This is a genomic window from Thalassotalea euphylliae, assembly GCF_003390335.1.
Classification (GTDB): Bacteria; Pseudomonadota; Gammaproteobacteria; order Enterobacterales; family Alteromonadaceae; genus Thalassotalea_F; species Thalassotalea_F euphylliae_B.
In genome coordinates this window covers 807400-864217 of sequence record NZ_QUOU01000001.1, presented here as the reverse complement: position 1 = coordinate 864217, position 56818 = coordinate 807400, and the positions used below count along the sequence as shown (strand labels likewise).

Below are 56818 nucleotides of genomic sequence, written 5' to 3'. Positions count from 1 at the left end.
AGCATTTCACCGCTTTCGGAAACGTCTTCTTGCCATTGAAGGATTTTGCGCAGCCATTCAATTTTTTCATCAAAACCTGACGTTTTGCCGCTGGCACTGCCTTCTTTGTAGCGCCAGTGGGCAGCGACACCTAGTTCTGCGTCTTGGTGCATTTGCTCGGTGCGTATTTGAATTTCCACCGATTTGCCCTCCGGCCCTAAAACCACCGTATGGATTGACTGATAGCCATTGGGTTTTGGGGTCGCGACATAATCGTCAAACTCGCTGGGTAAGTGCTTCCAGTTGGTATGTACTACCCCCAAGGCCGCGTAACAGTCTTGCAGTTGTTCGGCAATAATGCGCACCGCCCGCACATCGAATAACTGTTCAAAATCCAGTGATTTATTCTGCATTTTCTTCCAGATACTAAAGATGTGTTTAGGTCGGCCGTACACTTGTCCTTTGACTTGCATCGCCTCCAACTGCTGCTGCAATGTATCAACAAAGTCGACCATGTACTGCTCACGGGCAAGGCGCTTTTCATCGAGCCATTTGGCAATTTTTTTATACGTTTCCGGGTGCAAGTAGCGAAACGCAATATCTTCCAGCTCCCATTTTAGCTGACCTATACCCAAGCGATTCGCCAATGGCGCATAAATATTGGAGGTTTCTTTGGCCGCCAGCACGCGAATATCTTCATCGCTGTTTTTCACTAAACGCAAATAGCACAGTCGCTCGGCAAGCTTGATCACCACAGCGCGAACGTCTTCCACCATCGCGAGCAGCATTTTGCGAATATTATCCACTTGATTCGCCGCCACCTTGTTGGTTTGTGTTGGCTGTAACGTCTTGATCGCCTCCATCTGCTGCACACCTTTACACAATAGATAAACTTGGCGACCAAAAAGCTCTTTGACATCCTCTAGCGTGTAAACGTGCTCATCAATTAACGGCGTCAGAATTGCGGCAATAAGCGAGTCTTTATCAAGATTTAACTCAGCTAAAATTTCAACCATTTCCTTGGCTTTGGTCAAGGCAATATCGTGATCGGCAAACTTGCTTTGTACTTGTAACCACAAAGCCTGTATGGCTTGTGATTTACTTGCTGTGAGGGCTAGCTCAGCTAGCCAGTGTTCAAAACTTAGCGCTGAAATTTGATGAGACTTGCGTACCGATACCATAAATACTCCCTTGGCGAACAATTAGAAAAGAATAGCTGTACAGAAAACGAATGCCGCGCCAGTTGCGTTTAGATGAATATTTCATCAAGCCGATAAAGCGCGTTCTAATTTGTTGCAATACGCTCAAACAATACCATAGTTTCTACGTGCTTTGTGTGATTGAACATGTCGATTAAACCAATTTTTTTGAGTTGATAACCGTGCTCAACAATCACTTTTGCATCACGCGCCAAGGTTTGTGGATCGCAACTCACGTACAACAGCAGTTCGGCATGCATCGCCGCCAATTGCTGGCAGGCTTCTAATGCCCCCGCCCTTGCCGGATCAAGTAGTACTTTATTAAAGCCTGTGCTTTGCCATGTTTGATTGTGCCAATCGCTATTCAGATCTAACTGATGAAACGCAGCATTATTGATTTGGTTGCGAGCAGCGTTAGCACTGGCGCTGTCGACCATCGCCTGCACACCTTCGACACCAACCACCTGTTTAACGTGTTTTGCAATCGGCAAGGAAAAGTTACCGAGTCCGCAGAATAAGTCCAGCACGACATCATCAGGGGTTAGTGCCAGCCATGTCATTGCCTGTTGCACCATACGCTGATTAACCGCCTCGTTAACTTGAATAAAATCATCGGCAGAAAACGCAATTTCCAGCGTGTCTTGTTGGTGGTTAAGGTTTGTGGTCAGAAAATAGCTGAGCGGGTTATGCGCCACAGCCATTTGGGGCTGTTCAGCTAAGGTCGCCAATTCATCGCCACTATCGAAAATCACCTGCCAACCATGCAGTTCAGCAGCCTTACGCCAAATTTGTTGGCCGCGCTCGGTTTGTTTACGCAGCTGCCTCACCACTAAGGTGATGCGCTCGGTTTGAATCACTTCGATATGGCCGATACTTTTTGGCTCTGCCAGCTCATTCAACAAATCGCTGAGTGTTATGACAATATTGGCAAGCGGTGCGGCCAGTACATGACAATGCTTGATGGCGACTAAGGTATTACTTTCTTTTTGTCGAAAGCCAAGTATCGCTTCGCCCAATTTATTGTATTGCACACCAATACGCGCCTTTCGCCGATAATGCCAATTTTGCCCAGTGATTGCGCTTTGCCACGCTAACTCAGTCAGCCCTTGGCGCGCAAAAAGTTCAGTGACTTTCTGCTGCTTGAACGCAACCTGACCTTGGTGAGAAAGGTGTTGTAAATCACAACCGCCACACACGTAATAATGCTCACAAACCGGCTGTTCACGTTGCTCGTTTAACTTAGCGATTTTAGTCGCTTTCGCCTTGATAAACTTGCTACTGCTTTCAACCACCTTTGCTTGCACGTGCTCACCGACTAGGGTATTGGCGATAAACACTGGCTTTTTTTGGTAGCGGCCAACGCCAACGCCGTTTACGTCTAACCGATCAATCACTAGATTAATCGTTTGCCCTGCTAACTTTTGATTGCGTGCTGAAGATTTGGGTGCTTGAAAGATCTTTGCCATGGAGAATAACTTTGCCGAATATTAAATGCTAAGTGTCAAAATAGTTTGTGTAAAATCAGTCTTCTGTATACCTAAGGTACAAATTTACCTATTGATATGACATGATACTGATATCAGATAGCTAATTTTACCTTAACTTCCACCGCAAGATGCACAAAATAAGTCTAAAAGACTGGGTAGTTTTACTCACCATAGTGCCAACCACACTGATTGGCCTTGGTATTGCTGGCTATTTCTCTTATAACCGCTACGTTGAATTGGACGAATACCTGAGCCTGCGGGCAAAAAGTATCGCCGAGCCTATCGCCATTGTCGGCGTTGAACCCATTATCGAAAAAAACCGTGATATCTTGCGCCGCCTGATTGGCATCGCTCATCGAAACCATTCCGATATTGTTAAAAACATCACTATTTTCACCGCTGATAACCAAATTTTTGTCACGAGTGCCTATCACGGCGATACTGGCTTACTGCGCTTAAAGCCAGATCAGTTGATCCCCCAGCAAACCATGGTGGAAGTGGTGCCTAACTACTTAATTTTTCGCACCCCTATTTACGACGATATTCGCCAGCAATCGCCGAATTTGGTGTATGAGAATGCGCTCGGCTACATTGCCATTCAAATCGACCGCAACAAGGTACAGTTTCGTCAGCAAAGCCAAATCGTTATCGCCTTGGGCATTGTCGTATTTGGCTCACTGATCAGTGCTATTTTTGCATTTCGCTTGATCAAAAACGTAACCCGACCGGTCACCTCAATGGTGCAAGCGGTGGATCGCATCCGTGAAGGTAAGTTAGAAAGCCGCGTCAGCGGCCAACTCGTCGGTGAACTTAACTTTCTCAAAAACGGCATTAATGCCATGGCGCAGAGCCTTGGTGATTATCATGACGAGATGCAACGCAGTATCGACCAAGCAACGGTCGATCTTAGGGAAAGCTTAGAGCAGTTTGAAATACAAAACGTAGAGCTAGATATCGCCAAGCGTAAGGCGCAAGACGCCAACAAGGTGAAGTCTGAATTCCTTGCTAATATGAGTCACGAACTTAGAACCCCGCTTAACGGTGTTATTGGCTTTACCCGACAAGTATTAAAAACGCCATTGGGTGAGACGCAGCGAGATTACCTACAAACGATTGAGCGCTCAGCGAATAATTTATTGGCGATTATCAACGATATTTTGGATTTCTCTAAACTTGACGCCGGTAAAATGGTGATTGAAAGCATTCCCTTTGCCCTGCGTGAATCGCTCGAAGAATCGCTAACCTTGCTTGCGCCAAGCGCTCATAAAAAGAATATTGAGCTATCGCTTCGCATTGCCCCACAAGTACCGGACTCACTAATTGGCGATGCGATGCGGATCAAACAAATTCTGATCAACCTTGCCAACAACGCCATCAAATTCACCGACAAAGGTGCTGTCTGTATCGATGTTGATATCGAACACCAGCAAGAGAATAAAGCTAAGTTCAAAGTGACAGTGACCGATACCGGTATCGGGATGAACAGTGAGCAGCAGAAAACAATTTTCGAAGCCTTTGGGCAAGCAGATAAAAGTGTTACCCGCTTGTACGGTGGCACAGGGCTCGGCTTAGTCATATCACAACGCCTTGCGCAAGAAATGCAGGGTGATATTGGCTTTATTAGTGAAGAGCGACGAGGTTCAACCTTCTGGTTTACGTTTAGCTGTGAAATTAACCCTGTCATTCTCGATCATGCGTTGCCTGTTGAGGCCTTGGCCAACAAAAGCATTTTGTACTTTGAGCCGCATACGCATGGCAGAATTGCCACCTGTGACATTTTAAGCAGCTGGCACATGCAAGTGATGCCAGTTGGCAGCTTAGATGAATTTACGACGGAATTAGCACAAGGCCAGCATTATGATTTCGCGTTGATCAGCCATGATGTGACTCCGGCAGCATTGCCAGAATTGAAAGCGCTCATTACCTTATTGCAAAAGAATACCCATGCTATTCACTTGGCTGTAAATAGCAACTCACCGAGCTTACACGAAGTACTTATTGGCAATGGCGTAACAAGCTGTTTAAGCAAGCCAATTACGCCATCAAGGCTGGCTAAATCCCTGTTACCACAGCACCACGCTAGCACGACGCAACTGCCAGTGGCAGGCGAGCAAAAGCTGCCAATTAAAGTGCTTGCGGTTGATGACAACGACGCGAACCTCAAACTCATTCACGCGCTATTAAAAGAGCAAGTACAAGAAGTTCATACTGCCTGTAACGGCCAAGAAGCTGTCGCGTTTTGCCAAACAGAAAAGTTCGCGTTGATCTTTATGGACATTCAGATGCCAGTGATGGATGGCATTACCGCGTTAAAGGCAATTCAATCACAAACCTTTAACGATCAAACGCCAATCGTTGCCGTAACAGCTCATGCCCTCAGTGGCGAGAAAGAAAAACTCATGGTTGAGGGCTTCAGTTCCTATATGACCAAGCCAATTGATGAGTCCATGCTCAAGCACACCATTTACGAGTATTGCGATTTGACCTTGTTAAGCCCACAAAAACCGCCAGCGCCAACTTTTGATGCCAATCATTTGGCCTTGTCCATTCAAACGCAGGCCATTGATTGGCAGCTTGCACTCAGCCGTACAGGCAATAAAGTTGAGTTGGCTAAAGATATGTTAGCGGGTTTAGTGAGCAGCTTGCCAGAGACTAAGTCGCTAATTCATGAGGCCATTGTTTGCCAAGATATCGAGCAGGTTAGCACTTTAATCCACAAGCTCAATGGCGCCTGTTGCTACACAGGTGTCCCCGCTCTGGGTAAAATTACACATGAAATTGAAACCCTATTAAAACAAGGGCAACTGCTAGAGCAGCTAGAGCCTGAGTTCTTTGAGTTCTTTGAGCACATCGACAATGTGCTTGACGAAGCCCCGAGCGTGCTAGAGGAAGTGGCAGAGTTAAGCACTAGAGTTTAATTGTCTGGCGCGTTTATCCATTAACACTTACGTGGTTCTTTTTCAGGGAGTTATAGGTTTGGCTGTTATGGGTTGCCGCTCGTACATTTGCCTATGTATTTACGGCTATTGTATTGACGGCGATGGCATCTGCGCTTTTTGTATTGGTGGCTATCTGATTTGAATATTTGGCGAGGTATCAATTTCACCATCATCACTGATGGTTGCCACGCCATTGTTACAGGTTAACACGGCTAAGCTCTTTCCTTCACTCTTGCGAACAAACTGAAGTTCATAGCCGAACTTCCCCAAGCTACTGGCAGAGAACTTCTGTGCGAGTGTTAATTTTTCCCACCACACGGAATGTTCGGGCTGGACACCACGGCGTTCAACCAAGGGCTTTTTTTCAGATTGCATGGTTACTTTCAAAGGCCTTTATTACTGCTTAACCATTCTGAGTATAGCTAAACAAATGCACTTTTCTATAAGAATTAACAGCTTGTTGATAAATAAATTGTAACCGAGATAGATAATTACTTTCATTTCCCGTTATTGCTAGCTCGACAGGACGACAAAAGCGAGTGCGTAATGCTTCTCATCAGAGATAGAAATGTGCCAATGACTAGCACCAAGTTCAGTGGCCAGCACTAGAGCGCGATCAGATAAGGTTAATACTGGCGCGCCTGAGGGTAAGTTTTCAATCACAAAGTGCTGAAACGAAACACCATCGGCGATCCCTGTCCCCAATGATTTTGCCGCCGCTTCTTTAGCCGCCCAACGTTTAGCAAGAAAGCTGTCTGCTTGTGGCTGGTGATGTGCTGCATAAATCGCAAGTTCGCTTTCGGTCAGCACACGCTCGGCCAGTCGCTGTTTAGCCGCGTCTTTCATCTGCGCAATACGGCTTACTTCGACAATATCAGTGCCGACACCAACCACAGACATTACTGGCGTGCCTCAAGCATTAAACGCTTCATATCACGTGTCGCCTTATCTAGACCGTCAATCACTGCTCTGGCAATAATCGCATGACCGATATTCAGCTCAATAATCTGTTCAATCGCGGCGATAGGTTTAACATTGTGATAGTTGAGACCATGACCAGCATTAACCTTCAAACCAATGCTATCAGCGTACTCAATACCTTGGCGAAGTCTTGCTAGCTCAGCAAGCTGCGCCTCTTCATTGGTCGCATCTGCGTAGTGGCCAGTGTGAATTTCGATAAATGGCGCTTTGGTCGCTTTCGCGGCATCAATTTGCGCACTATCGGCATCAATAAACAAGCTCACTAAAATGCCAGCGTCAGCTAAGCGCTCAACGGCGTCAGTCACTTTGGCTAACTGACCCGCAACGTCTAAGCCGCCCTCAGTGGTCAGTTCTTCACGCTTTTCCGGCACTAAACAAACGAAGCTTGGTTTAACCTCACAAGCAATCGCAATCATCTCTTCGGTTACGGCCATTTCCAGGTTCATCCGCGTTTGCAAGGTTTCTTTCATCACATGCACATCGCGATCTTGAATATGGCGGCGATCTTCTCGTAAGTGAATGGTTATACCGTCAGCACCAGCGTGCTCGGCTACGCTAGCGGCGTGCACTGGATCTGGGTAGGTTGTGCCACGAGCTTGGCGCAAGGTGGCGATATGGTCAACATTGACCCCTAATAAAATGTCCTTCATAAATGAGTCTCTTTTCTTAACGAGTTGTCTTTAACAACTTCTAAGCTCTTTTGCTTATTTCTTAATTTATTTCTTATCAAACAGGCTTCGGCTGTTAAGCGGTTTATTACCCAGTAATTGATTAATGATATTACGCATTAGGCTTTTCGCTGTATACAGATTTACGTTGTCGCTCAATTGCCCTGTCGCCATACCACTCAACGCCGTTTTAGAATACGTGGGTAAGCCAGAAAGTGGCTCAGTAAAGCCAGACTCTAAATTAAAACTGACGCTGTCAGTGTGAATGTTTTGCAGTGCAGAAAAATCTAACCCTATTCCCAATTCTTCCAGTAGTGTCAATTCGAATTGCCGCAACGCTTGTTGGTCAACACCACGCTCGGCTAAACAACCTAGCGTTTGCTGATAACAGTCAAACAACCAAGGGCATGGCACGAGCTCTGGCAATAAGCGAACTAATAATTCGTTGACGTAAAAGCCGCAATATAGCGGCTCGCCACTGAGCAGTAGAGATTTGCCATTCGCTTCAATAGCTGACAGTGATTTTAGTTGGCTTTTGCCTTTTAGCGTGACCGTGATGGGAAGAAAAGGTTGAAGGAGTGCCTTCTTGTTTGACTTGGCTGTTTTCCCCGCATAAACAACAGCAGCGACTTTACCTTCTTCAGCGGTTAACAGCTCTACCAAGAGCTTATGCTCTTGGTAAGGGCGACTGTGCAGTATATAGGCCGTTTGTGGCTGAGGTAATAACAAGGGTTAGTGCGCCTCGCGGGGATTCATTTTGTGCACTGACTGAACGCTAAAACGATTAAGCTAACACTATTTTGCGCCTTAACCTGAGTAATCATCACCATAGCCTAAACTACGCAAGGCTCGTTCGTCATCCGCCCAGCCGGTTTTCACTTTTACCCAAGTTTCTAAAAACACTTGCTGACCAAATAGCGCCTGCATATCACGGCGTGCTTCTTGTCCCATGGTTTTCAGCTTTTCACCTTTATTACCGATGATCATGCGTTTTTGACTGTTACGCTCGACTAACACTAAGGCATTAATATGTAAAATACCCTTTTCGTCTTGCTTAAATTGCTCAATTTCTACTGTCGTTGAATACGGCAGCTCATCACCGGTAAAACGCATTAACTTTTCACGTAAAATCTCTGACGCCATAAAGCGACTAGAGCGATCGGTAATATAATCTTCTGGGAACCAGAAGCCACTTTCAGGCAAGGCATCAAAGCAAAGCTGTTTGATCTTCTCGACGTTATCCCCTTTGGTTGCAGAAATCGGCATAATGTCTTTGAAGTCATGCATCTCACCTAATTTCTGGAGATGCGGCAACAATTCTTCTTTGTCTTGTACGTTGTCAATTTTGTTGATCGCCAAAATACAAGGGACACCGCTTTGCTTGACCTTGTTAAGCACGAGCTCATCGTCGCCTGTCCAATGGGTGCCTTCAACCAAGAAGACAATCAGTTCAACTTCTGAAATCGAGCTACTGGCGGCGCGGTTCATTAAGCGGTTAATGGCGCGCTTTTCTTCCGAGTGCAAACCTGGGGTGTCCACCAGCACCGCTTGGTGATCTTCTTCGGTTAAAATACCTAAAATACGGTGACGCGTGGTTTGTGGCTTACGCGAGGTAATACTCACTTTTTGGCCTAGTAAGGCATTGAGTAACGTCGATTTACCGACATTGGGGCGACCAACAATGGCAACCAAACCACAGTATTGAGTATCAGCTGTCATTTTCTATCATCTCCAACACTTGCTGAGCGGCAGCTTGCTCTGCCTTACGGCGGCTGCTGCCTTTGGTAATAATCGCCTGTTGATTAATATCGGTAGTGCATTTAACCGTAAATTCTTGGTTATGGGATTGCCCTTTGATATCGATCACTTCGTATTGCGGCAAGGCAATTTTGCGCGCCTGCAAGTATTCCTGTAAGCGTGTTTTCGGGTCTTTCTGGGTAATGCCAGGTTGAATTTCACCAAGACGAGGCGCAAACCATTTCAAGACTAAGGCTTTACAGGTTTCAATATCCGCATCTAAGTAAATAGCGCCGATAATGGCCTCGACGGCATCTTCTAAAATCGAGTCGCGACGATGGCCACCACTTTTCTTTTCACCCGGCCCTAAAATTAGGTGTTCACCCAACTTAAAGTCTCGCGCCATTTGCGCTAACGTTACACCACGCACTAAGCTTGAGCGCATGCGAGTCAGCTCGCCTTCACTTTCTTTCGGGAATTGCTGGTACAACTGCTCAGCAATAATAAAACCAAGAATAGAGTCGCCCAAAAATTCTAAGCGCTCATTGTGTAAGCCTTTGGCACTGCGGTGTGTTAAGGCTTGTAGTAAAAGTTTTTGCTCTGTGAAGCGATAGCCTAAGCGTTTACTTAATCGGGCTAGTGCTTCTGGGGTATTCCTGATCACTACTCAATACCACCTATACGAGAGAAGCGCACAGATGACGGGAACCAGCTTGGCATCCACTCAGGCACCCAGCTGTCTTCGCCACGTTCAAAGCCAAAGCTCATCCAAATCGCAACCGCTTCACCGACCATATTAGCTTCCGGCACAAATCCCCAGAAACGGCCGTCTAAGCTGTTATCGCGATTGTCGCCCATGACAAAATATTGGCCAGCTGGCACAACGAATTCATCGCGTTGTGTACCTGCTTGGTTAAAGTAGTGAGCAGTTCGCGGTAAGGTGTTGTCGTTCACTAAAATCTCATGGGTTTTATTTGGCATATTTGAGGTATAACGTGTTAACTCAAAGCCGCTATCAATATATTCACCTTTGGCTTCAAAATCTTGCACAACTTGTTCAAACTCAGGGCAAACATCATCCGTTGGCTGACAAGCGGGCTTGATATACAGCGATTTGTTGCGATAAATCACACGATCACCTGGCAAGCCAATGACTCGTTTAATGTAATCGATGCGCGGATCAATTGGATACTTAAAAACAACGATATCGCCGCGCTCAGGTAAACCATTTTCCCAAAACTTATTGCGAGCAACCGGGTCTTTTAAACCATAGTTAAACTTGTTGACTAAAATAAAGTCGCCATCAAGCAAGGTTGGCATCATAGAGCCAGATGGAATTTGAAACGGCTCATATAAAAACGAACGTAAAATTAAGACAAAAGCAATAACAGGGAAAACCTGTACTGCGGTATCGGTCAGCGCATTAGGCTCGCTGATTTTTGCCTTCGCTTCTTCGCTAAGCGCTTCACCGCGCTCAGCAATAGCATCTGCCAGCTTTAAACGTCGCTGTGGCGCTAAATAAAATTTATCAGCAACCCAAACCACACCTGTGACCACAGTTGCCAATACTAAAAACAGAGAGAAATATACGGCCATAATTGTCCTATCTTGTCCTCTTAGGGATTTATTCTCTTTGGCTCCCGCTTTCGGCTTAGTCAATAAATAGTTAAACCAAACTAAGCCTGAGCGGCAGTCGAGATTACTTATCGAGTTTCAATACGGCTAAAAACGCTTCTTGAGGTACTTCAACATTACCTAACTGCTTCATGCGCTTTTTACCTTCCTTTTGCTTCTGCAATAATTTCTTCTTACGACTAACGTCACCACCGTAACATTTTGCCGTCACGTTTTTACGCATTTGTTTGATGGTACTACGAGCAATAATGTTGTTACCAATCGCTGCCTGAATCGCAATATCAAACATTTGGCGGTGAATAAGCTCACGTAATTTTTCCACCAAGTCACGACCACGAGGCACTGAGTTTGAACGGTGGGTGATCATTGCCAACGCGTCAACACGGTCGCCATTGATCATTACGTCTACACGCACCATGTCAGCCGGTTGGAAGCGAATAAAATGGTAATCCAATGACGCATAACCACGACTGGTCGATTTCAATTTATCGAAGAAGTCCATCACCACTTCGGCCATTGGCAACTCGTAAGTTACCGCCACTTGATTGCCATGGTATACCAAGTCTTTTTGCACGCCGCGCTTTTCAATACACAAGGTAATCACGTTACCCAAGTGCTCTTGCGGCACAAGAATATTGGCTTGTACGATGGGCTCGCGAATCTCGGCAATTTCATTAATTGGCGGTAAGTCTGTTGGATTGTCAATTTGCAACACTTCACCACGGGTAGTTTCTACTTCGTAGTTTACCGTTGGTGCCGTGGTGATCAGATCTAGGTCATATTCACGCGCTAAACGCTCTTGAATAATTTCCATGTGCAACATGCCGAGGAAACCAACGCGGAAGCCGAAGCCCAATGCTGATGAGTTCTCTGGCTCGAAGAATAACGAAGCGTCATTCAAGCTCAGCTTGTTTAACGCATCGCGGAAGTTTTCATAATCGTCAGAGCTGATCGGGAAAATACCCGCGTATACTTGCGGTTGTACTTTTTTAAAGCCCGGCAGCGGTGCGTCTGCTTCTTTTTTCGCAATGGTGATGGTGTCACCTACTGGCGCACCGTGAATTTCTTTAATACCCGCGATAATAAAGCCTACTTCACCGGTTTTTAATACACCTGTTTCTGTTTGTTTAGGGGTAAAAATACCCACTTTATCAATAATATGGGTTTGCCCCGTCGACATGACTACCATCTTGTCGCCAGCGCGCACTTCACCGTTCATCACACGGACAAGTGACACAACACCTTGGTAGTTATCAAACCAAGAGTCGATGATTAGCGCTTGCAGGTTATCGTCTGGGTTACCTTCTGGCGCCGGAATATTTTCAACAATGCACTCTAAAACATCTTCAATACCGATACCGGTTTTTGCCGAACAAGAGACTGCGCCTGTCGCATCAATACCGATAATATCTTCAATTTCTTCACACACGCGCTCAGGGTCAGCTTGTGGTAAATCGATTTTGTTTAAGATAGGCAGTACTTCCATATCAAAATCAATTGCGGTGTAACAGTTGGCGACCGTTTGTGCTTCAACACCTTGGCCGGCGTCAACAACTAACAGTGCACCTTCACATGACGCTAACGAGCGTGATACTTCGTATGAGAAGTCAACATGGCCTGGCGTGTCGATAAAGTTCAGCTGGTAAGTTTCACCGTCGCGTGCTTTGTAGTCTAACGTCACACTTTGTGCTTTGATGGTGATACCGCGCTCGCGTTCAAGATCCATTGAATCCAAAACTTGTGCTTCCATTTCACGATCAGACAAACCGCCACAATGTTGAATTAGACGATCTGATAAGGTCGATTTACCGTGATCAATATGGGCAATAATGGAGAAATTTCGGATATGTTTCATAAACTGGAATGTATAAAAAAAGCTGCAAAATCTAGAATGGCGAGATTTTAGCTAATTTACCGCGCTGGGGCTAGAGCTGGGCTGAGATAGTTGCCCAATAGCACTGAAAAAGATGTTAAAAAACGTAGCAAGTGAACCGACAAACTAGCCAGTTCACTTTTTATTTGCATCAGCAGGCAAGGACAAACTATGAAATTGGTGTCGCTAAAGTAGAAATCAAACGTTGTTTAATCGTTGGCACTAGCGCTTGTTGTTTCGGGTTGTTATCCAATCTTGCTTTTGCCCATTTAAAGCCCGCATAACCACCAGCAAACCCCATCATAATGGTTGGCAATTCATGGCTTATTGTGCCGTTAAGTAACAATAGTTGACCTAGGCCAGCGCCAAGCATTAAACCGATAACAGGCGATAAATAAACCTGCCAAGCAACCGCTAGCATAGCTTGCTCAGGGATGCTGATAATCACTTGTTCACCAACGGTGAACTGTTCTTGCGTAACAATTTCCACGCGCAGTTTTTGTTGTGGTAAAGCTTTAGCAACAAGTCCGCTGCCACAGTTGTCCACCTGTTGGCACTGGCTGCAGGTGGACTTAACTTGGCTTTCAACCACCACACTGTGGTTGTTAACTTCAACAATGGTCGCTTTTTCATCCATTATTCGTTGTCCACTCTATGTTGTCTCTTAACCCTTTACTGAACGTTTTTGGAGCTCTTGTTTGGTGAGCTTTTTACTGACTTTTTAGCTACTGAGCACCTGCATCTGTTTGATTTGAGCCATTCAGTGCCACTGAATCTGCAATTGCTTTAGCCGTTGCTGATGGTATTTTACCAACAACACTGACCTCAATACCATTCGTTATCTGGTTTAAGATGACAGTTGCACCGTTCATGACAAACTCAACAGCTCGTTGCTTTTCCTGACTTGGGTTCACGTAAACAGAAATATCCACTAATCCGTCATTAAATAGCATAAATTCAACTGGCTGTTTTGTGTTAGCGATGCGATGGCGATTAGCACTGACTCGTTCAAAACCTGCGGGTAACCAGTTCACTTGCCAAGCAAACGTTTGTTGCTTGCTATCCGGTAAGGCTAGCACTTGTGGCAACTCAGCACTGGCTAGCTGTTTTAAACTTTCCGACGGTTGCTCAGTAATTTCCAAGTGCGTAAATTGAATTTGCTCTAACAATTGGCCTTTACGGGTAATCAACGCCATTTTCAGCGGCAGGCCAGTATCCATGTCTAACCACAGCCAGTGACCTAATCGGTGACCATCTCGGGCAACAATGCGAATAAGCTGAGCTGATTTCCCCAAAACACGGCTACGTCCCACCGAAATAAACTCGTAATTTTCTTCCAAGCGTGACACGTCTTGACTGAAAATCGCAGGAATAGGGCCACTGATATGGCTCGCTGACACCGAATACGGCGGTAATTCTGGTTCTATATAGCTAACAATTTCACCACGGCGCAGTACATCTCGTCTTGGGCCATTGAGTAAGGATAATATTTCTAATTGCTGTTTGTCGCTACCAATACCGTGAAACCAGTGATAAGGCTCTGCTTGGTTATTTTTAACAACAACAAAAGAAGTGGTGAAATTGAGGTTATTGAGTGAATCGGAAAGGCGCTTTAGCCAAGACTGAGCTTGTTCACTTTCCATTGCCACCGCTGAAAAGCTTGTGCTTAACAGCAGTAACATACAACTGATTAGTTTCATTGAGGAGTATCTTGAGCCTTGTTCTCTGATGATGCTGGCGCTGGCACAGCGTCTTGTTTTTGCTCATTTTTCGTTACAGCACTTAACTTAACTTGCTGTTGATGATCTGTCAGCAATGCTTGAAAGCGACGTTGTTGCTCTAAATATGCCTGCTTTTGCGCAGCGCGATCTGTGGTTTGGTAGTTTAAGCTCACCGGATCTGCGACACCAGCAAAAGGGGTTGTTTGAATGACTTGTTGCGCTGGCGTGATCACTTCATTGTCAGCCACATTCGTTTGTTGCACACCTAAGATCATCAAGCCGGCAGCAGAAGCAGCAATGGCGACTTGTCCAAATGGCTTGCCAAACTGTACTACTTTGGCTTTGGCAGCAGCAACGAAAGTACGGCGTTTAGGGGCTAATACAGTTGGCTCATCGGCTATGGCTGTCGCAATTTGTGTTGATAAATCAAGCGACATGGCTTTTGGTGTTTCTTCTCTTAACACATCACCAATTAGATGATAGTTCTGCCAGCGCTCAGCTGCATCACTATCAGCCAACACACTATCAAGTTTTTCAACGTCTTGCTGGTAGCTGTCAATGATACCTGAGACGGTTTCAAACTTATTATCACTCATAAAAACACCTTTTGTTTAGCGCACCTTATCGCGCTGAATGGTTCTTGCTGAATATCTTTTACTGATTAGCGGTTAACGTCTTTGCTAACCTTGCTGCTCGCTAACTTTACTTTTCCTATTTTAGCGCTTGAGCAAAGGGCTAATCTTTTTATCTATTGCGTCTCGCGCCCGGAAGATGCGCGACCTTACCGTCCCCACGGGGCACTCCATAATGGTGGCAATTTCTTCGTAGCTCAGCCCTTCAATTTCTCTAAAATTAATGGCTAAGCGCAAGTCTTCCGGCAATTGCTCCATGGTTTCAAACACGACGCGTCTGATTTCATCGGTTAACAACATGCGCTCTGGTGAAGCGTTTTCTCTTAGCGCATCGCCGCCTTCGTAAAATTCGGCTTCTTCCACCTCAACATCAGAGCTAGGTGGTTTGCGACTACCCGCCACCATATGGTTTTTCGAGCAGTTCACGGCGATTCGGTATAACCAGGTATAAAACGCACTTTCCCCACGAAAGTTAGGTAGTGCCCGATACGCTTTGATAAATGCTTCTTGGACAATATCTGGCACATCTGCTTGATTTTTGACATAACGTCCAACCAAGCTAGCGACTTTTGATTGATACTTGGTAACCAGTAAATTAAAAGCCCCTTTGTCTCCACGTTGTACTCTCTCGACCAATTCCTGATCGATTAACTGTTCGCTCATATGAGCCATATCTCCTACAAAACTACTTAACTCAACATCTGGCTCATGACAAACGCAACTGTTATGACTGTACTCTTGCGATAAAGTTCGAAAAAATCGAAAAAAATTGTTAATTGAGCGAATAACCAACAGCTTTGACTATTCGACCAGCCAGTTACACGCTAAAATCCGTTGCACTTAGAGTAACGTAATATTGTGATTTTTACACCTTCAACCACCCGTTTGGGCGGTAAAAAGCAATTAAATAGAGAGCATTATGAGCAAACAGCACAATTGTGACGTGTTAATTATCGGCAGTGGTGCGGCAGGGTTAACACTCGCGCTGCATCTCGCAAAGAACGCCGATGTAATCGTGTTGAGTAAAGGGCCAATTAACGAAGGCTCAACGTTTTATGCTCAAGGCGGTATTGCTGCGGTTTTCGATGAAAACGACAGTATTGACTCTCATGTACAAGATACATTAATTGCGGGCGCAGGCATTTGTGAAGAAGATGTCGTGCGCTTTACCGCAGAAAACGCCAAGGCTTGTTTAGAATGGCTCATTGAGCAAGGTGTTGAGTTTGACCAAGAACAAGATAGCAGTGGTGATGCTAAATATCACTTAACGCGCGAAGGTGGCCATAGTCATCGCCGCATTTTGCATTCAGCCGATGCCACTGGCCAAGCAGTTCAAGAAACATTATCGTCACGGATCAAACAACATAACCGCATTCGCGTGTTTGAGCGCTACAATGCTATTGACCTAATTAGCCATGAACAAACTGTTAACCATGACCAAAACGGCGAAAAAGCCTGTGTCGGTGCGTATATCTGGAACCGCAACAGTGAAAAAGTAGAAACGATTCACGCGCGTAAAACGATATTAGCCACTGGTGGCGCCAGCAAGGTTTATCAATATACCTCAAACCCTGATGTGGCGAGTGGTGACGGGGTTGCGATGGCTTGGCGGGCGGGCTGTCGCGTGGCCAACATGGAGTTTAATCAGTTCCATCCAACCTGTTTGTACCACCCTGATGCTGGCACATTTTTGCTGACAGAGGCACTACGTGGCGAAGGCGCTATTTTACGCCGCCCTAATGGCAGTCGCTTTATGCCTGAATTTGACGAACGTGCTGAATTAGCCCCCCGCGACATCGTCGCGCGTGCTATCGATTATGAAATGAAGCGCCTAGGTGCCGATTGCATGTATCTTGATATTAGCCACAAGCCAGCGGACTTTATTAAGCAGCATTTCCCGACGATTTATCAAAAAACGATGTCGCTGGGCATTGATATGACCAAGCAACCTATTCCTGTTGTTCCTGCCGCGCATTATACTTGTGGTGGCGTAATGATTGATAAGCATGGGCGCACTGATGTCGATAACCTCTACGCTATTGGTGAAGTGGCTTACACTGGCTTACACGGTGCCAACCGCATGGCGAGTAACTCTTTATTAGAATGTTTAGTTTTTGCTCGTGCCGCAGCAAGCGACATCGCTAACCACCTAAAAACACCGCAGAAATACTTAAAGCTCCCCAAATGGGATGAAAGTCGTGTAACGGATTCAGACGAAGAAGTGGTGATTCAGCACAACTGGCATGAGTTGCGCTTATTTATGTGGGATTACGTTGGTATTGTGCGCACCACTAAACGCTTGGAGCGCGCCTTACATCGCGTTGAGTTACTCCAACGGGAAATTGATGAGTATTATCAAAACTTCCGTGTCAGTAATAACTTACTTGAGCTGAGAAACTTAGTGCAAGTCGCGGAATTGATTATCAAAAGCGCGCTACTGCGCAAAGAAAGCCGTGGCTTGCATTACACACTAGACTACCCTGAGTTATCCCCCTCGTCAGGTAATACCGTATTATCACCAGATGAGTCTGATCAAGCTCATATCAGTGATAAAAAGTAAGACTATTTAGCGGTGCTTTTGCGCCGCTTTAATTAAATAACTCAAATAGCATGTCTGTTGATAATTTAGCTGACGGCGCTGGATAAACAATTCGCTATACCGTTTAGGCTTGCGCAAATTCTTGATACTTAGCGGCATTTTTACGCCACTATTCACGCTACCAAGCGCTCGCTCTGTCTGATCATTTAAGACTAGCCAGAAGCCCAAGAAGCTCAGCCGGCTTGCACTATCAAGCACATAGATTTTATTACGCCAACAGATTTCATGATCAGGCAGTATCACGGTTAAGTGCTCAGCGCCTGATGCGTAAAACCATTGCCGCGTAAGATAAAACAGTATGGCACTTAATAGCGCCAAAACGAATAGCGCCTGCCAGAGCCACAGCGCGGTTTGCGCATAACGAAAAATAAGGTAGCAAGCTGCCAGCAACACACAGCCAACAGCGAGTAACCAATTAACTTTTATTGGTGTGTAGCAAATATCACACTTTGATGCGGTTAAGAATAATTTGCACGATTTCCTTGAGTGCCGGGTCTTCACATTCCTCGTGTCCCATAAACCAAGCAAAAAGCTCCGGGTCGTCACATTCTAATAAACGTTCAAATTCGCGCTTGTGCTCGTCAGTTAAGTCGTCGTAAGCGTTTTCCACAAATGGCATAAACAATACGTCAAGTTCCAACATACCACGGCGACATGCCCACTTTAGGCGCGCTTTATTTTTAGCTAACGACATTTTTTTTCCTTCACATTCAAACTAGCTGCATTCTACCAATTTGACAAATAAAGTCTCGGCTTTCGCTTGTTTTTTTTGAATCTGCCTATACTTGTATTTCAAACCTAATTTTGTGCATTAATCACCACATGAGCTCAGCATTACCCAATCTTTCAAACTTGCCGCAGAACTTTGTTATACCACTACCGCAGCTTTCAGCGATAAAACTTGAAGGCGAAGAGCAACAAAAGTACTTACAAGGGCAAGTTACTTGTGATGTCAACGAGCAGCAAGCGCACCACTTGCAGCACGGCGCCCATTGCGATGCCAAAGGTAAAGTTCTGTCAGTATTTAGGCTGATAACGCATCAAGGGGCGTTATTACTGGTACAACCAGAAAACTCAATAAAAAGTTCGCTGGCAGAATTACAAAAATTTGGTGTCTTCGCCAAAGTGAACATTAGCGAGGTAACAAGCCTTAAATTTACTTGCTTGGTTGGTGAACAAACGAGCCAACAACTGGCAGCACAAGTGGGCCAATTACCCGATGCACAAACCCCCGTTGTTACCTATCAACACACGAGTATCGTTTACTTAGCTGGAAACATTGCCCGCTATTTAGTGGTAGCAACAGCAGAGGACACCGCTCAGCTATTAAACGGTATTGATGCCGAGCCGCTTAACAGCCAAGCTTGGCAATTATTAGAAATTAGCGAAGGTTTCCCGCAACTCAGTGAAACCACAGTCGCCAAATACGTGCCACAAATGCTGAACCTCGATAAACTAGCTGGCATTAGCTTTACCAAAGGCTGCTACTTAGGCCAAGAAACCGTCGCCCGTATGCAGTACTTAGGTAAAAACAAGAAAATGATGGCATTGTTAACGGGTCATAGCCAATCACAATTCACCTCAGCGCTAGCCATTGAAAAGCAAATGGCTGAGAACTGGCGAACAGGTGGTGATGTACTTGCTAGCTATCAGGCTGATACTGGTGAACTTTATATTCAGGCCGTGGTTGCCAATGAACTGTCTGACAGCGACGTGCTTAGGGTCAAAGATAATGACGATGTTAAACTTGTTTTAACCGCACTACCATACGAAAACACACAGAATGCAGATGAATAACACCCAGTGACAAACACTTAGTTTTATTCACACTATTTACTTACTTAACGAGCGCTTTAATTTTATGAAAATCTCAAACAATGCAGTTGTTAAACTTCACTACGCAGTATCAGACAGTGAAGGGACATTGATCGACAGCTCTTACGATCACGAACCACTCAATATTATTCAAGGTACGGGCTATTTAATTCCTGGTCTTGAGCAAGCACTGGATGGCCGAGCAGCAGGTGATACGTTCGAAGTTGATGTCGCCGCCGACCTCGCCTACGGTGAGCGCTTTGATGAATACGTGCAAACCGTGCCAAAAGCCGTGATGGAAGGTGTTGATGATTTACAAGTGGGTATGCAGCTGCGCGCGACCACTGACGAAGGTGAACAAACGGTGATTGTTGTTGAAGTGACTGACGAAGAGATCACCGTTGATGGTAACCACCCACTAGCAGGTATTGATCTGCACTTCGATGTAGAAATTCTAGAAGTACGTGAAGCCACTGCCGAAGAGCTTGAGCACGGCCATGTGCATGGCGAAAACAGCGAAGCAGGCGGCTGTGGTGATAGCTGCGGCTGTGAATAGCGCTCCAAGCGCTGCGCTATAGCGGCAGTACAAAAAACAAAGGCCTCGATTTCTTATGAAATCGAGGCCTTTTATTTTATCTTTGGTTCAAATAAGCAGTAGCTTAAAAAATTGAACGGAAACCTGAACGACCACCACGACGTGAACTGCGGCGATTACGCATACGGCTGTGCAGCTCTCTGCGTTTCGCATCTAACCAGTCTTCCGTGGTAATTTCTTTGTCACCAGCACGGCCTTGCTCACGCTCTCGGTAAGCACAAAACTCTTCAAATGCTTCAACATCGTCTTGTAAATCTTCAACCACTAGCTCAATCATAATGGCGTCGTCTAAAAAGCCTAATGCCGGAATGTGATCAGGTACTAAATCTTGTGGGTCACTAAAATAGGCTAATGCACTTAATACGTTTGCCCGCTCTTCCCCTTCAATATTCCACTGTGCATCTTCAACCATAGTCACTAACACTTCGAGCTTACGCAGACGCTCGGCGACGAACTCTGGCACATCTGCTTGCACGGTAGCACTCAACTCTTTTGCCTTAGCTAGAATCTCTTGTTCACTTAAATGCGATGCACCTTCGATCGCTTTTTTCATTACTTCGCGAAAGTGCGCTAAATCTGAATCTTTTAATTCAAACCTTACCTCAAATGCCATTTCGTTTTTCCTTTTTGTTTTCGGTTAGCCAATATACTCTAACACAGCATAGCTGGTTAAAAAGTAGTGTAAGTTAAAAATTTAAGCGCCAACTAGCTTGAAAAATACCGATGACATCAGGGTTAGCCAATACCAAGCAAATAGTTAAAGTCGATCTATTTCACGTTTTAATTGCTCGGCAGGATCGGTCACAATCCGCTCCAAAGTTGCAACACGTTGTTTAAGCAACTCTACTTCTTGAGATTTTTCTGCAATTTGGCGCTGTAGCTCAGCATCTTTGGCAGAGCCTTTAGCATTGGCTGAAACGCCTAAATTCATTCCCCCCGATAGCCCAAGAGCAAAACGTTTATCTAACCAAGCAAGCCCAACAATAGCCGCCATTATGGTGAAGATTAGCAAGGTTTTTTCAACAATTTCCATATCCAGCTCCCAAATATAAAAGTCAGTTCAATCAATGATTACTACTCACTAGTCGCTGGCTGTTTATTTTTATTACAACTTTTTTGTTATCGCGATAAACCGCTCTTTCATTTGGATGCGACAGCGTGCATCTAACTGGATATTAGCCTTGTTCTTTCACCTGTTCTCTAACAGATTCCGTCACCTGTTTAGCCGTATTGCTTGGATTTAACTCCACTAATTTAAAGCTCGCATTGTTGTCACCATAGACGAGGACATTACACCCCTGCCAACTCTGTGGAATTTTCCACACCGATTGGTCATTAACGGTGTACACATGACGCTTATTTCGGCAACGTATGTCCAATTTGTGAAGTTCACCAGAGACATCCGTTAATTGAAATTCATTGCGAATTAGCGTGTGCTGCCAAAAGTCTCTTTTGCCTATATTGCCTTGGGTGATTATGGGTGCATCGCTGGCAATAAAATCAATAAGCGTTTGTTTTTGCTGCTGGTATGCCGGCCAATTAGGCTTGGCAGAGGAAAGTAACAACAACTTATCGACAGAATTGAGGGCATCACCAACACGGCCAAAGTCGAGTTCGAGTAATAATTTTTCATGTAATACTGGAAACAGTGAGCCATCGAGGAAATGGTAATAATTTTGTGCTTTAACACTCAGTTTTTCTGTTGCTTCTAACTCAGAATTTTTCGTACCAACGGCGTCCACTTGACTCGCTTTTTGTCTTTGCTTGTATTCAAAGAATTTTCTCGAACTGGAAAAATCATACGCACTGGTCAAATGCTTTAATTGTTGAGCTTTATGGCCTTTAAATTCAGCATACTTCGCCATTATCTGGTACTTGTAAAAAGATTCCCGCAAGGTTTTGATATCAAAACCTTTAAGCCGCGCAGCTAGCCTATCAACCTCCTCTGATTCTTGGTCTGCGATTGCTTGTTCGAGATCCTTATAAAGGCTGTAGAAGCGTCTCGACACTCCGTCTTTGTCACGATTCATCGAAAACGATAGCTGGACTCTATTTTTACACTGTTGGATCGGCTTGCCATTTTCCATTGCTGGCTCATATTGCCATTGTTTGAGTGCCTTTAAAGCTGCTCGCTCAAAGCCCTTACGCCCTGTTGATTCCAAAATAACAACATTACTGGTAGTGCCGTCAGGCTCGACAATAAAGCTCAGCCTGACCCAACCATCAACTCCCTTTTTCGCTTCATTAACTGGAAACTTGGGCGGCACTCGAAATTTAGGTTTAGCATCAATAATCTGGGTTATTTCAGTAGATAAAATTGGGTTCGTGCTGGCCGGCTCATGATTAGATTGTATTTGAGGTGATGTTTCAGGAGGCAGTTTGGCAATAGCCGCCGGGCTAAAGAGTAAGTAGGCGTTAATCGAAAATATTAATAAGTTCAGCTTGTTCATAAGCATCTCCTTTGCGAATTCGAAACACTATAGCAATTACAACACGTTAGGCAAGCAGTAAGAGCCATGTTGAATATCATTAAATAAAAGCTAACTAAACAAGTATTTCGATCATATCTCAGCTTCCTATCGGCGACACAAAGCATTATTCAAAAAAACTTAGTAGACATGTCAACCAACGTCAAACTGACACGTTAACAGCTATGAACACCAACAAATCACAATTTTAGTTCAACTTTTATTTGAACATTTATTTCAACATTTATTTGAACATCGGAGTGTCTAATGAATAACAAGCAAATTTTAACAGCCAGTCTAGCATTATCTCTTGCCCTAACAGCCAACCTAACACATGCCAAACATCGCGGTGGCAGCATCGACAATAATGGCGACGGTAGTATCGAGTTAAGCGAAGCCATTGCTGCTGCCAGCGCGAAAGCAGAGCGTAAGTTTACCCGTTTGGATACTGACGAAGATGGCTTAGTTAGCTTTGAAGAATTTAGCGCCAGCAAATCAGGCAGCAGAGATCTTACCCTATACGCACAAGAAATTGTCGACTGTGTCGCCGACCTAAAAGCAGAGCTCGGCAGTGACACCATAGTAGTGCCAAGTGTTGACGACTTTAGCACGCCACAAGAAAGATTTGACAGCAAAGACAGCAACAGTGATACCTTTATCGATCTCGATGAGGCAACAGCCGCCGCTAACGCCAAAGCAACAGAGCGCTTTACAGCAATGGACGCAGATGCTGACGGCTTTGTCACAAAAGAAGAGCGCAAAGCATTTCGTAGTGAGCGTGCTGGTACCAAGCGTGCATTAAAAACCTGTATTAGCGAAGTTGTCGAAGATAGCGAAGTGATCTAACGCCAACAAGCAGCAGAAACAATGCTAACGCGTGCTAGAGCACACAAGGTGACCGCGTTACGAGCAAGCTAGCTCTCTTTATTGGGCTAGCTTTTACCTATCTGCGTGCCGTTAAAGCACAGTAGAAGTTCAATTGCACAGCGCTAACTAACGGCGTTAACTGATTGAAAGCGCAAACTATCTTACTTACCATAAAGCAAACTCGCTAATTTGTTTGTCGCCAAATGGTAAGTATTAAGAAAAACACTCCACCGCTTTTAGTCACTAGTATAGTTACAGGCCTGCTCGCTTACTTTGCCCTATCGCCAGCCCATGCGAATTCTTTATCGTTATCACTAGGGCAATACCAAGATACCTTTTACTTATCAGATACTCATGTCGATTTAACCCCGAAAGGCGCGACACTTTATGGCAATCTAGATATTACCGAGCAACTGGGACTTAATATCAGCTATGGCCGCTATCAAGATGACACGGCAGTCAACGAACGAACCAATGTAGATTTGGACAGCGATAGTTGGCGCCTAGGTCTTAGTTATCAATGGCAAAATTGGTATGCCGTCATAACTTATGGCGATTTGGATGAAGATATCATGGTCGCAAATGCGCGCGTCGGCACCATTTTTACGGAACAGTATCAAGCACCGAATACCAGCGCCAGTATCAGCTATGGCGATTTTACCAGTGACAGCCAAAATGCATGGTACTGGTCGTTAGCGGGCAAACTGAAATATACCGACTGGCAACGAGCAAGCACTCGGATTCGCACAAGAGAAGACGATAGAGGTGACATCAATACTCGCGTCAACGAAATAGACTCCAGTGGCGATTCACTATTTGCCAGCTTGCATATAAGTTTATCGCGATGGCAACCACTAAGTGGTAATCAAAGCGAAAACCTAGCGCGCCAGCAAAGCATCAGTTATGGCGCAGGCATTAGCTGGCACCACTTAATTTCGGGTGAAACCGATACATTAGCCCGCAACCTGTCTGGCGCTCGACCTTCAGGCGGCTCGACCGTTAGACAAGCCAGTTTTTCACAACAAGTGAGCGGTGATGAATACGGTTTAGTTAACGTATTTATCGGTTATCAATTCTCGTCACAATTAGGTGTTGAGCTCAATATTTCAACCAGTTTTGCGGCAGATGATAATGCCCGCAGTGGTAATTTTACTTTTAGCTATGGCTTCTAGAGATCATAAAACGAGCACATTTCAACTAACCACGTGGCGTTCGCTTTTGCTGTTTTCGTAATTGCTGACGCTGTTGCTGCTTTTGTTGCTGTCTAAGCACTTTTTGCCGTTGTGCCTTTTGAAATTGCTGGCGCAGTTGGCGTTGCTTTTCTGGTGACATTTTTTGAAATTTGCGCATCGCATCACGCATTTGTTGTTGCTGCGCTTTCGGCAATTGACGAAACTGCTGCATTCGCTGTTTTAGTGCTTGGCGCTGCTCTGGCGCTAAGCTTTGCCAACGCTTGAAGTGGCCAAGCGCTTTTTCGCGGTCTTGCGCGTCCATGGTTAACCAGCGCTGCGCACCTAAGGCTAATTTTTCTTGTTGTGTTTTAGGCAGTGACGACCAGTCACTAGCAAATTCGGTCAGTACATTTTGCTGAGCTTTCGATAGCGCCTGCCAGTCTTTTGCTACGGCTAGATTTACCACCGAAAGAGAAAGTTCAACAGCAAGTAAACTGGCGACAAGCAAACGAATAATATTCATTGTTCGCCCTCACTACTATCTAATTTATTGCCGCTAAGCTTTTGCTCTTTTGGCTTGTTGCTTTGTGTACTGGGTTGCTTTTCAGCGCCAGCCTGAGCCTGTTTAAGCAGTTCACTTTTTAATGCTTCTTTGTTTAGCTCAGTCGGATGAACGAGTTTGCCATCCACTTCGACAAGCTCTGCTAAATAAGACAGAAAATCACCACTGACTTGTGTGCTTGACTTGTTACTCGTGGTGTTATTGGCACTCGCAGCTGGGCTGTTATTGCCTGCTTGCTCTGCTGCGAGCAGTGAACCTGAATAAGCTAATGGACTGGAGAAACCTAGTGCTAACACCATCTTAAAGTGTTTCCTCCAATCCCGTTTGTTGTGATAGCCAAGTCGCAAACTCAAGTTCCTGCAATAACGCCAGATCTTCCTCTAGCACCTCGACTGCCAAAATCTCTCTTGGCAGCGGCTGCACATTAGCCGTCGCGGTATAGTGCGGCGAGGTTTGTGGTAATGATAATTGCAAATAGTTTACTGTTATCGCTAAACACACTGCAAGTGCAACTGGGGTAAGCAGTTTGGGTTTTAACACGTCAGCAAGCTTAAATGCATCAAGCCTCGCTCGCCAGCTATTCGTCGCCATCGTATTAGCCTTCGAACTTGCTTGGCTATGCTGCCGAGCCACTAACAATGCCCGTTGGCGCGCAATTTGAAGTTCGCTTGCAACACTATCTGGCAGTTCACTCACTTGCTGATCTAAATACTGGTTAACTCGCTTTTTAAGTATTTGAGGCGTATGTGTAGACTTGCTGGGTTTAGTCATCTTGCTTCCCCTGTTGACGCTCCTTCTGGTTGCTGTGAACTGGCTTATTTGAACTTGTCTTAGCCACGCTATTGAAAGCGTTTTCTGTCGGCTCCTTTGCTAAATCACAATCAGCCAATAACTCGGCTAATTTGGCTGTGGCACGTGAAAAATGCGTTTTAATACTGCCCTCAGAGCAGCCCATAATCTGTGCAGTATCCGCAACCGAGAAGCCCTCCCAATTGCGTAATAAATAACACTGTTGTTGCTGCCAAGATAAACTGGCCAATGCTTTGGTTAACCTTACTTGTAGCTGTTTTGCCTGCAGCTCATCGACGGGACTCGCTTGGGAATTCATTACCGCAGATGCCGATGCTAGCCAGTTCTCTTGCTCATCCATGTCATTTTGCGATTGCCAGAAAAACACCAAGTTACGCAGCTTTTGATGGCGATGCCAGTCGGTAATTTTATTCTGCATAATACGATAAAACAAAGGCTTATACTCATACGAAGGCTTATCTAAATAACGCTCCACCAACTTGATCATGCTCTCTTGCACGATATCCAACGCATCGTGGTGATTGCGCACGGCAAACATCGCCATTTGGTAGGCACGCTTTTCAATGGCAATAAAAAACTGGTCAACGTCATTCAATTGCTCAGCCAATCGCTCAGCTTCGCCAATTGAACTGTTTTGTGTATTGCGTTCCTTAATGCCTTCTTTGCGGCGATTTTCGGCACCAGCTTGAGGGCTACTCATTTACGTTAGAATGTCCTATCACTTAGTGCCTTTAACCTGTGCGATTACGTTATCCATACTTTTTGCTAACTAACGGCTTTATTTACTCTAACGTAGCACAAGTTAGTTGGTTGACATATAAAGTAAAAAAAATTGCGTATAACGCGATTATCAGCTCTTGCAGTCAGACACAAAAAAAGCACCCTAAGGTGCTTTTCTCTCAATAGCGATGTGCAGTTAACAAACTGCTCGGCTTTTTCTATTCGCCTTTTCTACTCAGCCTTTTCTATTCGGCCTTTTCTACTCAGCCAAAGGACGCATATGCGGGAATAAAATCACGTCTTTAATGGTTGGCGAGTCAGTGAATAACATCACTAAACGGTCGATACCAATACCTTCACCGGCTGTTGGTGGTAAGCCGTACTCAAGCGCGTTGATGTAGTCTTCATCAAAGTGCATCGCTTCATCATCACCGGCGTCTTTCTCTTCCACTTGCTTGCGGAAGCGCTCGGCTTGATCTTCGGCATCGTTAAGCTCAGAGAAACCATTGGCTAATTCACGACCACCAACGAAGAATTCAAAACGGTCAGTAATAAATGGATTTTCGTCGTTACGGCGTGCCAGTGGCGACACTTCCCACGGGTATTCGGTGATAAACGTCGGTTGGTCAAGTAAATGCTCAGCCACTTCTTCGAAGATTTCACAAATGTACTTACCTGGGCCCCACACTTTCGCCGCATCACCTTCTTTAACATGCGCTTTTTTCGCTAATGCTTTGATGGTATCGAAGTTGTTTTCAGGATCGCGTAATGCCGCTTCGTCTTCGCTGGTTACCATACCTTGAGGTGCGTATTTCAAAATAGCATCAACCATAGATAAACGCGCGAATGGCTTACCAAAGTCGTAGAATTTTTCTTCCACGACTTCACCGTCAGCGTTTTTCACGGTATTGCGGAGCACTGGGTTACCCATTACATCTTCCGCTAACGTGCGAAGCATGTCTTCAGTTAGGTTCATTAAATCATGGTAGTCAGCGTACGCTTGGTAGAATTCAATCATAGTGAATTCTGGGTTGTGACGTGTTGATAAGCCTTCGTTACGGAAGTTGCGGTTAATTTCGAAAACGCGCTCAAAGCCACCAACCACTAGGCGCTTTAAGTAAAGCTCAGGGGCAATACGCATGTACATTTGTACATCTAACGCATTATGGTGAGTAATAAAGGGCTTTGCCGTTGCACCACCTGGAATGGTTTGTAGCATTGGCGTTTCCACTTCCATAAAGTCGCGATCCGCTAGGAAGCGACGAATACCTTCAACAATTTTCGAGCGAATACGGAAAGTTTCACGGGTTTCTTCATTGGTGATCAAATCCACGTAACGCTGACGGTACTTAGTTTCAGTATCTTGTAAGCCGTGGAATTTTTCTGGCAATGGACGTAGCGACTTAGTCAGTAGCTCGTACTTGTCCATATTGACGTATAAATCGCCTTTGCCAGACTTATGCAAAGTACCTGTTACACCAACGATATCCCCGATATCTAGTACACCGCCCAAACGGGCTTTAATGTCTTTTTGCACGTTTTTGTCAGCGTAAGCTTGAATGCGACCCGTCATATCTTGTAATACCAAGAATGGACCACGCTTAGCCATGACACGACCAGCAATGCTGTAAACGTCAGTTTCAGCTTCAAGCGTTTCTTTGTCTTTCTCACCGTGGGCAGCTTGTAAATCAGCTGCATAGTGTTTTCGGTCAAACTGGTTTGGATGGCCATTAGCCGGGCAGTTTTCGCGAATTTGCGCTAATTTGCCGCGACGCTCGGCGATTAATTTATTTTCGTCTTGATGTGCTTGGTCTGTCATTTTCAGTCTCAAACTTGGTTAAAATACAGCTAACATTTTGAGGGTTAGCTTAGTTAATATTCAAAATGGTGTTACTAAAGCCCGGATTTCAGCGAAGCTTCAATAAATTTATCTAAATCACCGTCTAATACCGCTTGGGTATTGCGGTTTTCCACGCCAGTGCGTAAGTCTTTAATTCGGCTATCGTCTAATACGTAAGAGCGAATTTGGCTGCCCCAGCCGATATCGGATTTACCTTCTTCGAGCGCTTGTTTGTCTTCGTTTTGCTTTTGAATTTCCATTTCATACAGCTTAGCTTTTAATAGCTTCATGGCTGTTGCACGGTTCTTGTGTTGCGAGCGATCGTTTTGACACGCCACCACAGCACCCGTTGGAATATGGGTAATACGAATAGCAGAATCAGTTTTGTTAACGTGCTGACCACCGGCACCTGACGCGCGGAACGTATCAACGCGTAAATCGGCAGGGTTGATATCAATTTCGATATTGTCGTCAATTTCAGGGTAAATAAACGCTGAAGCAAACGAGGTATGACGACGGCCACTAGAGTCGAACGGTGACTTACGTACTAGACGATGCACGCCCGTTTCTGTGCGCAGCCAACCGTAAGCGTATTCGCCCGAGTATTTAATGGTGCAACCTTTAATACCGGCAACATCACCGTCTGACACTTCAATCACTTCGGTTTTAAAACCATGTGCTTCACCCCAGCGCAGGTACATACGCATCAGCATTTCTGCCCAGTCTTGCGCTTCGGTACCACCTGAGCCTGATTGAATGTCGAGGTAGCAATCGTTTTCGTCTTGCTCGCCGGCAAACATCCGGCGAAATTCCAGCTTTTCGAGCTGCTCTACCAGCTCTTGTGCCTCGGCTTCGGCTTCATTAAAGGTATCTTCGTCTTCCGCTTCAACCGCCAGCTCAACTAAGCCTTCAATATCTTCGCAGCCCGCTTCCAGCTGCTCAATGGTATTCACCACCGCCTCTAACGCCGAGCGCTCTTTACCAAGCTCTTGCGCGCGCTCAGGCTCGTTCCAAATCTCCGGTAATTCTAATTCGCGAGTAACTTCAACTAAACGCTCAGCTTTGACTTCGTAGTCAAAGGTACCCCCTAAGCATGGTGGTGCGCTCTTTAATGTCTTTAATGGTGTTTAATACAGGATTAACTTCAAACATTCGGGTCGAAAACTCTTATCAAAATGCCGATTGGAAAAGTTCGGCATTGTAGCTTAAATGCCTGTCTAATTAAACGACTAAATAAATGGCTAAAAATAGCGCTTTTTACAAGGCTTTCAAATGCTCCACCATCAGCTGGACATTTTGCTTACCGCGAAACTCATTCACCGATAATTTATAGGCGATATGCGCTTTTTTGGCCTGACTATTCGGCCACGCCTTCACATCAATATTAAAAGCGATGGCATCAAAGGCAATATTGTCTTTTTGCACAACCAGTTTTAAGTGTTTTTCGCCAACAATGCGTTGCTGTAACAGCTCAAATTCATCGTCAAATAGTGGTTCAGGAAATTGTTGTCCCCAAGGGCCAGCTTCTTGCAATAAATCGGCAAATTCAATGGTCATTAACGAGGCCGGTAATTCGCCATCAGATAGCAGTGTGCCCGTTAGTTGATCTTTGTCTAACCAAGCTTCGGCATATTGGCTAAACAACTGATTAAACTGATCGAAGTTTTTCGCCTGAATCGACAAGCCAGCCGCCATGGCATGGCCGCCAAACTTGATAATAATATTCGGGTGTTGGCTATCGATATGTTCGAGTAAATCACGAATATGTAAACCCGGGATTGAACGTGCCGAGCCTTTAATTTCCTGTTCGTTATCAAAAACGCCATCTTTATCAGGAAAGTCAGCATCGGCTGCGGCAAACACAATACTGGGACGATGGAACTTCTCTTTTAAGCGACCCGCGACAATCCCAATGACCCCTTGGTGCCAGTCCTTTTGAAAGAGCGCAATGGCAAAAGGCAAGTTGTCTTGAGAAAACTTGAGGCTTGCAAGCACGCGCTCGGCTTCCACTTGCATCCCTTGTTCAATTTCGCGACGGGCTTTATTGAGTTCATCCAACTCTGACGCCATCACCCGCGCTTCCATTAAATCATTAGCCAGCAAGCAGTTAATGCCATACGACATATCATCCAATCGCCCTGCCGCATTAATACGTGGACCAAGAGCAAAACCAAAGTCAGCCGCCACCAGCTTAGTTTGATCGCGTTTAGCGATTTCAATTAACGCTTGAATACCCGGGCGCGTGAAACCCGCACGAATTCGTTTTAACCCTTGCGCCACTAAAATACGGTTATTGGCATCCAGCGGGACGACATCGGCCACCGTCCCTAACGCCACTAAATCGAGTAATTGTGCAAGATTTGGCTCTGGAATTTGCTGGTTGGCAAACCAGTTTTCATCACGTAATAGCTTGCGCAGTGCCAGCATAAAATAGAAAGCAACCCCCACGCCAGCCAAGGCTTTTGACGGAAACTGGCAGTCGTACTGATTGGGATTAATAATGGCATCAGCAGGTGGCAGCTTCTCACCCGGTAAATGGTGGTCTGTAACAATCACTTGCATGCCAAAAGATTGCGCACGTTCAATCCCGGCAAAACAGCTAATGCCGTTATCGACGGTAATGATTAACTCGGCACCTTGCTGGTGGGCAATTTCGACGATCTCTGGTGACAAACCATAACCATACTCAAAACGATTCGGCACAATGAAATTGTGCGTACGACTGCCTAACAAGGTTAACGCTTCCATCATTAACGCCGTGCTGGTTGCGCCATCTGCATCAAAATCGCCAACAATGGTAATGCACTTGCCCGTTTGCAGAGCTTGATAAAGAATGTCACAACCTGCTACTAAGCCGGATAAGCTGGTTACCGGCGCCATTTGCTTGAGTGTTAGTTCAAGTTCATGATCCCCGGCTACGCCTCTGCTGGCATAAAGCTGACGTACTACAGGGTGAAGGTTCATCGGTAAATGTTGGTCGGCAACTGGCGTGCGGCGAATGATGTGTTTTTGCATGGTGTCAGCGTGTTATTAAGTGTTGGCAAGAAAGCTGTGGTGTTAAGCGGTAATTTTACTTAGATTCGCACACTAATTGCCAACGAAAAAAAGCCAATAAAAAGGCCACAACTAAGTGCGGCCTTTGGGATTTAAGAAAACGACTAAATTTATAGGTTTTCTAAAATATTCATTAGGTCATCGGCATCACGGTAACCCGGTAGCATAAAACCATTTGCGAGGATAATTGCAGGTGTGCCACTCACGCCAACTTGACGGCCAAACTTAAAGTTATCCTCTACAGGCTTATCACAAATGCGGCGAGCAACACTTGAGCCTGCTTTGGCACGCGTCATCGCTTTGGCCGGGTCTTCGTTACACCAAATAGAGCGCAAGTCTTCAAAGCCTTGAGTGTATTGACCTGGTGCTTGGAAAATACCAGCCCGTGGGTAGGCCAAGTAACGAACGGTAATACCTAAATCGTTGTACGCTTCCATATTATTGTGCAGCTTACGGCAGTAGCCACAAGTGATGTCAGTAAACACAGTCACGACATGCTTCTCATTTTTCGCAGGAAAGACGATCATGTCTTTTTCAAACTTCGCCATACCGTCTAAACGCACTTGCGCTAGGCTAGTTTCGGTTAAATTGGTTACGTTTGGCCCCAAGTTAAACAACTTGCCTTGAATAAAATACTCACCATCGTAGCTGGTGTAAAACAAGCCTTGCTCGGTCACAATTTCAGCTAAACCTGGCATAGGCGTTTTGCGCGCTGCGCTCACGTCTAAACCTAGTGTTTGGCCAATTATCTGCTTTAATTTTTCCGCGTCGAAACTTGCCACTGGCGCACTAGTCGCTGCTGATGGCACTTGCTCAGGGCTTGCGGCAAACGCAGCCAAAGTAAAAGAAGAACATAGAAGCGCGCTGGCATATACCGCGGCTGAAAACAGCTTTTTCATTAACGTCATCCAAAATTGGGTAATAGGGTTATTGGTTATCAGAAATTTAAGTGAACACAAAGACCCTGATTGTATGGCTAAAATTACAGCCTACTCAGCAAAAATGCAAACTCATGTCAAAAGCTTACAAATCTGATGACCAAAAACGAGGTAAAACGCGCAATAGTAGTGGCGAAGAATACGCCATTTCTGCTAAACTCGCGCCCGTTTTAATGCCAATTCGATATTAGCGAGTGGCTGCTTCACTCACGACTCACGTAAATACTCAGATAAAACAAGGCGTAATAACCCAATGAAAATCGGCTTATTCTATGGCTCCACTACCTGTTACACCGAAATAGCGGCTGAGAAAATTCAGGCGGAAATGGGTAACGATGAGACTGGTACACCGCTAGTAGAGCTGTACAATATTAAAGATGCATCATTATCTTTGATCGCCGATTACGACCTCGTTATGTTAGGTATTTCTACGTGGGATTACGGCGAGTTGCAAGAAGATTGGGAGTCACAGTGGCAAGACTTAGCGACCATTAGCTTCGCCGACAAAATTGTTGCCCTGTATGGCATGGGCGATCAAATTGGCTACACTGAATGGTTCCAAGACGCCTTGGGGATGCTGCACACCTGTGTGGTTGAACAAGGTGGTCATGTCATTGGTTACTGGCCAAACCAAGGCTATGAATTTGCAGCCTCAAAAGCGCTTACCCAAGATGGCAGCCAATTTGTCGGGTTAGCCTTGGATGAAGACAACCAATATGACCAGTCTGACGCCCGTATTAGCCAATGGTGTCAACAAGTATTGGAAGAGATTGCTGATATACTGGCTTGATTCACCAAAATCGCCAAATTCACAAAAGAATTCTAGCGTAAAGCTGCTTACAAGCGGCCCACGCAACATTAAAAACACGAACTAAGAGTGCATACGCCCAAACAATGCCTTGTATTAATGTATGGTATTAATGCTTTGTCTTGGCACCAGCCACTTTTAGATAAATAAACAGTTTCACACTATAATCTGCACATCTTTGTGCCCAAGTAGCGACGTAATATTCATGTTCGAGCAGTTTGATTTAGACCAAGACCTGATCGGTGGCATTGCCAAAGCCGGTTTTAAAAAGCCCACTTCCATTCAGCAATTAGTGCTGCCCGAAGCAATGGACGGCAAAGACATTTTAGCCTCAGCGCCAACAGGGACAGGTAAAACCGCGGCGTTTTTATTACCTGCTGCTCAGCATTTACTGGATTACCCACGGACAAAGCCGGGCTTTCCACGTGTCTTAGTATTATCGCCGACACGTGAATTAGCACTGCAAATTAGCGAGCAAAACGAGCTACTCACCGCCCACACTAACATTAAAACGGGTGTGATCACTGGCGGCGTTAACTACGGTAGCCACAAAGAAATTCTTACGGCCACTACCGATATGCTGATCGCGACACCGGGTCGTTTAATGGAGTATATCGAGAACGAACAATTCGATGCCCGTGAGATTGAGATCCTTATTCTTGATGAAGCAGATCGCATGCTAGATATGGGTTTTGCCGACACCATCAACCGCATTATTGGTGAAGCGCGCTGGCGTAAACAAACCATGTTGTTCTCGGCAACACTTGAAGGTGCTGGCGTGATCAAGTTCGCCAAAGACATCCTTGATGAGCCTGTGTACTTAGAAGCGAACCCGTCTCGTAAAGAAAAAGCGAAAATCCACCAGTGGTTGCACTTAGCGGATGATAAGCAACACAAGCTTGAGCTACTGACTCACATTCTTAAACAAGAAGAAGTAGAGCGTGCCGTAGTGTTTGCCAACAAGCGTGAAACAGTGCAGTTCTTATCAGGCAAACTTTACAGCGCTGACATTCCGTGTGTTTGGTTAGAAGGTAAAATGCCACAAGACAAGCGTAACAGCGCGGTTGAGCGCTTACGCAAAGGTGAGCTTAACGTGTTAGTGGCAACCGATGTCGCTGCCCGTGGTTTAGATATTGACGATATCACCCACGTGATTAACTTTGATATGCCACGCAAAGCCGATATTTACTTGCACCGTATTGGCCGTACTGGCCGTGCGGGTAACAAAGGTACCGCAATTTCACTGGTCGAAGCGCACGATATGCTAGCCATCGGTAAGATTGAACGCTACACCAAAGAGCGCCTGCAACGCCGTGTAATTGACGAGCTTAGACCGAAATTTAAAGAAGCCAAAGTGCCAATGAAAAAGCCGAAAGTGAAAAAGTCGGCGGCACAGAAAAAAGCCAAAGCGAAGAAAATCGCGAAAAAAGTGGCAAAGAAATCGGCGAAGAAAAAGTAACCGCCTGAATAAAAACAGCATATAAACAACCAAGAAAGCAACACCTGCAAACTTGGTTGTTAACTCCAAAACAGAGACAAAAAAGCGCTATTTTTCATCAGAAATTTAGCGCTTTTTATTGACACTTCTCCGGCTTAATCACCTCAACTCTCTAGCTACAGCGAGATGAAACAATTGGCTAGTATTTAGCCACTCAATTTGTTAAAACAACAAACAGGATAAATTTCCGACACAAGTTAAGGTATTTGTATATCAGTTAGCTTGTGTTGGGGTACAAACATGGATTGTCAAATTTATGATAAGAACATTTTTTAGTGTTTTATTATTGTTGAGCTTAAAAGTACAAACAGCCCCAGTCAATTGTCAGCTAGACAAAATGACATCATTAGAACAATCTGTTATCTCTTTTTTTCAGCCATATAGCAGCTGTCAAGAAGTAAGGTCTAAACAGGGCAAGCTAATTGGCCTCAAGCTTGTCAAAGATAGCAGTATTATCTCACTATCTTACGGTGACTCTTCCGATTTCCACCCTGATGCTTTAATTCGTAGTAATGGTAAGGAAATATCAACCTACCAGCTGTTTTCGAATTTATTTTCCAATAGTCCCCCCATCAATCAGTATGTAAAAATTCAAAGATCCAGAGTCAATGAGTCAGGGGGCAAAGGGGTCTTGTCAATTAACGGTAACACTGCGTTTATTGAGCTAGACGCTCACAATACTCCTGAGCCTCACTCAATAACCTATTTTTTTGACTCAAATGATAGGGAGGTTTATTTGTCATTGGGTCTAACAAACGTTACCAAATCAGATGTAATGTCACTTGTATTAGAAATGGAATAGCAATATGACGAGTAAATTAAAGGAATACAAAGAAGTATCACCCGCTTCAGTTAAAACAATACTAAAATCTTTTTTTGGCGCAAGCTATGCAAGCCGAATTACAATTAACGACAAAGTGGTCAAGCTAACGTGGGAAATGGTGAGATCATCGCAAAGCTGTTCTAAAATGATGGATCTAGTTCCGAGGCCAGCAGGAACTATTCCAGGTGCTGGCTACATCGCCAAACAGCTTGCGCAATTGGGTAAACGAATAGCGACAGCTAAAGATGATTCCATATATATCCTGTGTAAAAATGGAGCGGCCTACCGATATTCTCGCCAGATTCAGATGGCAAGTAACGGTTTGTAAATTTATATGAACTAATCAATAGCTGCTTTAATGATAAAAACTGTTACAACAATGCTAAAGCAGTTAGCCTTTTCCTGATAACTGGGCTGCAATTTTTGAAAGGTAGTGATTTTTCTTGCCTTTCTCTTGGCTAACATATGGTTCTAATAAACCTGAAAATTTAGCTAAGCCATTGGCGCCAATTGTGACATTTGACATCATCGCCTTGCCCTACTGCCAACTTCTTTTTATCGTGCAACTTTTTTCTAAATTTCACCGCAGGAAACTTAACCGCTAAATATGTAGGTAGTTAATCGGGCGCACGTGCAACCACTAGTTCACTAACATTTCCACTACTGAGCCGAAACTTATTTGATTGAATAACCATTAACTTTTCATTAATTCATTAAAACATACCTTGTTAATGATAACCATTCGCATTATTATCTATAAAATTTTAGCACTGAGATACTAATGCAAAGCCCCTCTTTAATTAGCTCAAGTGATTCTGTCGCCAACAGTATTTTGGAGCAAAAAATCCGCCAAGGGACAGATCCTGATAATCCTGTTTTGATCCATTTATGGCTCTCATGCCAACAAACAGAGAACCTCTCGCTAGATAAACTCCGCGCAAAACACACAGCACAGTTTAAGCTATTGCTAGAGGCTGTATTAGACGAGTTAGTTCCCACACACTGGCGTCGAACCTGTTTAGACAATATTTACTTACCGTTGAGCGCGCTAAAAAAACTCTCAAATAATGAAGCCTCTGAGCAGCACCTCAGAGATCTTTTTAACGAACTGGCCATTTCTACTCGTTACATAGAAAGCAGCCTAAATCACTACTAAGTTACGGAACCATCATGGAAAAATATCGTATTGAAAAAGACAGTATGGGCGAGTTACACGTGCCTGAACATGCGCTTTATGCCGCACAAACTCAACGCGCTGTAAACAATTTTCCGATCAGCGGCCAGCAAATGCCAAGTGCATTTGTACGGGCTTTATTGCTCGCCAAATATGCCGCAGCCAAAGCTAATGGCGAATTAGCCCAGATTCCTCAAGCGATGAGCGACGCCATTTGCCAAGCGGTAGATGCGCTACTGGCGGAAGACTACATGCAGCACTTTCCTGTTGACGTGTTCCAAACAGGCTCTGGCACCAGCTCAAACATGAATGCGAATGAAGTGTTAGCAACGCTGGCAACCCGCATTTATGGCGACAATGTTGGCGCTAATGATCACATCAATTACGGGCAAAGTAGTAACGACATTATTCCGTCAACTATTCATATCAGTGCGGCAATTGAACTGTCGGAGAAATTGCTACCCGCGCTAACGTACCTGCGCGATGCTATTCGCAATAAAGCAGAAGAAGTCAGTCACTACATTAAAACAGGCCGCACGCATTTAATGGATGCCATGCCTGTGAGTATGTCGCAGTCGCTATTGGCCTGGGCTGATCAACTAGCGCAAAATATTACGCATTTGCAGGCACTGCAGCCCAGTATTCAATCATTGGCACAAGGTGGTACTGCGGTTGGCACGGGTATCAACGCTCACCCCGAATTTGCGACGACGTTCAATGCTGAATTAAGTAAAAAAACTCAGCTTAACTTTACCCCGGCCAACAACTTCTTTACCCATATTGGCTCGCAAGATATTGCCGTTAGCTTGTCGGGTCAGCTAAAAACAGTTGCGGTGACTATGATGAAAATTGCCAACGACTTGCGCTGGATGAACTCTGGTCCTTTAGCAGGCTTAGGCGAAATCGAATTGGAAGCACTGCAACCCGGCTCATCAATCATGCCAGGTAAAGTTAACCCAGTGATCCCAGAAGCTGCTGCTATGGTCGCGGCGCAAGTGATTGGCAATGATACAACGATTACCATCGCAGGTCAGTCAGGTAACTTTGAGTTAAATGTCATGCTGCCACTTGTCGCTAAAAATTTACTCGACAGTATTGAGCTATTAAGCAATATTTCGATTCAGCTAGCAGACAAAGCAATCACTACATTCAAAGTGAACGATAAAAAGCTGGCAGAAGCGTTAGCGCGTAACCCTATTTTAGTGACAGCACTGAACCCTATCATCGGTTACTTAAAAGCGGCGGAAATTGCCAAGCTCGCTTACAAAGAAGGTCGACCTATTATTGACGTTGCGGCTGAGCACACTGAGCTAAGTAAAGAAGAGCTAATGAAATTGCTAGATCCAGCGAAACTCACTTTGGGGGGCATTCAAAGCTAGACCGTTTAAGTCCAGTTACAAGCCGTAGTTTTGAGTAAACGGCTACTATGCTTGTAGCTGGCATTATCAATGTGGCAAGCCAAGCAGTGCTTGGCTTGGTTTACGTGATTGACTCGCACGACCCGCGTAGTGGCCATCCTTTCAAACTTACCTACTAGCCTCCCGTAAATAATGAGCAGCCAGTACTAAATAAAAAATCATGCGACATCCTTGTCTTGTTTAAATCGTTCGACATTAAGTTACGGCGTTTCGAGCATCATTTCGCAGTTGCAGTGTTTTATGCGCTAACTTTTGAGCTAGTATTTTTGGCGCTAACGTTAGCGCTGAACATCCCCACCAAGGCTAACCCCAACAGTAAAATTGAACTAGGATTAGGTACTTCAAAGGTTTGGAGTGCATTTAGTGATAATGACGATGTGACACCTGAGCGCTGATCGGTAAACCTGACGCTATTAAAGCCGTTACAACAGTTTTCTAGCCAGAAAACCTCAAGCTGATGCCCCCCTTGGTTTAGGTTTAGGTTGTCCAGTTTGATAATATCGCCATGGCTCCAATTATACGCCCACCAAAGGTTAGAGCTGTCTTTGTAAATCGCGTGACCATCTAGGTACACCTGAGCACCTAAGCCTGCATCTAAGCCAGCTTCCAAGGTCCACACCCTATCTGTCACTAAGCTGAATTCAACGGATAAATAGCTAAACGTTTGGTTACCGGCCCACACTTGCTCAAAGTCACTCAAGGTTTGTGAATTGACGACGCCGCTCAAAGAAGACCATTGGGTTTTCAAATCTGCATTTGAAAAATTTCCGCTAAAGCCTTGCGTCTTATAAGTGATTAACGCCGCATTGGCTTTAAGAGGCACTATGCAGCATAAGGCCACTATCATTAACATGCCTGATAAACTCGTTTTCATCACACGACTCCTTATCTCACAAATTTGCTTAACGCTCAAATAACGTCAACCTTGCCTATAGTTGTCTACAAGGTAGAAACTTTGTGGTTGAATTTTATGTTTGTCAGGTGCTTAGCAGCAAAACAAGCGCCAATAATTAGATAGCTTTAAATTTCAATGTTTTACCTAGTAATCGAAGCCAATTACATTAGGCTGTTTGCATATTGCAAACGCTTATCGCTGCATTTTGCAATCTCTCACCACGGAATTTTACAATTTGCAAATAGCGAAATTGCCCAAATAGCAATCGTAGAAAAAGTCGAAATAGTGAAAAATTAAAAGAGTGAAAAATTGAAAGAGTGGAAAATGATGAAAACGCCAAAAACGAATACCGATATTAATACCGATGCCAACATCGACACAGCAAAAACACTCGCCAGCACCTCACCTAGAGAAATAGTAAAACAGTGGGTTGATGCGTTTAATGCCGGTAATGCGGAATTACTGAGTCGTTTTTATCACTGTGATGCCGTCAATCATCAAGTCGCCAATAAGCCTGTGATAGGTCAGCAAGCAATTTATCAGATGTTTAGCGCAGAATTTGCCAATGCCGAGATGGTATGTATCGTCGAGAATATTTTTCAAGACGGTGAATGGGCCATATTGGAATGGAAAGATCCGATTGGGCTAAGGGGCTGTGGCTTTTTTCACATTCAAAACGGTTTAATTGTTTTGCAGCGCGGCTACTGGGATAGGCTGAGTTTTCTCAGAGCGCATAACCTGCCTCTTCCGACTAAATAAAGCCTGACTACATAAAAGCGCTAATAAATTAAAGCGCTTTGTGAGTAGTCGATAGGCAAAAGAAAAGCCCAAACAGGGCTTTTCTTATTTTACTCGATAAAATAAACACTCAACTTAGCTTGAAAACAGCTATATAGAATTTAACCGCCAAATAGCTTACCCAGTTTGTCTTTAATTTTATCTTTGGCTTTATCTTCCAGCTTTTTCCGTTGCTGTTTGACCACATCGTTATTCGCCAAATTTTCAAATGCTTTATCGCTGTCGTTAAGCAAGGCTTCAAAATCAAGTAACTCACCCAACTGCCCCTCGCCAAGCGATAATGACCCGGCCATTTTGTCATTCAAACCAGCTTGTAGTTCACTCTTAAAGCCGGCAAGTTTGGCTTCTACTTGCTGCGCCAATGCATTACCCAAGAGGTTATCTAAATCTGAGCTAACGCCCCAGTTAGGTGACAACCAATCGCCATTAGCATTAACCGTTACACCTAACGCCTGATTCGCTTTTAGGGTATCAAGTACCACCTTGGCAATTTTCGAATCGGCGCTACCATCAAATTGACTACCCGCTAAATTAAAATCGCTAGTAAGTGCAAGGTTACCCTTGTTGACCGACATATTACCCGCAACCGACAGCAAGGCAGAGACCAGTTGCAGTGTTAGGTTATCAGTTTCCTGCAGGCCAATATTTTCCAGCGGTAGCTTAGCCAACTGCCAGTTACCTTGACTAGTCAGTTGCTGGCTCGCGTCCAATGTAAAGTCGAGCGCCGCATTTAATGCTCCTTGCCCTTGAATACCATCAGCGGCAATTTTTACATCGCTGGCTTTATCAATGAGCCAATGCTGCATGGTAATATCGCTAAGCTGCGCTTGATAGCGGGCATCGCCAGCCACCACTTCAATACGACCTTGTTTGAGCCAGAAATCAGGTAACGGCGCGTCTTCCTCAAAGTGCACAAAGCGCCCTTGTGCCATTGCCAGTGCCGTTTGCTCCTGTGCGGTTTGCTCACCCTCACCTGCCAAAAGTGGCTTGATATGTGTAAATACAATATCTGCCCATTGATAGTATTCACGGGCTTTTTCGCCAAATAACAAGTGAGCGAAGTCTTCCGCTTCCAGCGTTTGTAATTGATACTGCTGAGAAATATTTTGCCAGTCTTCACTCGGTGCATTTTTCAGGGCAACGACTTGCTCGCTCAGTGTATTCTTTGCCGCAATGACCTCAGCTTTTGCTTGCTTAATTTTCTCGCGCTCTTGCTTAAAATCAGCTTTTAGTTGGTCAAAATCCGCTTTGATTTTTTCAATATCTGCCAGTGATTTTACTTTCACCTGGCCTAAAGCTTTCACGCGCGCTTGGTATTCTTTTAACGTTTCTTTCGTTGGTAACTTAGCTTTGGTGCGCTCAATCAGGTCTTGCTCTCGCTGATAAGTTTCCTCTAACGCTTTTGCACGTTGCACCGTCAGTAAATTACTTTGCTCAAGTACTGCCTTAGGATCGGGCAAATTGGCTTGAATATCATCTTGCCATTGCGCAGCCATATTACCGACAGCTGACTCCTCAGGGGCGCGATAAACCGCACCAACTGATTGACGGGCAGTATTAAAACTCAACGCTTTAATCTCAACGTTATCAACAATGGTTTTACCAAAGAGAAACGGCCATAACTCGACACTCGCATCAGCCGCATCAAAAGCCAACATGTTGTTTTGTGGCGCTTTAGGATCTGTCGCTTGTAGTTGCCAAATTTTCACGCCAAATGGCGCAAAATTTACATCTACCTCGGCAACATTCACTTCCGCCCCCGTGTAATGGCGACCAAAACGTTCAATCGCCATTTTGGCAATAGGGCCAGCAAACAGGATAACTGCGCCGAATAGCAAGGCGATGATAACGACAAAAGCAAGTAGTCCTTGCCAACGGATCACTTTACTCATGGGCGGCCTCCAAGCTTTGGTAACTCTTGATAAATAGTGAAAATACGACTGGCTTTCAACGCTTTAACAATCGCTAGGCGTTCGAAAAAGGCTTTGATATGCACGCGATATTTATCAATTAATACCTTAGTGATGAAATACAGAGGTATTGCTAGCAAGGTGCCGATTACTAGCGCGCCCAAATTGAAGGTATGGTGTAACTGCGCCAGCTTGAATAGGTCAAATTGATAGAGGGTGTTAAACACCCCGTGCCAGCTTGTGTTAGTCAACAAGCTTTCTCCGGTATTAATAATCGCCGAGTTTAGTATCACCCTCACCCCTTCAAATACCGTAATCGCCACTAAAAACGACGCTAGATGAACCCGAACAAGCAACACAATAAATAGAATCACAAAGGCTTGTAGGGATAAGAGCGGTGAAAGCGCAAAGACAAAGGCTAAGGCAACCGCAGCGGCGATTTGGCGTGTAGAGTTTTCCGAGTGTAACGCCTGAAATAACTTTGCTAGTAATGTGAGCATAAACTCTCCTGTCACTCACGAGGTTAAAATTATAAGTATTTATAACAAAAAGGCAGTGAAGCAACTGTTATTGATTCACTACCTCTGTTTTAGTTCAGCTGACCGTATGAAAATTAATCTTGTTCACGACGCGTGAAGACAAAATCATCTCCCTTAGACAGTTCCTCATTATAACCATAACCAGCTAAGTCAAAGCCTTTCAGTTGCTCAGCCTCTGTTAGCTGGTTTTGAATAATGTAACGCGCCATCAAACCACGCGCTTTTTTCGCGAAGAAACTGATCATCTTGTACTGACCGTTTTTCCAATCTTTAAACTGCGGCGTGATCAAACGCTCGGCATTTAGCCCCTTTTTCTTAACTGACTTAAAGTACTCGTTCGACGCTAGGTTAACTAACACCTGATCCCCTTGCGCGGCCAACGCTTCGTTCACTTTGTCAGTAATAATATCACCCCAAAACTGATACAAATTCGCTCCGCGCTCGTTGGCGAGTTTAGTGCCCATTTCCAAGCGATAAGCTTGCATTAAGTCCAGTGGTTTTAACAGGCCATATAAGCCAGATAAAATGCGCAAATGTTGCTGAGCAAAATCAAAATCTTTGTCAGCAAAGCTCGCAGCATCTAAGCCTGTGTATACATCACCATTAAAGGCTAACACTGCTTGACGAGCATTACTTTGATCAAATGGCGTCGCCCATTCGCCAAAACGCGCGGCATTCAGGCCGGCAATTTTATCACTTACGCCCATCAACGAGCTGATATCTGCCGGTGTCAGGGTTTTGCATATATCAATTAGCGCTTGGCTATGCTCAAGCAGCTCTGGTTGCGTGAATGTTTCCGTTGCCAACGGTGATTCATAATCTAAATTTTTTGCAGGAGAGACAACAATTAACATAAGTATCGCCATTTCAATCAATTAATAAGCACACTATACCACAGCAATTTGACGTAAACATGGCGGATCAGGGCTAAATAATCGATAAGAGCCTTCAACAAAAGTGAACATGAGTCTTCAACTAAAGTGAGCATGAGTCCTCAACTAAATTGAATCTAGCCCTTCAACAAAAGTGAACCTAATCGTTTCATCAATTTCACTGGCGCAATCGCCCAACCGCAGTAAATGGCAAGCCCGTAAATCATATTATTGAGCAATCGGTCAATAATTCTTAATAATTCCAATTTATTCTTGGCTAAGCGGTAGGCAAAAGGCCGTAAATTTGATAAAAATACGCCAACAAACCACTTGTTATCGGTTAAATAACCAACAACCCAAACACTAACCTTGCGTTAATTGTTGTAAGTTTTCATCATCTGGCCGATCACTCAGTATTTCGTATTCATTTTTCATGTTGAGGAAAGTTCATGAATCAATTAGATCAATTAAAGCAAATGACAACAGTTGTTGCCGATACCGGTGATATTGAGGCCATTGCGAAATTCCAACCACAAGATGCAACCACTAACCCGTCGCTATTGTTAAAAGCAGCATCACTGCCGGCATACCAACCGCTACTTGAGCAAGCATGTGCATGGGCGAAAGCACAATCTGATGATGCCGCTCAGCAAGTGATCGATGCCGCAGACAAATTATCCGTACTGATTGGTTTAGAGATTTTAAAAGTTGTACCGGGCCGCATTTCAACAGAAGTTGACGCTCGCTTGTCGTTCGACACTGCCGCCAGTGTAGCCAAAGCCGAGAAACTCATCGCCTTATACAATGAAGCGGGCATTAGCAATGATCGTATTTTGATCAAACTAGCGTCGACATGGGAAGGCATTAAAGCTGCGGAAATGCTCGAAAAGCAAGGTATCAACTGTAACCTAACGCTATTGTTTAGCTTTGCTCAAGCACAGGCCTGTGCCGAAGCTGGTGTTTACTTAATTTCCCCTTTTGTTGGTCGTATTTTAGACTGGTTCAAAGCCAATACCGATAAACAAGAATACGCACCGCTAGAAGACCCGGGCGTAGTATCGGTCACTGAAATTTACAACTATTACAAAGCAAAAGGCTACAACACCGTTGTGATGGGCGCGAGCTTTAGAAACACAGGTGAAGTACTAGCACTAGCTGGCTGTGATCGCTTAACGATCAGCCCGCAGTTAATGGATGAGCTAGCAGCAAGCGATGCGCAAGTTGAACAGCAGCTTTCAAGTGAGCAGCCAGCAACAGGTCAAGAACCCGCACTGACAGAGCAAGCATTCCGCTGGGCAATGAACCAAGACGCCATGGCGACTGAAAAACTGGCTGAGGGTATTCGCAACTTTGCCGTTGACCAAGAAAAACTTGAGCGTCAGTTAGCTGAATTATTTTAATCTATAACGACATTTAGTCAGCGCAGCTTGATTGCACTCGCTGCGTTGACTCCACGTCAAATGAAGGCAGTTGAGGTGATGTGTTACACCTTAGCTGCCTTTTTTATTTCGCCTTATTAGCATTAGTCTCCATCTACGAACGCCCCTGTATTTCCTATTCTTGAGCATCGTTTAGCTGAGTTCCCCTCCATTTTTGGAACCCTTTAACCGCACTATGTTTGCACTATTTTCACGCTATTAACTAACGCGTTGAGCTTAAACAAGTTTGTTACTTTGTGTAACTGATAGGTTAAAAATGTTCATCTTTCTGTCAAAAAAAGATAACAAAAATTGTTTTATTATGCGCGCAGGTATGATATTTAAACTATGCAGTTGTAGAAAAAAGGAGCATTCCATGGATAAACTTCAAGCAGTATTGGACTCGTTCGAAAAACAACCAAAGTCCAAAGCAAGTACTAACAAAAAACGTAAATGGCGTGAAATTGAACAACTGAAAGAGAAGTTTCAACTTGAGAAAGAGTTAAGGGCTTACGACGACTCGTTGGAACATATGTTAGATGAATTTTAGGCGCTATTAATTCAGCTAAACATGCAAAAGCCCGGTTCAGCCGGGTTTTTTATTGCGCACTGTTTTTTACTGCGCAAGGTCTTATACTGAGAAAGATAACGTTCGCAAAAATAACAATTCAATAGATAAGCGTTCATTGCCATAATCCCCTACTTTCAAATCAATCGCTTACACTATGCACTATGTCGGCTTAGGCTCACTTAACGCCCCTATTTACTTTTATATCGACAACATTCCGCCGCTACCTTTTTACCAAGAGTTAGATGACATGTACGGTATGCAATGGGAAGATATCTACCAAATCGGTCAACAAACCGGCAATCACTGGCGCAAGGTATTTAACGTTTTCGCCAAACTTGAATTTGAACGCGCGCCTCAGGGATTTGATACATGGCAGCAGCTCAGGGATCAAAATCTGTTACACGCCCATAGCCAACAGTGTTTACTGTTTAACGGCAGTGAATCGTATCGCGCCTCATCGGCAACGCTTGACGATAAAATTCACGTCATCATTGGTAAAACATACGCAAGTAAATTAGGGCTTGCAGATAAGTGCCAATGGTTAAATGAGTTTTTCGCCATTGATCACGCCACTAGCACCATTATCTGCCCATATTTTGATTATCGGCAATTATCCAACATCAAAATAACCCAACTGATTCGACTGTTGGAGCAGTGTTAGCTGATTTTTGTCAAACGCATATACCGCCTGTGTTAATAGCTTGTAAACGCGACTAAATAGTACTTGTTCAAGTGATTATTAAGGGGTAAAGTCGGCTCAGTCCTAGCAGTATGAAGTAAGTAAGTTGTCTACCTCATTGGCCATGTTAAACATCGCGCACGGAAAATTTCAGCTGTCAGTTGAAAATGAAATACTCTTGGTTTCTTTGCGAGGAGAAGTCAATGAGCAATGCGCGGCAAAATATATAGATTGCTTCGCTACGCAAGCGGAAAAGCTGGCTCATAAGCCGTTTGGCGTTATCGTTGATATCTCTGGATTTCGCGGAGCAACACCTGCCGCATATGAGATATGTAATCGTTACAATAAAACCTTACTCACTATGCCAAGCTTTGCTGGTAAAGCCGTTTTTTGTCCACCTTCGATGTCGGCCTTGTATCATATTTCCGTTGCTCAACAACCTTATGTTCAGCAGCAAGTGAAACGAGAGTTACAGCAGCAATTTCACGATATTGCGGGCGCAACACAATGGTTACGCCAGAAAATTATGGCGCGCTATTAAACGTCTTTCAAGCGCGCTTTATCCACTAACGGCTTTGTCGCTAACGACTTTACCGTTAACGATCGGTATTCCAACTAAAGCAATACGCCCCTAAGGCTAAAAATATTGACGTCATTATCGCTAACACAGTGACGTGATAGCTAACGTCAATCAGTGTGGCGCCCTCGGTCATGATCTCTCGCGCAGCGCTCACTAAATGCGTTAACGGTAAGATATCAGCAAACCATTGCACTTCTTTGGGCGCGCCTTCTAAACTAAACCACACACCTGACAACAACATCATTGGCCACGAAGTTAGGTTGAGTAACCCGCCGATCAGCTCTTCACTTTTACTGCGTGAAGCCACCAATAATCCCAGCGTAATTAAGCTCATCGCGCCCAGCATAGCCACGACGAGTAAGTCGAAGTAGCTGCCCAACATATAAAAATCAAACATAAAGTTGCAGCCGACAAAAACAACCGTCGACATAAAGGTCACGATAAACAAGCGCGATAGCAGTTGAGCCGAAACAAACTCCAGCGCAGAGAGCGGTGTCGCTTTCAGGCGTTTTAGCACGTGATTTTTACGGTAGCGCACGATCACATAACCGACACCGAACAAGCAACTGAACATCATGTTCATACCAAGAATGCCTGGCAGCACCCAATCAACGTAGCGGATGGCTTCGCCAGCAACCGTCTGCGCGGTAAAACTTGCTTCTTCAGCGAGAAACAGCTTCTCGGTAAAGTAACTGTTAGTAGAAAGTTCATTGCGCCAATATTGAGCATTATCAAGATCAATCAGTAAGTCGACACTGTGTCGCGTCAACTTTTGTTTTGCCTGCTCTAAATCCTGATAATGAATAAACTCAATATGCTTTACTTGCATAAATGGATGCATAAATGGGGGCTTAGCTGGATGTTGTGATTCTGTACTCGAATACTCTGCGGCGAGCACACCAACCTTGTAGACAGCCTTATCATCATCGCCAAAGACAAATGCAAAGCCCACCAAGAGTAAAACGGGGAATAATAAATTCCAACCCAGCGACGATTTATCGCGGAAAAACTCTAAATTACGCGCCTTAAATACGGCATAAAATCGATTAAAATTCATGACTACTCTCGCAAAGAATGACCGGTTAATTTTAAAAACAAATCATCAAGGTTGGCTGATTTTACCTGCAGTTGCTCAAGTGGCACTTGCTGAGCGATTAGCTGAGTCAGTGTCGCTTCGACATTTTCACTGACAATTTCCACTTTGCCGTTATTAACTTGCCACGCTTGCTCGCGAATCAAATCATCCGAAATTTGCGCGACAGGTAAATAAATAAAAACATGGCCAAAGTGTTTGGCCAGCAACTCGGTCGGCGAGCCTTGTTCAATAATTTTACCGTGATCCATCACCACCACGTGATCGCAAAGTTGCTCTGCTTCGTCCATGTAATGTGTGGTCAATACGATGGTTTTATTTTGCGCTTTAATATTTTGAATCAGCTGCCAAAAATTGCGCCGTGCTTGCGGGTCTAAGCCCGTGGTTGGCTCGTCGAGAAACACCACTTCGGGGTCGTTAATCAATGCCAGTGCGAGCAACAAGCGTTGACGCTGCCCACCAGAGAGCAAGCGATTGTCACGATTTAAAAACTCTGACAAGTCACACAATTCAATAAGGGTTTCATGGGGTAGCGCCTGTTGATAAAAAGATGAAAACAAATCCAAGGTTTCTTTTACCGTTAGAAAGTCTTGCAGCGCCGTGTGCTGAAACTGAATACCGATTTGTTGCGCAATTGCCGAGGTTACCGGCTGACCTTGATAAAGTACCTGACCTTGGCTCGCTTTAATTATCCCTTCCATAATTTCAATGGTCGTGGTTTTCCCTGCACCATTAGGGCCGAGTAAGCCAAAACACTGCCCAGCTTCAATAGCAAAGCTCACATCATTGACCGCAAACAAGTCGCGATACTGCTTAACTAAGTTTTTCACCTCTAAAATAGGCTGCATTATTTCCTCAAGACAAACTAATCACAATGACTGATGATGACGAACCATCATAACAAAACCATTTAATGATAATAATTATCATTTACAAATCAATTTTTGTCGGCTAAGTTATTAAAAAAGACACGTCGGGTAACAAAACTATGCCATCAACACATACCCCAATACCAGCGAAAGTAAAAATCGAAGTCTCTAGTGCGTTGTTAATGCAATTGATTCATCAAGGCCAAGTGAAAGGTAATGATTGTCGCTGCTTAGATGCCAACGCCAAACAAGTGCTATGGCTATCACTACTCAATAGCAGTATCGATTGTGCGGAGCAAAACTAATGACGGCACTATTTATGGCAGCATCTCAAACCACAGCGCAATCATTGACAAAACCTAGTCAGCAAAACCGCTTATCAATCATGGAGCAGTGGCTGCAGGTGCTATTGCTGAGCTATCAAACCGCGCCACAAACGCAAATCATCAAATATATCAATTATTATCTGACGCGCATTATTGCCCACGAAGAGTGTCAAGCTTGCCGACAAAAGCACTGCCAGTACTTACGCATGCAGAAGTACTGGCAGTGGCGATTAAGTGCCGACGCTACTGGATAACCTGCTGAAGGTGCTGGTATAGCGCCTTTTTGCCAGTAAAGCCAAAGCGCTGACAAACTTGAGCGTCTTGATGCAACATTAAACATTTGGCAACAAGTGGTTTTAGGGCGTCTAGTTGCGCTTGCACAGATGACGCTATAGCGTGCCTTTCTTGTTTTTCTTTTACTTCACAGCTAGCGCTTAGCTGCACCCCCAGTGACACCAATTTAGCTTGCAACCAAATAGTCAGGCTTGGCCTAGCAAGCCGATAGAGGTTAACGTTACCTTTAAAGGCATTAATTTTTTCCCAATCACGTACACTAACGGACTCAGCTGTATGACTTGGCGCCATTGCCAAGAGCTGTGTCACTAACTGGTACGAAAGAGCTGAAAACTCATCACCGAGCCAACTCGCAAAAGCACTATAGAACTCCCGTGAAGCAAGCTCGATAAAAGCAGACAACTGCCCAGCCGAACTGGTTGCTTTTAGCATCATCAACGAATGCTCACCGCTTGATGCATCGCGATTAAAGCCGAGCTTAACCGGCGTGAAACCATTGCGATGCCAGAAGTTGACCACCGCAGGAGACGCCGCATAGCTAGTAGCCACAAAATCAAATTGATTGTCTTTTGTCTGGTTACTTTTTACGTAGTTACTTTTGGCGTAGTCACTAGTCGCTTGCAAAAGCTGGCTTCCTAAACCTTGGTTTTGTAGGCTTGGGTGCACCGCAATTCGCATCACCCGCAAGTACTCAAACACCAGCGCTTGTGGTAATTGTGCTTGTTGTGCCAAAGCCTGTGGGACAAGTTGCCCTTTGACTCTGCGCTGCCCCTTAACAATGGCTGGGTGCAACGATTGATCAGTGATGCTTTCACTGATCAACAAGGCGACACCAATCACATGCTGTTCAATTACTTGTGCCAGAATAACCATTGCAGGGTCGTCCAGCAGCAGCTTTAAATCACTTGGTTTTGTCTGATAATGCGCGGTCACTAAAATAGCGAAAATTTGTTCGAGCATTTGCTCATCAGCAGCCAGCTCTTGGCCGGAAAAACACTGATAGCCAATGAGCTCAGGGTGGCTTGTTAAACGCCTGCTCAAATCTGTTGGCAAAGTCGGTAAATGAGCGTTGAGCAAACAAGCATCAAACATCAGTTGCTCAAGAGGATCATTCGCAGCCCAGCGAATAGGCTCGTTTAACTCCATTATTTGTGCTGCTACCCCTTGCGCTTTTAGCAAAGGTAAAAATTTCCCAGTAAACCCTTTACCTGCGCCTTCATAGCCGTGAATAGTACTGGCAAAAACCAAGCGGCTATATTGTTTAACCAACTTTTCCAGCAAATACACAGGCACACCAGCGGCTTCATCCACTAACAGCAGATCGGCTTGTGGCTTAGCGCGCAGCAGTTCATCCACTGGCACAAAAATGATCTGATGTTGCTGCCACGAAAAACAATGCTGGCTTAACTGCCCATCAGGTAGTGTTCGACCTAACTGACTAAAGAAAACGCCCAAGGCCATGCTGTGCGGTGCAGTAATGGCTATTGTTAATGGCCGTATTGCTTTTTGCAGTAATTCAGCACTTGCCCACGCCAGCGCGGTCGATTTACCACGACCGCGATCGGCAGTGAGTATTAGCGGCTTGTTTCGCCCTTTCGACAACATCCTTGTTATGTGCGCAATAACGGCTTGCTGGCCAGTGGTAACTTGCGGCTTTACCGCCTTTGCTTCGCTGAACTTACGTTCGCCGAGCGTATCGTGACCAAACTGGTCACTGCTCATTTTAGTGTCAGCACTATGTTGTCGATTGCCATAGCCATCATGAGCGAAAAGCTGAGACGATTCATTGTTTTGCTGAACAAAGTTTTGCTGAACAAGCTGAATAAAAGGTTGACGCTGCGCAGCCAAGCACAGACGCTCGACAAAATGAGAGGCAATAAACGTTGAACTGACATTATTAGTCGCGGCTTGATTACCAGCAGCTTGCTTTGAAGCTCCATCACCCAGCCAAACGTAAAGTATGCCGCCGGCGCAAATGGTACCTGACAGTGCCGCAAGCGCATCTAAATTCAGCTGTGGATCGGCAAAAAACACTAAGTTATTTTCTGTACCAAGATGATGGCGGTAGGTTTTGCTGTTAACCCTTTTGAGCTGAGACAAGTGATCACGGCTAGCAAGATGCTCGCCCTGCTCAACGCTATCACACAGGATTTCCCTGTTATTGGATTTAGCCTCTTCACTACCCTGCCCCCCTTCGCTAACGTTAGCCTTACCTAAATCGCTTACGAGTTCGGCGAACTGATCACTAAACATCACCCCTGATAACAACCCCATTTGATGAGCAAAGGAATGCACTTCATGAGCGAGAAACCACTCAATCGCCCAAGTTAGGCTGCCAGATAAAAAAATTGCGCCTCGGTGCCGATTGGCGTTCAAGTGTTGTTTATAGGCTTGAAAGCCTGGTGTTGTCGCAGCGTGGGCGATTGGGGAAGGTGCCATTTATTTTTATTTATTTCAAAAGTTAGTTAATGAGGTAAATCAAGTTGTTAGCTAATCATCAAAGCTAATTAGTCGCTCAAAGCCAAGACATGTGCCCACAGAAATGCCATAAAAAAGCCATTGTAATCTAAACTTAAATCTTAGCACTAGCGCTAGCAGCATTAATCAGCGTTGGCAAAGACAAGTACAGTGTCATAAAAAAGCTTAATATTAACCAACTACCTTGTCTTAGCACACGCTTAACATAGCATCATATTCAACCACAGGGCACAGGTTATGAATATCGACAGCACACATGAAGACAGAGCTTTAGAAAAGAAATACGAGCGTAATTTATTTATTTTTATTGCGGTTTTTCTTGGGCCAATACTCGCCGTCATGATCGTCGGCGGCTATGGGTTTATCGTTTGGATAAGCCAAATTCTGACCGGGCCACCAACCTCATAGCACTGACCTAAGCAATGGCTTTAAGCAATTGATGTAAGCTATTCTTGTGATGGAACAAGTCGCCAACAGATCAAGACGACAATTGCTCAAAGGACGCTTCAAAGCGCAACTTGAGCAACCAGCTATTCGTTTGCCCTGGGTGATCAGCGAAGCTGTATTCACAGCCGGCTGTACGCAATGCAATCAATGTATTGAGCACTGTGAAACACAAGTGATCAAGCGCGACCAGCACGGCTATCCCTCTCTTGATTTTACACAAGCAGAATGCACGTTTTGCGGCGAATGTGAACGTCAGTGCCAGCAACCGCTATTTATCGACAACCATTTACGCAGCGGCGTTAAAGCTTGGCCAGCCACTATCGATATTCACGAGAACTGCTTAGCCAAAAATCAAATTTATTGTCAAAGCTGTCGCGATGTTTGCGATAGCCGCGCCATTAAATTTGCCTTTGTTAGCAGTGCGATACCTATCCCTAAGCTTGATGAGAACGATTGCACCTTTTGCGGTGCTTGTGTCTCAACTTGCCCACAACACAGTATCTCGATCACAACGAGCACTAACCATTCATCCAATTTAACCACTAACACTGAGGAGCTAGGTTATGAGCCAGCCAAGCGTTAATCAAGCTGATGAGTACCACATCGCCAGCTTTGTTGGACAAGCACCACCGCCATTAGTTGAGCAGCTTTGCCAATACATAACCAACTTCGACGGTTGTGAAGTACACGGTAGTAATGAACAGGGAAAAATCGTTTTCACCGTTGAAGCAGCAAGCCAAAAAGCCATTGCCAAGGTGGTTGAGCAAATCCATTTAACTGACGAGTTTTTCAGCATTTCGCCGGTTTATCACCAATTTTTAGCTGAGCCGCAAGCTCCAATATCAAACGAGGTGAATTAACATGACACTAAATCGCCGAGAATTTATTAAAGCCAATGCTGTAGCCGCAGCAGCAGCCGTTGCTGGTGTATCCATTCCCGCACAAGCATCAAACTTAATCACCGCCAGTGATATCACTAAAATCAAATGGGACAAAGCCCCGTGCCGCTTTTGTGGCACGGGGTGTAGCGTTAATGTTGGGGTCATGGACGGTAAAGTCGTCGCAACCCATGGTGATATTAAGTCGCCCGTAAACAAAGGACTTAACTGCGTCAAAGGCTACTTCTTATCGAAGATCATGTACGGCAAAGATCGCCTGACCACCCCCCTACTGCGCATGAAGAATGGCAAGTACGACAAAAATGGGGAGTTTGCCCCTATCTCATGGGATAAAGCGTTCGAGGTCATGGCCGAGCAAGCCAAGAAAACCCTTAAAGACACTGGCCCCACCGGGGTTGGGATGTTCGGCTCAGGGCAATGGACAGTGCAAGAAGGCTACGCCGCGGCGAAATTGATGAAAGCGGGTTTTCGCTCCAACAATATCGATCCGAATGCGCGCCACTGCATGGCCTCAGCGGTGGGTGGATTTATGCGTACCTTTGGCATTGACGAGCCAATGGGCTGCTACGACGACATAGAAGCGACTGATGCTATGGTGCTTTGGGGTTCAAACATGGCTGAGATGCACCCTATTCTTTGGACCCGTGTCACCGACCGTCGCCTTAGCGCGCCACATGTCAAAGTGGCGGTACTTTCCACTTACGAGCACCGCAGCTTTGATTTGGCCGATAACGGTATGATTTTCGTGCCACAAACCGATCTGGCCATTTTAAACTACATCGCCAATTACATTATTCAAAACGACAAAGTGAACCACGACTTTGTCAATAAACACACGCGCTTTGCGATGGGTAACCAAGACATAGGTTACGGCCTGCGCCCCGAGCATCCACTGGAGAAAAAAGCGAAAAATAACAGCAAAGCGGGTGGTTCAACGCCAACGACTTTCAAAGAGTTTGCCAAGTTTGTTAGCACCTACACCCTTGAGTACACCTCACAATTATCGCATGTCCCCGAAAATAAACTGATTGAATTAGCTGAGCTATACGCAGATCCTAATCGCAAAGTCTGCTCATTTTGGACCATGGGCTTTAACCAGCATACTCGCGGTGTTTGGGCCAATAACCTGATCTACAACATTCATTTGTTAACCGGCAAAATCTCTACCCCTGGCAATAGCCCGTTCTCGTTAACGGGGCAACCATCAGCTTGTGGTACGGCACGAGAAGTGGGTACTTTTGCACATCGCTTACCGGCGGATATGGTGGTGAAAAATCCAAAACACCGCGCGATTTCAGAGAAAAAATGGAAGCTGCCGAAAGACACCATTCCGCCAAAACCGGGATATCACGCCGTGCTGCAAAATCGCATGCTAAAAGATGGCAAACTCAATTTTTATTGGGTGCAATGTAACAACAATATGCAGGCGGCTGCCAATCTGAACGAAGAAGGTTTACCCGGCTATCGCAACCCGAAAAACTTTATCGTGGTTTCAGACCCATACCCGACAGTGACGGCACAAGCCGCCGATCTAATTCTGCCAACGGCAATGTGGGTTGAAAAAGAAGGGGTTTACGGTAACGCCGAGCGTCGCACCCAAGCCTGGTATCAAATGATAGAAGCGCCACAAGGCGCGAAGTCTGACTTGTGGCAACTAGTTGAATTCTCGAAATACTTCAAGGTTGAAGAGGTTTGGGAAAGCAAAATACTCGCGAAAAACCCGAGCTACCGCGGAAAAACCTTATTTGATGTTTTATTTGCGAACGGCCAAGTGAACAAATACCCACTGAGTGAGGTGCCTGATGACAGGCTAAACCAGGAATCACGTGACTTTGGCTTCTACATTCAAAAGGGCTTGTTTGAAGAATATGCCTCATTTGGCCGCGGTAAGGCCCACGACTTAGCACCGTATGATCGATACCACCAAGAGCGCGGCTTGCGCTGGCCTGTGGTTGATGGCAAAGAAACGCTGTGGCGCTTTAGAGAAGGCTCAGATCCCTACGTCACAGCAGGTAAAGGCTTTGAATTTTATGGTAAGCCAGATGGCAAAGCGGTGATTTTTGCGCTGCCTTACGAGCCCGCAGCAGAGTTTCCAGATAGAGAATACGATTTGTGGCTATCTACCGGCCGAGTGCTCGAACATTGGCATTCTGGTTCGATGACGCAACGCGTGCCAGAGCTGTATCAATCAATGCCGGATGCACTCGTTTATATGCACCCAGAAGATGCGAAAAAACGAGGCCTGCGACGCGGTGATGCGGTCAAGATTATATCCCGTCGGGGTGAAGTTGAAACGCGTCTTGAAACTCGTGGCCGTAACAAGCCACCTATCGGCTTAGTGTTTATGCCGTGGTTTGATGCCAGTCGCTTAGTGAACAAGGTAACCCTTGATGCAACCGACCCCATTTCGAAAGAAACTGACTTTAAGAAATGTGCCGTTCGCATTGAAAGAGCCTAAGGAGCAATATTATGAACAAACTAATGATTTATGGTTTCTCTGTACTGCTTACTTGCTTGGCTTCAACGGTTAATGCCAATGACGGCGACAACATAGCAACGTTGCGACACGACACTGCCATTGCGACACAAGAAGCCACCAAAGCTATCGCCAAAGTGATCAATACCGATGTTAAGCAAACGCGAAACTACCCAATGCAGCCGCCGGTGATTCCGCATACTACGCGCAACTACGAGGTTAACCTCAACAGTAACAAGTGCATGACTTGCCACAGCCGAGAACGCACGCAGGATTCTCAAGCGCCAATGGTGAGCGTGACTCACTTTATGGATCGCGAAGGCAACTTTTTAGCTGAGCTGTCACCGCGCCGCTATTTTTGTAATCAATGTCATGTCAATCAATTTGACGCTAAGCCGTTAATTGAGAATAAATTCATTGATATGCACACTTTAACGTCACAAAAAGCGTCACAGCAAAACAACAGCGCTGAGCACCAATAGGAGATATCAAATGAAAGAGATCCTATTAAGAGCGTGGGCAACGATTAAAAAACCAAGCGTACATTACAGCTTAGGTTTTCTAACCCTTGGCGGTTTTATTGCCGGTATCATTTTCTGGGGTGGTTTTAATACTGCCCTAGAGGCCACCAATACCGAGAAGTTTTGTATTTCGTGCCACGAAATGGAAAACAATGTTTATGAAGAGTTAAAAACAACGATCCACTTCACCAATCGCTCAGGCGTTAGAGCAACTTGTCCTGACTGTCACGTTCCTCACAACTGGACCGACAAAATTGCGCGTAAAATGCAGGCATCAAAAGAAGTGTGGGGGAAAATATTTGGCACAATTAACACCCGTGAGAAGTTTCTCGCCAATCGAAAACGCCTCTCGGAACACGAGTGGGCGCGCTTGAAGGCCAACGATTCACTTGAGTGTCGCAACTGTCACAACTTCGACTACATGGACTTTAGTGTGCAAAGCCAACGGGCGGCACAAATGCATTCAACGTCATTGGCCAGTGGTGAAAAAACGTGTATTGACTGTCACAAAGGGATTGCTCACCGCTTGCCTGATATGCAAGGGGTTACGGATTTTTAATGTTCTATTTTAGCTAGTTAAACAGAAACGGAAAATTAAATACTCGAACAATATTATTTGAAAAAGCAAAATTTGTTGCCTATGTTCAAATTAATGCCGACACTGCTGATTTTTAAGGCATTGTCGGCATTTTTATGCATGTTAATCACTGCCAATGAGTGAGAGTAAAATGACTTACCACGACAGCAACAACAGTACGGACAAGCCAGACATCCCAGATTACGAGCAAGATCTAGCCAACAGTAAACAAAAGATTAAGAACACGAAAGTGCGTAAACGCATTGATGAGTTACTCGAAGAAAAGCGGCTTAAACAACTACTCGATGCTTCCGATGATTGGGATATATAAAACGACCGCCAGCAATATAGCCGCGACAGGTGGTTAGCAAAGTCGCTGGCTTTACAGTATGGTTAGGTTATCTTCAACAACAAAAATAACTTCACCATGAAAAAATTGCTACTCGCAGCAAGTATCGCTATCACTTGCACATCAACCTTCACAACTACCGCTAGCGCCGACAGTTTTAAAGCTGACGTTGCCGACCGAGCAACACAAATCGAACCACAAGTGATCAAGTGGCG

The 56818-nt window shown here is 44.9% G+C and carries 62 protein-coding genes (2 of these 62 running past the window's edge); 27 read left to right on the top strand and 35 right to left on the bottom strand.

The window, feature by feature from the left end; genetic code table 11:
* On the bottom strand, positions 1–1160 hold the 5' portion of the coding sequence (gene relA, locus DXX93_RS03815) for a GTP diphosphokinase (protein WP_116006894.1). Its footprint begins 1039 nt before the window's first position; only the first 1160 of its 2199 coding nucleotides appear in the window; its start codon is at positions 1158–1160; its stop codon lies off the left edge, out of view.
* A gap of 104 nt (positions 1161–1264) precedes the next feature.
* Complete coding sequence (gene rlmD / locus DXX93_RS03810) at positions 1265–2644, bottom strand: 23S rRNA (uracil(1939)-C(5))-methyltransferase RlmD (protein ID WP_116006893.1); 1380 nt, start codon at positions 2642–2644, stop codon at positions 1265–1267.
* A gap of 149 nt (positions 2645–2793) precedes the next feature.
* Here rlmD and barA point away from each other — a divergent pair, with 149 nt between their 5' ends.
* Positions 2794–5583, top strand: coding sequence for a two-component sensor histidine kinase BarA (gene barA / locus DXX93_RS03805; protein WP_116006892.1), 2790 nt, complete (start codon positions 2794–2796; stop codon positions 5581–5583).
* Positions 5584–5733: 150 nt separating this feature from the next.
* On the opposite strand, the gene DXX93_RS03800 is transcribed toward barA, so the two are convergent.
* The 12 genes from DXX93_RS03800 to rpoE all read right to left on the bottom strand — a co-directional run bounded on the left by DXX93_RS03800 (position 5734) and on the right by rpoE (position 15514).
* Complete coding sequence (locus tag DXX93_RS03800; RefSeq protein WP_116006891.1) at positions 5734–5979, bottom strand: hypothetical protein; 246 nt, start codon at positions 5977–5979, stop codon at positions 5734–5736.
* Positions 5980–6117: 138 nt separating this feature from the next.
* Positions 6118–6504, bottom strand: coding sequence for a holo-ACP synthase (acpS, locus tag DXX93_RS03795; protein WP_116006890.1), 387 nt, complete (start codon positions 6502–6504; stop codon positions 6118–6120).
* Positions 6504–7235 carry a pyridoxine 5'-phosphate synthase gene (pdxJ, locus tag DXX93_RS03790; RefSeq protein WP_116006889.1) on the bottom strand — a complete coding sequence of 244 codons (732 nt, stop codon included), beginning with the start codon at positions 7233–7235 and terminating at the stop codon, positions 6504–6506. The genes acpS and pdxJ overlap by 1 nt, the downstream gene beginning before the upstream one ends.
* 66 nt (positions 7236–7301) lie before the next feature.
* The gene (gene recO / locus DXX93_RS03785; protein WP_116006888.1) at positions 7302–7982 is read right to left on the bottom strand and encodes a DNA repair protein RecO; all 681 of its coding nucleotides are present in this window, start codon (positions 7980–7982) and stop codon (positions 7302–7304) included.
* A 78-nt stretch (positions 7983–8060) separates the two neighbouring features.
* Complete coding sequence (era, locus tag DXX93_RS03780; protein ID WP_116006887.1) at positions 8061–8972, bottom strand: GTPase Era; 912 nt, start codon at positions 8970–8972, stop codon at positions 8061–8063.
* Complete coding sequence (rnc, locus tag DXX93_RS03775; protein WP_116009823.1) at positions 8962–9651, bottom strand: ribonuclease III; 690 nt, start codon at positions 9649–9651, stop codon at positions 8962–8964. Before rnc ends, era begins: the two co-directional genes overlap by 11 nt.
* A gap of 2 nt (positions 9652–9653) precedes the next feature.
* Positions 9654–10586 (bottom strand): signal peptidase I, encoded by a 933-nt coding sequence (gene lepB, locus DXX93_RS03770; RefSeq protein ID WP_116006886.1) that lies wholly within the window; start codon positions 10584–10586, stop codon positions 9654–9656.
* Between the two features lie 103 nt (positions 10587–10689).
* A complete protein-coding gene (gene lepA / locus DXX93_RS03765) occupies positions 10690–12480 on the bottom strand; it encodes a translation elongation factor 4 (RefSeq protein ID WP_116006885.1) in 1791 nt (596 codons plus the stop codon).
* A 187-nt stretch (positions 12481–12667) separates the two neighbouring features.
* Positions 12668–13135 carry a SoxR reducing system RseC family protein gene (locus tag DXX93_RS03760; protein WP_116006884.1) on the bottom strand — a complete coding sequence of 156 codons (468 nt, stop codon included), beginning with the start codon at positions 13133–13135 and terminating at the stop codon, positions 12668–12670.
* A gap of 88 nt (positions 13136–13223) precedes the next feature.
* A complete protein-coding gene (locus DXX93_RS03755; protein ID WP_116006883.1) occupies positions 13224–14198 on the bottom strand; it encodes a MucB/RseB C-terminal domain-containing protein in 975 nt (324 codons plus the stop codon).
* On the bottom strand, positions 14195–14815 hold the full coding sequence (locus DXX93_RS03750; RefSeq protein WP_116006882.1) for a sigma-E factor negative regulatory protein: 621 nt from the start codon (positions 14813–14815) through the stop codon (positions 14195–14197). Before DXX93_RS03750 ends, DXX93_RS03755 begins: the two co-directional genes overlap by 4 nt.
* 120 nt (positions 14816–14935) lie before the next feature.
* Positions 14936–15514 carry an RNA polymerase sigma factor RpoE gene (gene rpoE, locus DXX93_RS03745; protein WP_116006881.1) on the bottom strand — a complete coding sequence of 193 codons (579 nt, stop codon included), beginning with the start codon at positions 15512–15514 and terminating at the stop codon, positions 14936–14938.
* A 256-nt stretch (positions 15515–15770) separates the two neighbouring features.
* Between rpoE and nadB the strand changes: the two genes are divergently transcribed.
* Entirely contained in the window at positions 15771–17411 is a 1641-nt protein-coding gene (gene nadB, locus DXX93_RS03740) for an L-aspartate oxidase (protein ID WP_116006880.1), read from the top strand.
* A gap of 6 nt (positions 17412–17417) precedes the next feature.
* Here the strand turns inward: nadB and DXX93_RS03735 are convergent, their stop codons facing one another.
* Positions 17418–17768 carry a hypothetical protein gene (locus DXX93_RS03735; RefSeq protein ID WP_147302637.1) on the bottom strand — a complete coding sequence of 117 codons (351 nt, stop codon included), beginning with the start codon at positions 17766–17768 and terminating at the stop codon, positions 17418–17420.
* Positions 17769–17892: 124 nt separating this feature from the next.
* On the bottom strand, positions 17893–18144 hold the full coding sequence (locus DXX93_RS03730) for an FAD assembly factor SdhE (RefSeq protein ID WP_116006878.1): 252 nt from the start codon (positions 18142–18144) through the stop codon (positions 17893–17895).
* A 128-nt stretch (positions 18145–18272) separates the two neighbouring features.
* Between DXX93_RS03730 and ygfZ the strand changes: the two genes are divergently transcribed.
* Positions 18273–19247 (top strand): tRNA-modifying protein YgfZ, encoded by a 975-nt coding sequence (ygfZ, locus tag DXX93_RS03725; RefSeq protein WP_116006877.1) that lies wholly within the window; start codon positions 18273–18275, stop codon positions 19245–19247.
* A 64-nt stretch (positions 19248–19311) separates the two neighbouring features.
* Positions 19312–19821 carry an FKBP-type peptidyl-prolyl cis-trans isomerase gene (locus DXX93_RS03720; protein ID WP_116006876.1) on the top strand — a complete coding sequence of 170 codons (510 nt, stop codon included), beginning with the start codon at positions 19312–19314 and terminating at the stop codon, positions 19819–19821.
* Between the two features lie 103 nt (positions 19822–19924).
* Here the strand turns inward: DXX93_RS03720 and DXX93_RS03715 are convergent, their stop codons facing one another.
* From DXX93_RS03715 to DXX93_RS03705, 3 genes are all read right to left on the bottom strand, one after another.
* Entirely contained in the window at positions 19925–20473 is a 549-nt protein-coding gene (locus tag DXX93_RS03715; RefSeq protein WP_116006875.1) for a YkvA family protein, read from the bottom strand.
* Between the two features lie 144 nt (positions 20474–20617).
* On the bottom strand, positions 20618–20893 hold the full coding sequence (locus DXX93_RS03710; protein ID WP_116006874.1) for a hypothetical protein: 276 nt from the start codon (positions 20891–20893) through the stop codon (positions 20618–20620).
* A 142-nt stretch (positions 20894–21035) separates the two neighbouring features.
* On the bottom strand, positions 21036–22310 hold the full coding sequence (locus DXX93_RS03705) for an energy transducer TonB (RefSeq protein WP_181902132.1): 1275 nt from the start codon (positions 22308–22310) through the stop codon (positions 21036–21038).
* A 285-nt stretch (positions 22311–22595) separates the two neighbouring features.
* Here DXX93_RS03705 and DXX93_RS03700 point away from each other — a divergent pair, with 285 nt between their 5' ends.
* Together DXX93_RS03700 and DXX93_RS03695 are read left to right on the top strand one after the other, a co-directional pair.
* Positions 22596–23174 (top strand): hypothetical protein, encoded by a 579-nt coding sequence (locus DXX93_RS03700; protein ID WP_116006872.1) that lies wholly within the window; start codon positions 22596–22598, stop codon positions 23172–23174.
* A 224-nt stretch (positions 23175–23398) separates the two neighbouring features.
* Complete coding sequence (locus tag DXX93_RS03695; RefSeq protein ID WP_116006871.1) at positions 23399–24367, top strand: hypothetical protein; 969 nt, start codon at positions 23399–23401, stop codon at positions 24365–24367.
* A gap of 25 nt (positions 24368–24392) precedes the next feature.
* Here the strand turns inward: DXX93_RS03695 and DXX93_RS03690 are convergent, their stop codons facing one another.
* From DXX93_RS03690 to dsbC, 8 genes are all read right to left on the bottom strand, one after another.
* A complete protein-coding gene (locus DXX93_RS03690; RefSeq protein WP_116006870.1) occupies positions 24393–24890 on the bottom strand; it encodes a DUF3106 domain-containing protein in 498 nt (165 codons plus the stop codon).
* Entirely contained in the window at positions 24887–25228 is a 342-nt protein-coding gene (locus tag DXX93_RS03685; protein ID WP_116006869.1) for a hypothetical protein, read from the bottom strand. Before DXX93_RS03685 ends, DXX93_RS03690 begins: the two co-directional genes overlap by 4 nt.
* 1 nt (position 25229) lies before the next feature.
* Complete coding sequence (locus tag DXX93_RS03680) at positions 25230–25700, bottom strand: DUF3619 family protein (RefSeq protein WP_116006868.1); 471 nt, start codon at positions 25698–25700, stop codon at positions 25230–25232.
* Complete coding sequence (locus DXX93_RS03675; RefSeq protein WP_116006867.1) at positions 25693–26439, bottom strand: RNA polymerase sigma factor; 747 nt, start codon at positions 26437–26439, stop codon at positions 25693–25695. Before DXX93_RS03675 ends, DXX93_RS03680 begins: the two co-directional genes overlap by 8 nt.
* Positions 26440–26718: 279 nt before the next feature.
* The gene (lysS, locus tag DXX93_RS03670; RefSeq protein WP_116006866.1) at positions 26719–28278 is read right to left on the bottom strand and encodes a lysine--tRNA ligase; all 1560 of its coding nucleotides are present in this window, start codon (positions 28276–28278) and stop codon (positions 26719–26721) included.
* Between the two features lie 74 nt (positions 28279–28352).
* Positions 28353–29451 (bottom strand): peptide chain release factor 2 gene (prfB, locus tag DXX93_RS03665; protein ID WP_116006865.1). Its coding sequence is split into 2 segments (ribosomal slippage): positions 28353–29375 and positions 29377–29451, totalling 1098 coding nucleotides; the frame shifts between segments, so codons are not numbered across the junction.
* Positions 29452–29556: 105 nt separating this feature from the next.
* Positions 29557–31314 (bottom strand): single-stranded-DNA-specific exonuclease RecJ, encoded by a 1758-nt coding sequence (recJ, locus tag DXX93_RS03660; protein WP_116006864.1) that lies wholly within the window; start codon positions 31312–31314, stop codon positions 29557–29559.
* Positions 31315–31463: 149 nt separating this feature from the next.
* Positions 31464–32252, bottom strand: coding sequence for a bifunctional protein-disulfide isomerase/oxidoreductase DsbC (gene dsbC / locus DXX93_RS03655; RefSeq protein ID WP_116006863.1), 789 nt, complete (start codon positions 32250–32252; stop codon positions 31464–31466).
* 292 nt (positions 32253–32544) lie between these two features.
* On the opposite strand from dsbC, the gene fldB reads away from it, so the two are divergent.
* The 4 genes from fldB (at position 32545) to DXX93_RS03635 (ending at position 35748) form a co-directional block, all read left to right on the top strand.
* Positions 32545–33081 (top strand): flavodoxin FldB, encoded by a 537-nt coding sequence (gene fldB, locus DXX93_RS03650; RefSeq protein ID WP_116006862.1) that lies wholly within the window; start codon positions 32545–32547, stop codon positions 33079–33081.
* A 223-nt stretch (positions 33082–33304) separates the two neighbouring features.
* Positions 33305–34558 (top strand): ATP-dependent RNA helicase SrmB, encoded by a 1254-nt coding sequence (gene srmB, locus DXX93_RS03645; RefSeq protein ID WP_116006861.1) that lies wholly within the window; start codon positions 33305–33307, stop codon positions 34556–34558.
* Positions 34559–34934: 376 nt separating this feature from the next.
* Entirely contained in the window at positions 34935–35399 is a 465-nt protein-coding gene (locus DXX93_RS03640; protein ID WP_147302636.1) for a hypothetical protein, read from the top strand.
* Positions 35400–35403: 4 nt separating this feature from the next.
* The gene (locus tag DXX93_RS03635; protein WP_116006859.1) at positions 35404–35748 is read left to right on the top strand and encodes a hypothetical protein; all 345 of its coding nucleotides are present in this window, start codon (positions 35404–35406) and stop codon (positions 35746–35748) included.
* Positions 35749–35811: 63 nt separating this feature from the next.
* On the opposite strand, the gene DXX93_RS20765 is transcribed toward DXX93_RS03635, so the two are convergent.
* The gene (locus DXX93_RS20765; protein WP_181902131.1) at positions 35812–35949 is read right to left on the bottom strand and encodes a hypothetical protein; all 138 of its coding nucleotides are present in this window, start codon (positions 35947–35949) and stop codon (positions 35812–35814) included.
* A gap of 252 nt (positions 35950–36201) precedes the next feature.
* On the opposite strand from DXX93_RS20765, the gene DXX93_RS03630 reads away from it, so the two are divergent.
* Positions 36202–36576 (top strand): hypothetical protein, encoded by a 375-nt coding sequence (locus DXX93_RS03630; RefSeq protein WP_116006858.1) that lies wholly within the window; start codon positions 36202–36204, stop codon positions 36574–36576.
* Between the two features lie 14 nt (positions 36577–36590).
* Entirely contained in the window at positions 36591–37973 is a 1383-nt protein-coding gene (locus DXX93_RS03625) for a class II fumarate hydratase (RefSeq protein WP_116006857.1), read from the top strand.
* A gap of 277 nt (positions 37974–38250) precedes the next feature.
* On the opposite strand, the gene DXX93_RS03620 is transcribed toward DXX93_RS03625, so the two are convergent.
* Positions 38251–38886 (bottom strand): CCXG family PEP-CTERM protein, encoded by a 636-nt coding sequence (locus DXX93_RS03620; protein WP_116006856.1) that lies wholly within the window; start codon positions 38884–38886, stop codon positions 38251–38253.
* A 345-nt stretch (positions 38887–39231) separates the two neighbouring features.
* On the opposite strand from DXX93_RS03620, the gene DXX93_RS03615 reads away from it, so the two are divergent.
* Complete coding sequence (locus DXX93_RS03615; RefSeq protein WP_258872583.1) at positions 39232–39666, top strand: nuclear transport factor 2 family protein; 435 nt, start codon at positions 39232–39234, stop codon at positions 39664–39666.
* Positions 39667–39806: 140 nt separating this feature from the next.
* Here DXX93_RS03615 and DXX93_RS03610 read toward each other — a convergent pair whose 3' ends face one another.
* From DXX93_RS03610 to yaaA, 3 genes are all read right to left on the bottom strand, one after another.
* Positions 39807–41597, bottom strand: coding sequence for a TIGR03545 family protein (locus DXX93_RS03610; RefSeq protein ID WP_116006855.1), 1791 nt, complete (start codon positions 41595–41597; stop codon positions 39807–39809).
* Complete coding sequence (locus tag DXX93_RS03605; RefSeq protein ID WP_116006854.1) at positions 41594–42115, bottom strand: TIGR03546 family protein; 522 nt, start codon at positions 42113–42115, stop codon at positions 41594–41596. The genes DXX93_RS03610 and DXX93_RS03605 overlap by 4 nt, the downstream gene beginning before the upstream one ends.
* A gap of 113 nt (positions 42116–42228) precedes the next feature.
* The gene (gene yaaA / locus DXX93_RS03600; protein ID WP_116006853.1) at positions 42229–43008 is read right to left on the bottom strand and encodes a peroxide stress protein YaaA; all 780 of its coding nucleotides are present in this window, start codon (positions 43006–43008) and stop codon (positions 42229–42231) included.
* Between the two features lie 467 nt (positions 43009–43475).
* Here yaaA and tal point away from each other — a divergent pair, with 467 nt between their 5' ends.
* The 4 genes from tal to DXX93_RS03580 all read left to right on the top strand — a co-directional run bounded on the left by tal (position 43476) and on the right by DXX93_RS03580 (position 46235).
* Positions 43476–44426: a transaldolase gene (tal, locus tag DXX93_RS03595; protein ID WP_116006852.1), complete on the top strand. Its 951-nt coding sequence runs from the start codon at positions 43476–43478 to the stop codon at positions 44424–44426.
* Between the two features lie 394 nt (positions 44427–44820).
* Complete coding sequence (locus DXX93_RS03590; RefSeq protein WP_116009821.1) at positions 44821–44994, top strand: DUF3545 family protein; 174 nt, start codon at positions 44821–44823, stop codon at positions 44992–44994.
* 175 nt (positions 44995–45169) lie between these two features.
* Positions 45170–45676, top strand: coding sequence for a DUF6942 family protein (locus DXX93_RS03585; protein WP_116006851.1), 507 nt, complete (start codon positions 45170–45172; stop codon positions 45674–45676).
* A gap of 124 nt (positions 45677–45800) precedes the next feature.
* On the top strand, positions 45801–46235 hold the full coding sequence (locus tag DXX93_RS03580; protein WP_147302635.1) for a hypothetical protein: 435 nt from the start codon (positions 45801–45803) through the stop codon (positions 46233–46235).
* Between the two features lie 55 nt (positions 46236–46290).
* Here DXX93_RS03580 and DXX93_RS03575 read toward each other — a convergent pair whose 3' ends face one another.
* Both DXX93_RS03575 and DXX93_RS03570 read right to left on the bottom strand, forming a co-directional pair.
* Positions 46291–47331 carry an ABC transporter permease gene (locus tag DXX93_RS03575; RefSeq protein ID WP_116006849.1) on the bottom strand — a complete coding sequence of 347 codons (1041 nt, stop codon included), beginning with the start codon at positions 47329–47331 and terminating at the stop codon, positions 46291–46293.
* Positions 47332–47333: 2 nt separating this feature from the next.
* Positions 47334–48215 (bottom strand): ABC transporter ATP-binding protein, encoded by an 882-nt coding sequence (locus DXX93_RS03570; RefSeq protein WP_116006848.1) that lies wholly within the window; start codon positions 48213–48215, stop codon positions 47334–47336.
* Positions 48216–48355: 140 nt separating this feature from the next.
* Here DXX93_RS03570 and DXX93_RS03565 point away from each other — a divergent pair, with 140 nt between their 5' ends.
* On the top strand, positions 48356–48541 hold the full coding sequence (locus tag DXX93_RS03565) for a hypothetical protein (RefSeq protein ID WP_116006847.1): 186 nt from the start codon (positions 48356–48358) through the stop codon (positions 48539–48541).
* Positions 48541–48816: a hypothetical protein gene (locus DXX93_RS03560; RefSeq protein ID WP_116006846.1), complete on the top strand. Its 276-nt coding sequence runs from the start codon at positions 48541–48543 to the stop codon at positions 48814–48816. Before DXX93_RS03565 ends, DXX93_RS03560 begins: the two co-directional genes overlap by 1 nt.
* Here DXX93_RS03560 and DXX93_RS03555 read toward each other — a convergent pair.
* Positions 48806–51295 (bottom strand): GNAT family N-acetyltransferase, encoded by a 2490-nt coding sequence (locus DXX93_RS03555; protein WP_116006845.1) that lies wholly within the window; start codon positions 51293–51295, stop codon positions 48806–48808. The two genes, DXX93_RS03560 and DXX93_RS03555, sit on opposite strands and share 11 nt — an antisense overlap.
* 276 nt (positions 51296–51571) lie before the next feature.
* On the opposite strand from DXX93_RS03555, the gene napE reads away from it, so the two are divergent.
* The 8 genes from napE to DXX93_RS03515 form a co-directional block, all read left to right on the top strand.
* Positions 51572–51742 (top strand): periplasmic nitrate reductase, NapE protein, encoded by a 171-nt coding sequence (gene napE / locus DXX93_RS03550; RefSeq protein WP_116006844.1) that lies wholly within the window; start codon positions 51572–51574, stop codon positions 51740–51742.
* Between the two features lie 49 nt (positions 51743–51791).
* On the top strand, positions 51792–52364 hold the full coding sequence (locus DXX93_RS03545) for a ferredoxin-type protein NapF (RefSeq protein ID WP_116006843.1): 573 nt from the start codon (positions 51792–51794) through the stop codon (positions 52362–52364).
* Positions 52345–52641: a chaperone NapD gene (locus tag DXX93_RS03540; RefSeq protein ID WP_116006842.1), complete on the top strand. Its 297-nt coding sequence runs from the start codon at positions 52345–52347 to the stop codon at positions 52639–52641. The genes DXX93_RS03545 and DXX93_RS03540 overlap by 20 nt, the downstream gene beginning before the upstream one ends.
* Position 52642: 1 nt before the next feature.
* Positions 52643–55138: a nitrate reductase catalytic subunit NapA gene (napA, locus tag DXX93_RS03535; protein ID WP_116006841.1), complete on the top strand. Its 2496-nt coding sequence runs from the start codon at positions 52643–52645 to the stop codon at positions 55136–55138.
* Positions 55139–55149: 11 nt separating this feature from the next.
* Complete coding sequence (locus DXX93_RS03530) at positions 55150–55638, top strand: nitrate reductase cytochrome c-type subunit (protein ID WP_116006840.1); 489 nt, start codon at positions 55150–55152, stop codon at positions 55636–55638.
* Positions 55639–55648: 10 nt separating this feature from the next.
* Positions 55649–56236: a cytochrome c3 family protein gene (locus tag DXX93_RS03525; protein WP_116006839.1), complete on the top strand. Its 588-nt coding sequence runs from the start codon at positions 55649–55651 to the stop codon at positions 56234–56236.
* A gap of 154 nt (positions 56237–56390) precedes the next feature.
* Positions 56391–56585: a PA3496 family putative envelope integrity protein gene (locus tag DXX93_RS03520; RefSeq protein WP_116006838.1), complete on the top strand. Its 195-nt coding sequence runs from the start codon at positions 56391–56393 to the stop codon at positions 56583–56585.
* Between the two features lie 96 nt (positions 56586–56681).
* Positions 56682–56818, top strand: partial view of an amidohydrolase gene (locus DXX93_RS03515; RefSeq protein WP_116006837.1) — the beginning only. 1177 nt of this gene lie beyond the right edge of the window; the window shows 137 of its 1314 coding nt (coding positions 1–137); it begins with the start codon at positions 56682–56684; the stop codon falls past the right edge of the window.

Coding starts and splice junctions, on each gene's coding strand:
- DXX93_RS03635 (WP_116006859.1), top strand. CDS start 35,404: ATGACGAGTAAATTAAAGGAATACAAAGAAGTATCACCCGCTTCAGTT.
- ygfZ (WP_116006877.1), top strand. CDS start 18,273: ATGAGCTCAGCATTACCCAATCTTTCAAACTTGCCGCAGAACTTTGTT.
- fldB (WP_116006862.1), top strand. CDS start 32,545: ATGAAAATCGGCTTATTCTATGGCTCCACTACCTGTTACACCGAAATA.
- barA (WP_116006892.1), top strand. CDS start 2,794: ATGCACAAAATAAGTCTAAAAGACTGGGTAGTTTTACTCACCATAGTG.
- DXX93_RS03695 (WP_116006871.1), top strand. CDS start 23,399: ATGGTAAGTATTAAGAAAAACACTCCACCGCTTTTAGTCACTAGTATA.
- napA (WP_116006841.1), top strand. CDS start 52,643: ATGACACTAAATCGCCGAGAATTTATTAAAGCCAATGCTGTAGCCGCA.
- DXX93_RS03750 (WP_116006882.1), bottom strand. CDS start 14,815: ATGAGTGATAATAAGTTTGAAACCGTCTCAGGTATCATTGACAGCTAC.
- DXX93_RS03755 (WP_116006883.1), bottom strand. CDS start 14,198: ATGAAACTAATCAGTTGTATGTTACTGCTGTTAAGCACAAGCTTTTCA.
- DXX93_RS03625 (WP_116006857.1), top strand. CDS start 36,591: ATGGAAAAATATCGTATTGAAAAAGACAGTATGGGCGAGTTACACGTG.
- lepB (WP_116006886.1), bottom strand. CDS start 10,586: ATGGCCGTATATTTCTCTCTGTTTTTAGTATTGGCAACTGTGGTCACA.
- acpS (WP_116006890.1), bottom strand. CDS start 6,504: ATGTCTGTGGTTGGTGTCGGCACTGATATTGTCGAAGTAAGCCGTATT.
- DXX93_RS03540 (WP_116006842.1), top strand. CDS start 52,345: ATGAGCCAGCCAAGCGTTAATCAAGCTGATGAGTACCACATCGCCAGC.
- yaaA (WP_116006853.1), bottom strand. CDS start 43,008: ATGTTAATTGTTGTCTCTCCTGCAAAAAATTTAGATTATGAATCACCG.
- DXX93_RS03710 (WP_116006874.1), bottom strand. CDS start 20,893: ATGGAAATTGTTGAAAAAACCTTGCTAATCTTCACCATAATGGCGGCT.
- DXX93_RS03620 (WP_116006856.1), bottom strand. CDS start 38,886: ATGAAAACGAGTTTATCAGGCATGTTAATGATAGTGGCCTTATGCTGC.
- tal (WP_116006852.1), top strand. CDS start 43,476: ATGAATCAATTAGATCAATTAAAGCAAATGACAACAGTTGTTGCCGAT.
- DXX93_RS03700 (WP_116006872.1), top strand. CDS start 22,596: ATGAATAACAAGCAAATTTTAACAGCCAGTCTAGCATTATCTCTTGCC.
- DXX93_RS03760 (WP_116006884.1), bottom strand. CDS start 13,135: ATGGATGAAAAAGCGACCATTGTTGAAGTTAACAACCACAGTGTGGTG.
- DXX93_RS03715 (WP_116006875.1), bottom strand. CDS start 20,473: ATGGCATTTGAGGTAAGGTTTGAATTAAAAGATTCAGATTTAGCGCAC.
- DXX93_RS03605 (WP_116006854.1), bottom strand. CDS start 42,115: ATGCTCACATTACTAGCAAAGTTATTTCAGGCGTTACACTCGGAAAAC.
- era (WP_116006887.1), bottom strand. CDS start 8,972: ATGACAGCTGATACTCAATACTGTGGTTTGGTTGCCATTGTTGGTCGC.
- napE (WP_116006844.1), top strand. CDS start 51,572: ATGAATATCGACAGCACACATGAAGACAGAGCTTTAGAAAAGAAATAC.
- DXX93_RS20765 (WP_181902131.1), bottom strand. CDS start 35,949: ATGATGTCAAATGTCACAATTGGCGCCAATGGCTTAGCTAAATTTTCA.
- DXX93_RS03545 (WP_116006843.1), top strand. CDS start 51,792: ATGGAACAAGTCGCCAACAGATCAAGACGACAATTGCTCAAAGGACGC.
- DXX93_RS03575 (WP_116006849.1), bottom strand. CDS start 47,331: ATGAATTTTAATCGATTTTATGCCGTATTTAAGGCGCGTAATTTAGAG.
- nadB (WP_116006880.1), top strand. CDS start 15,771: ATGAGCAAACAGCACAATTGTGACGTGTTAATTATCGGCAGTGGTGCG.
- dsbC (WP_116006863.1), bottom strand. CDS start 32,252: ATGAAAAAGCTGTTTTCAGCCGCGGTATATGCCAGCGCGCTTCTATGT.
- DXX93_RS03585 (WP_116006851.1), top strand. CDS start 45,170: ATGCACTATGTCGGCTTAGGCTCACTTAACGCCCCTATTTACTTTTAT.
- DXX93_RS03610 (WP_116006855.1), bottom strand. CDS start 41,597: ATGAGTAAAGTGATCCGTTGGCAAGGACTACTTGCTTTTGTCGTTATC.
- DXX93_RS03705 (WP_181902132.1), bottom strand. CDS start 22,310: ATGAACAAGCTGAACTTATTAATATTTTCGATTAACGCCTACTTACTC.
- DXX93_RS03640 (WP_147302636.1), top strand. CDS start 34,935: ATGACATCATTAGAACAATCTGTTATCTCTTTTTTTCAGCCATATAGC.
- DXX93_RS03570 (WP_116006848.1), bottom strand. CDS start 48,215: ATGCAGCCTATTTTAGAGGTGAAAAACTTAGTTAAGCAGTATCGCGAC.
- DXX93_RS03690 (WP_116006870.1), bottom strand. CDS start 24,890: ATGAATATTATTCGTTTGCTTGTCGCCAGTTTACTTGCTGTTGAACTT.
- DXX93_RS03615 (WP_258872583.1), top strand. CDS start 39,232: ATGATGAAAACGCCAAAAACGAATACCGATATTAATACCGATGCCAAC.
- DXX93_RS03560 (WP_116006846.1), top strand. CDS start 48,541: ATGACGGCACTATTTATGGCAGCATCTCAAACCACAGCGCAATCATTG.
- recJ (WP_116006864.1), bottom strand. CDS start 31,314: ATGCAAAAACACATCATTCGCCGCACGCCAGTTGCCGACCAACATTTA.
- DXX93_RS03680 (WP_116006868.1), bottom strand. CDS start 25,700: ATGACTAAACCCAGCAAGTCTACACATACGCCTCAAATACTTAAAAAG.
- pdxJ (WP_116006889.1), bottom strand. CDS start 7,235: ATGAAGGACATTTTATTAGGGGTCAATGTTGACCATATCGCCACCTTG.
- DXX93_RS03530 (WP_116006840.1), top strand. CDS start 55,150: ATGAACAAACTAATGATTTATGGTTTCTCTGTACTGCTTACTTGCTTG.
- DXX93_RS03520 (WP_116006838.1), top strand. CDS start 56,391: ATGAGTGAGAGTAAAATGACTTACCACGACAGCAACAACAGTACGGAC.
- DXX93_RS03525 (WP_116006839.1), top strand. CDS start 55,649: ATGAAAGAGATCCTATTAAGAGCGTGGGCAACGATTAAAAAACCAAGC.
- DXX93_RS03685 (WP_116006869.1), bottom strand. CDS start 25,228: ATGGTGTTAGCACTAGGTTTCTCCAGTCCATTAGCTTATTCAGGTTCA.
- DXX93_RS03590 (WP_116009821.1), top strand. CDS start 44,821: ATGGATAAACTTCAAGCAGTATTGGACTCGTTCGAAAAACAACCAAAG.
- DXX93_RS03555 (WP_116006845.1), bottom strand. CDS start 51,295: ATGGCACCTTCCCCAATCGCCCACGCTGCGACAACACCAGGCTTTCAA.
- DXX93_RS03630 (WP_116006858.1), top strand. CDS start 36,202: ATGCAAAGCCCCTCTTTAATTAGCTCAAGTGATTCTGTCGCCAACAGT.
- DXX93_RS03720 (WP_116006876.1), top strand. CDS start 19,312: ATGAAAATCTCAAACAATGCAGTTGTTAAACTTCACTACGCAGTATCA.
- DXX93_RS03730 (WP_116006878.1), bottom strand. CDS start 18,144: ATGTCGTTAGCTAAAAATAAAGCGCGCCTAAAGTGGGCATGTCGCCGT.
- rpoE (WP_116006881.1), bottom strand. CDS start 15,514: ATGAGCGAACAGTTAATCGATCAGGAATTGGTCGAGAGAGTACAACGT.
- srmB (WP_116006861.1), top strand. CDS start 33,305: ATGTTCGAGCAGTTTGATTTAGACCAAGACCTGATCGGTGGCATTGCC.
- DXX93_RS03675 (WP_116006867.1), bottom strand. CDS start 26,439: ATGAGTAGCCCTCAAGCTGGTGCCGAAAATCGCCGCAAAGAAGGCATT.
- rlmD (WP_116006893.1), bottom strand. CDS start 2,644: ATGGCAAAGATCTTTCAAGCACCCAAATCTTCAGCACGCAATCAAAAG.
- DXX93_RS03565 (WP_116006847.1), top strand. CDS start 48,356: ATGCCATCAACACATACCCCAATACCAGCGAAAGTAAAAATCGAAGTC.
- DXX93_RS03800 (WP_116006891.1), bottom strand. CDS start 5,979: ATGCAATCTGAAAAAAAGCCCTTGGTTGAACGCCGTGGTGTCCAGCCC.
- lysS (WP_116006866.1), bottom strand. CDS start 28,278: ATGACAGACCAAGCACATCAAGACGAAAATAAATTAATCGCCGAGCGT.
- lepA (WP_116006885.1), bottom strand. CDS start 12,480: ATGAAACATATCCGAAATTTCTCCATTATTGCCCATATTGATCACGGT.